Origin of the sequence: Gordonia sp. 852002-50395_SCH5434458 (assembly GCF_001665905.1) — a bacterium.
GTDB lineage: Bacteria > Actinomycetota > Actinomycetes > Mycobacteriales > Mycobacteriaceae > Gordonia > Gordonia jacobaea.
Window position 1 is genome coordinate 115,344 of record NZ_LZTC01000075.1, and the last position, 56,005, is coordinate 171,348.

A 56,005-nucleotide genomic window follows, 5' to 3' on the forward strand; every position below is an offset into this window, starting at 1 on the left:
AGTCGCCTACGACAAGGCTTCTCAGTCCTTCGAGGTGCCCACCGGCGTCGACGCTGCCGCCTACTCGGACGTAGTTGTGCACTGCGACAAGGCAAAAGCCGTATTCGGTGCCGCAGAGCTGATGAAGTGACGACAACGGATTCACGCGTCGCGCGCAGTGCGAGGGTGGCAACAGTTGTCGCCGCCACCCTCGCACGCGTGGCACTCGGCGCGCTCTGGCTGCACGAAGGGATCGTCAAGTATCACGCCGGTTTCGGGCGGGCCGACATTCTTCTCGTCGTGCAGAGTGCAGCAAGCAACGAGCGAGTACCCGGCTTCTACCGCGCGTTCACCCGCGACGTCGTCGGACATGTCCCGACCGCCTTCGGCGTTGGCGTCCCGCTGCTCGAAGTGTCACTGGGGATTGCGCTGATCCTCGGAATCGCCACATTGCCTGTGGCGCTGCTGTCAGCATTTCAGCTCTGCAACTACTGGTCGGCGGATCAGCTCATCACCCAATACCCGATCATGCTCGCGCTCTCGGTGGCCGTCGCGGCGTTCGCGTCGACGGCGTCACGAGTAAACCTGCGCACCTCGCTCGCGGCCGTCCACCAGTTGAAAAAGTCGCCGCTAGCGATAGGTCACCACGAGCGGCGCGTGGTCTGACAATCGCTGCGCCGGCGATGGTTCTTTGTCCACTGTCACCGACACCGCGCGGCGAGCCAGACCTGGCGTGGCGAGCTGATGGTCGACGCGCCAGCCGACGTCCTTGGCGAACGACTCCCCCGCCCAGCTCCACCAGGTCAGCGGTCCGGGTCGATCACCATGGACACGCCGGACCACGTCGACGAGTCGACGCGAACCCAAAACCGAATCGAACCAGGCGCGGTCCTCGGGCAGGAAGCCGTCCATCGACCGGGCAGCGCGCCAGTTGGTCACGTCGTGTTCGGTATGGGCGATGTTGAGATCCCCGACGAGCAGAAACTCCCGACCGTCACGTTGGGCCGACAGGCGATTTCGGTTCAGCTCACGAGCGAATGCACTCAGGAATCGTTGCTTTCGGTCGTACTTCGCCCCACCGTCGGGGGCGTCGCGCATGGCTCCTGTTCGTTGACGATGCGCGGGCAGGCCGCCTTTCGGTAGGTAGAGGCATCCGACGGTGACCGGTCGGTCGGCGAGGTCGACTTCGATGTACCTTCCGTGCGTGGCGAATTCGTTGAGGCCGCGTGCTTTCGGCGGATCGGTCAGCCAGGTCCGCACTGCGGTCGGTGGTGTCTTGGTCAGAATTGCCACACCGTTGCGTCCGGCGATCGATCCGACGTCGAGCGCGACCGAGTAGCCGGGAAAAATGCCGACTTCCGTTGCCGGGGAGCGCAGTTCCTGAAGCGCCACGACGTCGGGGTTTCGTTCTGCCAACCACGCGTCGAATCCTCGACGTCGCGCTGCTCGAATCCCGTTGACGTTGAACGACACAACCGTGAATGGGTCGGGCCGGTCGTCGGACGTGCGCCCAGCGTCGTTCATCGCGTGTGGGTGCCGACGTTGATCACGCGACCGTCGGATGCCCGGTAGAAGAATCGTGTGACGCCCCACGGTTCGTCGGTCAGCGGGTGCACGATCTCCACTCCCGCGGCATGCGCCTCGGCGAGCGCTTCTCGGACGTCGTCGACGAAGATCGAGACGTCGGGGTTGACCGGCGCGGACGCGTCGGAGGTCATGACGCTGAGCTGATGCCCGTCGTCATCTCCCAGAGTGACGATCCACCCGTGATCCATGAGGACGTGCAAGCCGAGGATCGCAGAATGCTCAGCAACGGCCTGGTGGAGATCCGAGACGGTGAGGTTGGGAACCACTCGATCAACATGCATACTCCCACTCTCTCACCGACCGCCCGGCCCGACGGGCAGGGCTGCCGTCAGCGGCGGTCGTAGGTGAGCACCCGTACGCCGCCGGGCAGATGCGTCTCGTTGGCCGGGGTGAACAGGGTCGGCGCGAATGGCCCGTTGAACAGGGGCACGCCACTGCCGATGATCGACGGATTCACTTTGAGCACCAGCCTGTCGATCTCGGGAAGTAGGGCATGTGCCAGCGTTCCGCCGCCGACCAGCCAAATGTCGAGTCCCTCTTCGCGTTTGAGTTCGCGCACTGTCTCGGCGGGTTCGTCGCGCACGATCTCCACGGCACCAGAGTTGTTCTCGGGAAGCGTCGTGGAGAACACAAGGTGGCGAAGATGCGGATACGCGTCGTCGATACCCGCGGCAAGGCCGAGTTCGTACGATCCACGACCCTCGACGACCGTGTCGAAAACTGTTCCCGCACCGTCGATTCCGAGTGCCTTGCGCGCTGGTGCCGGTAGCGTCTCGGGATAGTTCTCGACGATGAACTGCACAACGTCGTCGGTGATCGGGAAGAAGTCGGCCCCGGATGGGTCACCACCGTCTGGTCCTGCGATGAATCCGTCGAGCGTCGTTGCCACGTAGTAGACGAGTCTGCGCATCGGTCGATTCTCCCATAACGGACATGAGTCGACGGGGCCCGCGCACGCGCGCGCGTCGCGGCGAGCGTGCGGTTCGCTCACACGTTGACGTCGAAACCCAAGTCCACATCGCAGGCGGCCTGCCCGCCTCGAATACCCCAGTTTGCGGTCTCGATATCGCGAACGATGACCGTGATGTGGTCGGCCGGGATGCCGAGCACGCCCAGTCGTCGTGAAACCTCTCGGTAGAGAGCACGTTTGGCGTCGACGCTCCGGCCGGCAAAGCAGTCGACGACGACGAGCGTGTACGCCTCCGGAGACGACAGGGTCGGCGGTACCGCGAAGCGATGAGGCTCGTGCACAACAAGTCTCACGTGTTTGTCTTCGACGGGGATCGCGAACGCTGCGACCAAGGAGTCGTGGACCGCGTCCAGAATCGCCGCCTCGGTCTCGGGGGCGTACGTCCGACGAACTTCGACCTGGGTGCTCGGCATCAAGAAACAATACCGTCTGCACACCACGGCCGGACTCGGCGAGCATGTCGCAACGATGTGAGTGCGACGATATAGCAATGACCGCATCACTCGTCGCCAAAGACATCGCCGGCGGCTACGCCCATCGTGTGCTGTTCGATCACCTCGATCTGACAGTCGCGCCGGGCGACGTTGTCGGAGTCGTTGGCGCCAACGGAGCGGGCAAGTCGACGTTGCTGGCGGTCCTGGCCGGCAGCCTCGCCCCACTCGAGGGCACGGTCACGCGCGCGCCGGCCGACGCCTTCGTCGGTTGGCTGCCGCAGGAGCACGAGCGCGTGCCGGGTGAGACTGTCGCCCAGTACGTCGCTCGACGAACAGGATGCGCCGCGGCGAGCGAGGCCATGGAACTAGCAGCGGCAGCATTGGCTGACGATGCGCCGGCGTCTGGCGCAGAGGATCCGGCCGATGTGTATTCGGCGGCACTCGACCACTGGCTGGCGACCGGCGCCGCCGATCTCGACGAGCGACTGCCTGCCGTACTCGCCGACGTCGGCCTACGAACCGGCAACACTCCTCCCGAAGACGCGCTCATGACCGGACTGTCGGGAGGCCAGGCCGCTCGCGTGGGGTTGGCCGCGCTGCTGTGTTCACGTTTCGACGTCGTGCTCCTCGACGAACCCACGAACGACCTCGATCTCGATGGCCTCGCACGACTCGAAGAAGTCGTCAGCGGCATGCGCGGTGGCGTAGTGCTGGTGAGTCACGACCGAGAGTTCATGGCGCGCTGCGTGACTCGCGTGATCGAACTCGACCTCGCCCAGCACACCAACACGGTCTACAACGGCGGCTACGAGAGCTTCCTGGAGGAGCGCGAGGTCGCGCGGCGCCACCGCCGCGAGGAGTACGAGGAGTTCGCCGAGAAGAAGGCCGACCTCGTGGCGCGGGCGCGCACTCAACGTGAATGGTCGAGTCAGGGTGTGCGCAACGCCATGCGTAAGGCTCCCGACAACGACAAGATTCGACGCCGCGCAGCCAGCGAGTCCAGCGAGAAGCAGGCGCAGAAGGTACGGCAGATGGAGAGTCGCATCGCTCGACTCGACGAGGTCGCCGAGCCCCGCAAAGAGTGGGTGCTGGAATTCACCATCGGGTCAGCGCCGCGATCGAGCTCGGTCGTCGCCACCGCTGCCAACGCCGTTGTGCGACAGGGAGACTTCACCCTCGGGCCGGTGTCGCTCCAGGTCAACGCCGGCGAGCGGATCGGCATCACCGGACCCAACGGAGCCGGAAAGTCGACACTCCTGCGTCTCCTCACCGGGTCCGTGGCGCCCGACGAGGGCACGGCAAGTCTCGGCGCAAGTGTGGCGATCGGCCAAATCGACCAGGCGCGTGGACAATTCACCGGTCCACAACCGCTGGCCGATCGGTTCGAGCAACTCGTCCCCGACTACTCGACCGAACAAGTGCGAACACTACTGGCCAAGTTCGGCCTCCGCGCCGACCATGTCGACCGCGCCGTCGGCGACCTGTCACCAGGCGAGCGCACCCGCGCGGCATTGGCACTGCTTCAGGCGCGCGGAGTCAACGTACTCGTGCTCGACGAGCCGACCAACCATCTCGACCTGCCCGCAATCGAACAACTCGAAGCGGCACTCGAGTCGTTCGACGGCGCGCTGCTCCTGGTCACCCACGACCGTCGGATGCTCGAGAAGGTGCGCATCGACACCCGATGGCACGTGGACGGCGGGCACGTGACTGTCGATTGACCCGGGCGCCGCTTGCGGTTGCCCAGAGGCGCGGTATCCGCACTCTTGAGCAACCGCAACTCAGTTGGCCACGGGTCGGGATTTCCGTGCGCTGGCGTCATCCGGCCGGATGAGGACCAGAGGGATGCTTCGGAGTTCGTGGTTCGCGCCATGACATGATCGGCGTCGCGCACGGTCGACGTGCGCATCGATCGCGCGATTGCGCCCGTCCACCAGGAGGCACGAATGACGGCGACATTCACCGAAGAGCAGGCATCCGAGTTGGTCCAGCGTTGTGAACACGCACTCGCTGACGGCGCTGCCGACCTCTACCAGCGCGGTTGGTACAAAGCCATTGAGGCGGCCCGGGTCGGTGACGGCGAGTCGGCAGCATACGCGCTCGCCGAGTTGCCCGAGCACCCCCGATTCGCCGCGACAATCGTCCTGGGCCTGGTCTTCCCCGCCGTCTTGGTTGCAACCGCGGAAGCACTCGACGAATCCCTGCCGGCAAACCTCGACTGGTCCGACTGCTGCGAGACCATCACGATGATGCGCTGGGCCGAATCTGCCGGCGATTTGGAACCGCTGGTACTCGCCGATGTGTGCAACCGCGCTTTCGGCCGCTCGGCCGGCCTGGCGTTGCTGGCCGGCGTACGCGACCGTCTGAAACGCGACGATGTCGATGCCGCCGCGCTGCTATACGCCGCCATCCCCGAGTACGCCAAGCAAGAAAAGGCCACGGCCGCAGCGCTACTCGTCGTCCGTGGACGCCTGGTCGCCGAGGACGCGATTCGGAGCGCGTACGGTGATGTGATCATCCAGGACGGTGCTGAAGAGGCAGAAGCACTCTCACTTGCTTTGACCGAATACGCCCGCGCCGAAATGCATCCCGACGACGACGCCGTACTCACGACGATCGCCGCCATGACACAGTACGGAAGCAACCGCGCCACCAAGGATGTGCGGTCCTACGAGCTGGCCATCGGTGCCCAGGCATGCGTACGAGCAGGGTGGCTGGATCATGCACGGTCACTCGCGGAGATCCTGTGGGATGCCGGCAACAAAGATCCGGTACTGGCGGCCATCGACTCCGGTGTGGGCGAACCCGAAGCAGTCCGGCAGCTCGACCGCGAACCCACCGTCGACGATATCGCCCATGGGTACACCGATAATCGACGACTCGAGCGCGCGACCGCGCGGGCGCTCGCACGCCATGACGCCAACGACGACGACGGGGCGCTGCAATCAGTGACCATCGCGCTCGAGTCCAGCGCCGCGACAGCCGAAGTCATCACCTCGGTCGATCAAAGCAATTGGGCGCGCGGCCTCGCGGTCGGCGGTGATCAGGACACCGCTGAGCGCATTCTGGTCTCCCTCATGACTATCGGTGAGCTCAGTCCCGGAGGGTACAACGTCGCGCGTGAGAATCTGGACGTCGAACACCAACGGTCATTTGTATCCGCCGCGCTGGCGCAAGGGCTCGCAATCAAGTGGGTTGGACGGGGCAAGTCCATGGCGTTGGCCGCGCCCATCCTCGCGGGCATCGTGACGCAGATCGGTGATCCCGATCTGGAACTACAACTCCTGCGGGCAACGATTGCGTTGGGACCCATGGAAACGACCACGTTGCAGAGCACGAGCAAATACGCCGGCTACCCGGAGGTTCGCCCGCGCCGGATCATCGAAACGCTTCGCATCCTGGATGAACATCACCGAGACGAGAACGACGAAACCGCCGCTCGTCGATACGCCGAATGGGGTTCACTCCTCGACGAAGCTGAACGCCCATTGATCGCTGCGGCCGCGACCGCATACGTTGCTGCCCTAGGAGATTCCGTGCAGCCACACCAGACGGTGCGACCCGAATGTCTGCAGCTCGTCGCAAACGAATTCGCTCGACGCGGCCGACTCGACGAAGCGCTGGCGCTGATCACGAATTTTGGCCGGGACGATTTCGATGGGGAATCCCCCGAACGCTTTCACTTGAAGGCACTCCGTGCCGTGGCCAAGACATCAGACTCCGCCGATGTCGCAACCATGCTCCGTGCGCTGGACACATGCCGAAACGCCTGGAACAACGAAAGACACCTGCTCGAGAGGGACGACTACGGTCGACGGGACTTCGCTGTCGGCCAAATCGCACTCGCCTGCGGGGATATCGACCAAGCGCTCGCCGTCGCCGCCGCCCTACCCGACATCCGATATGCCGGGTACCACCCCACCGATCTGGCAACCGATATTGCGGCGCGCCTGGAGGAAGACCCGACACTATGGACTGAGTCTCGCGCCATGACACTGATCACGGTGCTCCGCGGTGGTGGCGTCCAGGTGTATAACCTCGTCAGCCCTCTGATCAATTTCGGGTCGACAATTGTGGCTCGATATCCCGATCTGGAAGTTGAGCTCACGAGGCTTCGCCCGAAGATGGCGACTTACGAGAGCAGCGATGGATCGTTCGTCGACGCGGTTGCAGGTGTGGGACTCGTTCGGGCAGGCCACACCGCGCAGGGGCTTCAGCGCCTCGATGACGCTCTGACGAATGCAGACCATCTGTACTCGGCGACGCCATTCGACTTCGCACTGGTTGTCACCCAACTACCTTCCGACCTACCGGAGCGAGCCGATCTGCTGCGTCGCGCATGCCTCCTGGTGGGCGATTCCTACGACGCCGAAGAGGGCGTCAACGTGGCGAGGCGGATCATCGGTGTCGTCGGCTCCGACGACCTTCCGGTAGTGGCGGACGCGTTGACCGGACTTGAGTTGTCACAGGAGTACACCGATGGCGTCGAAGACCAGATCGGCTTGAGAGCGATCCGACATGGAGCAGATGCTTCGCTCATACGACTGTCGGCGAGCAGTCCCGCGACACTCCGCCGACGAGTCCGTTGGGCTGCCCGCTTCCTGGCCCGACGCGGATTCGTGGACGAGGCGAAGACTGTTGGCGGTCTCGTCGGGTTTGAGGCGTGACCGCGACGCCTAAAGGTGTCTAGTGTGCGTGCCCTGGCGTGCGTCAGTACCCTTGTCGTGCAGTCGATTTCGTCGAGGTCTTCTAGTGTGGGCCGCCGGTGTTCGTGCGCGAGATCGCGGATCGGAGCCCGACGGGGCGCGATCGACTGTGGTAACTCCTCCGGGGCATCGTTACGCCTGCGGTTCCAGAACGGTCGCACCGACGATCTGAGCGCCGTCGAAACGAAAGACCATCGGTGTGATGGGCGCGTTGCCGAAGCTGTCGTCGAGCCATGTCCGCCACACCACGGTGGAGAACTCGTCGTGAGCTGGCGTGCCCGGGACGGCAGCCGTCGCGTAGATGATGGTGCGGCGTGGGATCGCGATCTCGATCGTGGTGCTGCCCAGGAGGCGCTGCGCCTCGGCGATGAATCCGGGATCGAGGATCTTCTCGGCAGAGAAGTCGTATCCCGATCCGGTGAGGATCGAGCCGCTGCCTTCCCATTGTGCCGGTGCCGCGGCGAGGTTCGCCAGCGCCTGCGCATGGATCTGCTCGATGGTCTGATCTGTCGCGCCAGTCGTCAGGAACTGATATTGGTCGGCCTGGTTGTAACCGTAGGCGATTAGTGGCATCGGTTCGCGATCAATGTCCAGCAGGTTCTGAAACAGCGCGAAATGCTTACCCACCCAGTGGTATTCCTTGAGGATCGGAAAAATCTGCATGCACGCACTGTAGCCGTTGCACATCCCGTGCGAGCCCTGCGTCATTCGGCCACGCGACCGCCCTCGCCATCCGCGAACCGCGCTCAGATGACGCGTTCTGTTCGTCCAAGGAGTTCCGGCCCGAGAGCCTCAGGATGCGGTTCGTAGCGCTGTCCTGATCCTGGTGGTGTCGCTTCTTCGAGGAGGCCGAACAGTTCGTTGATCCGTTCTCCGACGACGGAGTGCAGGTGTGCGGCGAGGCGCTCCCAGCCTTGCTGGATCTCGGTCGACCTGGCCGACCCGGCCACGCTCGAAGCGGCCCGGGGAAGCATGGATGCGGTCTATCTGATGTGGCCGTTCTTCGACAACGCGGAGGACGCTCGCCGGAAGATTGCGCCAATCGCAGAGCAGTTCGGCGCGAGTGTGCGACGTGTGGTCTACCTGTCCTCGCAGACGGTCGAGAACGACCCACACAGCTTCTGGGGCGTCATCGAGGACGCACTGACAGAGCACGCACCGGCAACGACGGCGCGCATCGCGCCTTCACCATCTCGATCGGCACGCTTCGAGCGACCGGGGGACTAGAGGGTGGACCACGATCGGACATGACGAAGCCCTGGCGAGACTTGCTGTCTCACCAGGGCTTTTCCGTCGGGCTGACAGGATTTGAACCTGCGACCACTTGACCCCCAGTCAATGATGTGTGCTGCGATTGAGTGTCGAACAGTGTCGGACGTTGCCGAATTGCTGCGGAAAGACCACAGGTAGGACCGGTTCAGCCCACTTCACTGTCGGACGAGGGCTGGTCGTTGTCGAACATGTTGGGGGTACTGGTGGGGGTAGCGGCAGGCCGGTTTACCCCCGACAGACTCGTACTGACGTGCGACACAGCGGAGGCCACATCGAGGCCACTGACGTGGCTGTAGATGCCGAGGGTGACGTCCACGCTGCTGTGGCCGAGCAGCTGGCCGACGACGTCGGGCGCGACGCCTGCGGAGTGCAACAGGTGCGTGGCGACGCTATGCCGGAGTGTGTGGGCCACGACGCCGTCAGGCAGCCCCAGGTCGCGGGCAGCGGCTTTGACGGCGGTCAGCAGTCGCCGGCCATCGACAGGTCGGCCGGTGCGGGTGGTGAAGACCAAGCCCTCGCGGTCGGCCCAGTCAGGTCCTGCGGCCAGACGATCGCGGTTCTGGGCCGCGCGGTGCAGGCGCAGGCGCTCAAGCAGATCTGCGGGAAGGGCGAGGCGGCGGGGTTTCTTGCCCTTCGGGTACGGCTGACGTGTGAGCTGGCTGCCGTTGCCGACGATCGTGCCGCAGATGACCACCTCACCGGTGGTGAGGTCGAGGTCGCGCCAGCGCAGCGCAAGGGCCTCGCCTCGGCGCATTCCTGTGGTGGCCAGCAGCCGCACCGCCAGGCCATAGCGGGTCCGTTTCTCTGCGGCGGCAAGCAGCGCGGTGACCTGCTGCATGGACAGGTGCGCAGCCTCGCCCCGCGGCGCCTTCGGGAGCTTCACATCGGCAGCGGGACTATCTCGGATAAGCTTGTCGCGCTTGGCCATTGAGAGGATGTGCCTCATGATGATGAGGTCCTGACGCAGGCTACTGGCAGCGCCACTCTTGGTGGCGATCCAGCGCTGGATGTGACCCGGGGTGAGATCGCACAGGCGCACTGCTCCGATGGGCGCTCGCTCGATGTGGACCTCACAGCGGGAGCGGTAGAGGTCTTGTGTGGAGCGAGCCGGGTAGTCGACCGGCAAGACGTGCTTGCGCCACTGGGCGGCCACCTCGGCCAGCGTGGCTCGAGAGCTGCGTACAGGAGCTCCTGCAGCCAGTGCGGCGGCCTTCTTAGTACGGGCCTCGATCGCAGCCTTGGCGGTGTCCCCGTAGCCGCTGACTCTCTTGCGCTCACCGTCTGCGGTGGTGACCCAGATGCGAGCCTCGTACCGACCGTCGGGCCTCTGGCGGACACTCCCCTCGCCGCGACTGCGCTTGCTCATCGCCGTACCTCCCAGGCCGGTCGGGCGGTACGTCGGAAGGCGTCGGTCTCAGTTGCCGCAGCTTCGAACTCAGTGGTGTCACCAGTCGGATGGTCCAATGGAGCGTCCGCCACGATCCACCGCCACACGTCCTCGGCGGGCAGGCGCCCGCCGCAGGTCACGGCGACGACGTCGTCGTGGTAGTCGGCCCGCGGCATGAGCAAGGTCGACGGGCTCACACCGAGGGCCACGGCCAGCACCACGAGGTCGTCGACATCGACACGGCGTCGGCCGGCCTCGATCTCGCTGACCGCTTGCCTGGTCAGAGGCCTGCCCAGCGCCGAAACGCGCTCTGCCAGCTCGGCGACGGTCATACCGCGTGTGGCTCGGTGAATGGTGACGTTGAGCGACACCGTTCGCCCGGTGTCGTCTATTTCAATCTTCTTTGCAGCCATGCGCGGCACTGTACTACGTATCATCCGACAGTGTGCGTCCGCATCCGACATTAATCGACATTGCCGTGCTACCGTCTTCCTCATACCAAGTCTGTCCGGTTATCGGACAGCTATCGAAGGAGGACGACATGGGACTGATTCCCGAGGATGCGGTGCGTGGCGAGGATGTGCGCGCGGAGCTGGGTATCGGCCGCCAGACATGGCGAGCGCTGCTGCGTGACGGCGTGATCCCGAGCGCGAAACTCGGCAAGACCATCTACGTCAAGCGGACCGACGTGCAGCGCTACGTCGAATCGCAGTTTGCAGCGAGCGCGTGATCGGCTGGCCTCGGCCGCAGAGCGCAGAAACAACACCTAAAAATGAGGAAAGCCCCAGTCTGCCAACCGAGGCTTTCTGTAACGACTTTGAGAGGAGTCGTGAACTGATGTCTACCGGCAACAGTAACACTGATGGCGTGTCTGGCGCACATTGCGCGAATGGCGCAGATGGCGCAATCGAGGAAATTGGTGCATCCACCGTGGGTGTGCCCGATTCCGAGGCGTTCGTGGCCCAGGCCGAAGCCGAGATGGAACAGCGGATCACCGCGGCGATCGCGGGTTTGCGAGCGGTTGTGACTCGGCCAGGTGGCGCCAGTGCGGTCACGTTCGATGAGCAGTTCGAGGCGCAATTGCGTGGCCTCGGTGCCGACGTGATCGAACAGACCACAGAGATGGTCGCCGCGGGCTATCTGACCTCGGACAAAGTGCGGCAGCTGATCGACGCGGAATACACGCGGCGCTTTCAGGATCTGATCCGCGCCGGTGAGCGTGATGTGCTCCCGCGTCTGGTGGATGTCGCCGCGCTGGGTCCGGTTGATCTCTCCGGGGCGCAGGACGGCGAGGAGCCGCCGGCGAAGTTCCCGTACGTGCAGGGATTGATCCTCGCGCTGGGGACGACGCTGATCGCCGCCGAGGGCGGTGTCGGTAAGACCTGGATCGGGTTGCAGGCCTGCGTGGAAGCCGCTCGGGCGAACGGGTGGGAGTCGGGGTCGGCGATCTACGTCGACGCCGATGTGAATCCGGCCGACAGCATGACCACTCGTCTGCGGTTGCTCGGTGTGCCGGATGAGGCCATTCGCAATCGTGCGGTGAGCGTTGTCCGACTTCCCGCGCTGGCGGAGATGTGGGGGCACACCAGTGATCACCCCGAGTGGCAGGCTCTTCGCTCGGTGGTCGAGGGCGCCCGCCGCCGCCCGCCGAAGGTGCTGGTGATCGACTCGCTCGCCGCTGTGCTAGCCACGTTCGGTGGTGACGAGAACTCCACACCGGACGTTGGCCGGGTGCTCCAGGGGCTGATCGGCCGTGTGCGTGATCTGTGCTCGGTGATCGTGCTCGATCATGTGGGGCATGAGGCCCTTGCTCGGCCGCGCGGATCGTCGTCGAAGGCCCCGGCCGTTGACGAGGTGCTGCAGCTGACGGCCCTGCCTCACCGCAAGGACGCCGCCGAGCTGACGCTGGAGGTAAAAGCCGGCAAGGACCGGTTCAAGTCCTTGCACTATCACTTCGCTCCTGCAGGCTCCTCGGGGCAGCGCTTCGACGTCGGCGTCATCGAGGTGGTCAAGGACGCACACGGCCAGTTCGTCTTCGAGGTCGAGCCCGCCAGCGAGGCCGGGGCCAGGGAGGCCAAGAACAGGGAGGCCAAGGAGGCCGCTCTGTTCCTGAAGCGGCGGGCTGCGGTGCAGGAGTTGATCGAGGCGGCCACTCCGGACGGCGGCTTGACCAAGCAGAACATCATCAACGCCATGACCGATGAGAAGGGGCCGTTTCCCCAGGAGCTGGTGCCGCCGAGAGATCAGCTGCGTGAGGTGGTCACCGCACTACTCGACAAGCTGCATGGCTCGGGAGCTATCGAGAAGGGCAAGAAGGTCGGCAGCGGTTTCTACTGGGTGCGCACACCGGCGCCGCAGGCTCTGGCGGCGTCAGTCTCCGAACCGCAGGTGGGCGATGACCCGTTCGTTGGGCAGCCGCTTCCTGACCTCGATGGGCTTCTCGCGATGCGCGTGATCGAGTCGGCTGAGGGGGCTGCGTGATGGGTTGGTTCGCTCGGCGAGACACCACACACAGGACTGAGACGAGCCCGGAGGAGGGTCAGTGATGAAGAAGATGAGGCGCCCACTCTCGCGGGCTGAGTTCGAGCGTGAGCTCGCAGCGGCTGTCGAGGACCGACCGTGTGATCCCGGGGTCAAGGCCTTTTGGGACCAGTTCTGCAGGGCCAGTGGTGCGGGCGCTGCGGTGGTGGCGCCGCGAGGCATCAAGCTGCGCCGCAAGAGCGGCGGTGCGGCATGACGCGGACGAGGAAGATCTGGGCCTGGCTCACCGGGTGGTACGCCCGGTACGCGTACTACTGGGCAATCATCCTGGTCGCCGGTGCGGCCTCGATCCTGGGCAACCGAGCAGCCCGTCGCGGCGAGGAGCTGCCCTCGTGGGCCGTCGATGTCATCGACGGTTCGCCGATCGTGGTCCTCATCCTGATGTTGCACCTGATCATCGTGCTCGGCCGGCACCACGGCGGAGGCCTGTGGCGCAGCCCCGCGGAGGTGCGGGCACTGCTGGACGCGCCGGAGCCGGAGTGGAAGGCACTGCGGTGGTGGAACCCGCGCCGGTGGTGGCTGGCGCTGCACCTGGACCGGCTGGTGGTCATGGGCGTCGCTCAGATCGGCGGCGTGGTCATCGCGACGGTGGCGCTGTGGGTCAGCTACGGCCAGCTCCGCGAGCTCGCCCTGCTGGCCGACTGGTCGGGGCTGGAGGCGTCTATCTTCCCGCTCGTCGTCGACGCCCCGGCGATCCTGGCGACTGTGGGTATCGCGCTCGGTCACCGCGACCATGAGGTCGAGGAGCAGGCGGCGGTCGAGCCGGACGACACCGAACAGCAGCGTCCGACGGAGGTGGCAACCGAGGCCGTTGCCGAACGCGTCGACGAACGTCTCCAGGCCGCTGTCTCGCAGCCGGTGATCGCCGAACAGCGGGTGTCGAGCGAGCTGTCCGTCGGACACGCACAGGCCGCACAGCCGTCCGTCGAGGCGTCTGTCGGGCCGTTCGCCGAGGGTTCTCCCTCGGGCGAGCTGAACGTCGTTGCCGAACACGTCCCGGAGGCAGCGGACACCGACGAACAGCCTGTGACCTGCGATGTTGAGTTCGCCGAACAGGTCCGCGCGGAGTCGCGAACCAAGGCGGACACCGAGACGGTGGCCCGTGTGGTGGGCCTGTGGCAGCAGGGCGCGGGTGTGCGTGCGATCGGACGGGAGGTGTCCATGTCGCCCTCGACGGTGTCGAGCGTGACCAAGACCGCCGAACGCCTGCTGGCTGCGTCGGACGACGAGGGCGAGACCGCTCGACAGCTGTCCGTGGTCGGCGGCTGAAAACGAACAGAAGGAAAGATGGAGATGACGATCATCGAACAGGAGCTGGCGGCCCTGGCCGCCGAGGAGCGAGAGATTCGACGGGTGCTGCTGGCGCTGGCCGGCCGGCGCCCGGGGCTGGCCCTGACGGAGCTGTGCGACGGCACTGTGGACGGCCTCGTGGCCGCACTGCAGGGTCGTACACAAGCGCCCCGCGGTGAGGTGAGCGAAGAGATTGTCGAGGCGCAGCGGTTGATCGAGAGCGGGGTGAGTCTGCGATCGGTGTCCCAGCAACTGGGCATTCCGTACTCGACGCTGCGCCGTCGCCTTGCCTCGGCTGACTCAAGCGAGGGGCCCGGGCTGCACGACGTCGCGGTGCTGGTCTGCCAGGAGCTCGGTTCCGACGTCTCCCCCGACGTCATTGCTCAGGCGCTGCAACTGGCTGGACAAGGGGTCAGCTGGCGTCGGATCGCGGACCAGCTGGGCATCGGCTCGCACAACACCGTGGGTCGCTGGGTGCGCGCGGCCGAAGATCTGCGCGCCGAGTCGGTGGCTGAACCGGCCGGGGCTGCGTGAAAGGAGGGATCGCGATGGTGGACATCGAGCGGGAGCTGGCGGCTGCGAAGTGTGAGCTCGGAGGGGCGTGCTGGCGCTGGCCGGGCTGCATCCGGAGCTGGCCCTGACGGAGCTGTGCGACGGCACTGTGGGCGGCCTCGTGGCCGCACTGCAGGGCCGTTAGGCAGCGTCTCGCCGGGGGGTCGAGACGCTGTCTCCGGGTTGGCTGGAGGTCGCGGAAGGTGGGCTGTCCAGCACCAGCGTGGTTGCTGATCCGGACGAGCTCGCCCGGGTTCTGGAGATGGACTCGACCGGAGCCAGCCGCGCCAAGATCGCGGAGGCGGTCGGGCGGTCGAAAAGCACGGTCTCCGGTTGGATCAACCGGGCGGCTGAGGTTGTGGGATCACCGCGGGAGATGGCGAAGAGCTGACCCAGAGCCCTCGAAAAAGCCCCCTGGAGCATGTCTCCAGGGGGCTTTTTCATGCTCTGCGGCGGCTCGTGCGGCAGCAGAGTGACACGAAAGTGGCAGTTGCGCAGCACTTAATGAGCACTTGTGTGACAGCAAAGTGACAGTAGTGCTGTCACAGCGCATCTCTACTGTCACTCAACTGCCGGTCAACTGTCGCGCGGGCGACAGTTATTGCGCAGCAAAGTGGCAGCACAACTGCGAGCGGCAGCAGAGTGACAGCACAAGTGCTGTTTTAGTGCCTCTACCAGGGCACGAAAGCGGCACCAAAGTGACAGCTGAGTGACAGCACAACTGTCACAACGGCTCTCAGAGTTACTCCGAGAGAAACTCTGAGCCCCGTTGAGTGTTTATTCGCCGAGTTATTCGACGAATGTCTCTGGCCCGCCCGCGATCTCGCGGCGTAGCACTACTCACCGGAGGCCCGCCGCGGGTCCACGGTGACGTCACCTGCCTTGGGGCGCTGGCCGACGGCGGGCGTAGAGCCGTTGCTGACGATGTCTCCGGCAGCTCGCGACGTGCCGGTGCTCAGCCGCCGCGTCGACTGGTGCGGTGCGTGCTGTGATTGCGGGGCAGAGCCGATGATCTGCGGTCGGCAGCAGCTCACCTCGCCCCGGCATGCCCCGCTTCCCCATGTCGTCAGACCACAGTCGCCGGCCACGGTCGACTCCACGGAGTCGGTGCCGCCGACGGCCGCCTCGCCGCCCGGGCAGGCAGCGGTCCCCCGCAATGCGGCCACGGGGTCCAGGTCGCGATCTGGCACCTGTGGTCCGTCCCGCCGGTGAAACCGCCGGACTCGCCCGCAGCCGCCTCGGACGGGGGCATGAATGGCCGTGATGCAGCCTCAGCCGCCGTGGGTGGCCCGAGGGCAGGAGGAGGGTCAGCAGGCCCTCCGACGGCCGCTGAGGGCCTCTCGGAGGCTATTCGGCGATCTATGTTCCCGTTGCGTCACGCCCTGGAACCTATGTTCCCATACCTGAACGCTCTGACCAGGGGCTGCAGCTGGGTTTGGGAACATAGATTTCCCCGCTGACGAGGGGGTTTGGGAATGTTCCCAAACCCCCGGTTTTCGCACTGTTTCCGCAGGTCGCTATGTTCCCAAACCCCGGTGCGGGAACGGCGATCTCAGCACAGTGCCAAAAATAGCTAAACGGCATAAGGGGAAGTGACGTCACCCCCTCTTCCCGGGCGGAGCCGGGTGCGCCGAATAGGCGCACTCGGCGACAACCGGGATGGAAGAGGCCCCGCAGGGCCTCTGACCTGCGGTGTAACCCCGAGCGCCGTAGGCGCGAGCGACCGGCCAAACCCCAGGAGCGTAGCGACGCCGTGGTTTGGCTTTAGGGAGCTAAAAGCAAACTTCTGCTACCGTGGGGGGCAGGGGTGATGTGGCGGGCAGCGAAGCAGGGCCCCGCCGCAGCAGCCCCTGCAGGGCCCCGCGGTGGCAGGAGTTTGCCCGTCACGGACGGCGGTGCGTGGGGCGGAGCGATAGCGGAGCAGGGACCCGCGGCGACGGCCGGGACGAGGACGCGAAAGGGAGCGACGACGATGACGGGGAGCACCGCGACGAGGCGTGGCGGGGCGAGTGCAGCGGCCTCTCCGGCCTCCCGGGCCGGCTACAACGTGAGGCATCTGCGGCACGGGGAGCCGGGGCCGGGCCAGCCGCCCTCGGCGGCGACGCGCAGCGAGCGGGGACGGCTACTGCTGGAGGCGATGCGCGCGCTGGATGAGGTCGCGATGCAGCGGCAGGCGCAGCGCAATCCGAGCATCGTGCTTGAGGACACTCACCTGAACACGGCCTACGTCAACGACGGTCGCGGCGGCCTGCGCGAGCTGACGTCAGACGAGGGCGTGGAGCCCGTGCTGGCCTACGGCGACGCGCGAATCGACGCGGTGAAACGGAAGTGGAATCCGCAAAGTTTTGAAACTACGACAATTGTCGCGTGGGTTCCCAAGGACCTTTTGAAGGAAGTCCCGGATTATTACCCGGTCTACCGGACCGACAAGAAGTCCGGCGAGCAGGTCAAGGTGGGCTCACGCTCGCGCTGGGTCATGCCCGACAATGAGGCGGGCCGGGCCAAGGTCGAAGCCTGGTTTCGCGAGACGCACGCGCACCTGACCCAGGACGTGCTCACCGGCGGTCACAACTCGGTGCACGGGGTGGTCTGGAATCACGACGAGTCGGCGGTGCATGTGCACTGGATGGTCGACACCCTGGCGCCGGTGTCGAAGGACCTGTCAGTCGGCCCCGACCGGGTGATGCTCGACGCCGACGGCCGGCCGGTCGTGAAGTACAAGAAGTCGGTCACGCTGGACAAGGTCGTCGCGATCGATAAGCGCAGCGACACGCTGCGCGATGCGCCGGAGATCTCTGCCGCCGACATCGCCGGTATCGACCGCTACGGCTACCTCCTCGGCGAGGACGGGCAGCGGCTGCAGCGCACCACCGGCGAGCCGGTGCGGGCCTCGGAGGACCTGCGCGTGGAGGCCCAGCAGATGTGGGGCCAAAGCGCCGAGGTGACCAAGGAGGTCGACGGCAAGCTGATCAAGCCGACAGGCGCGACCAAGATGCGCGACTACCAGGAGGCCTACCGGCGCCGCATTCACGCGCTCGGCCAGGAACTCGGTTTCGAAGTCAAGCTGGAGGTGAACCCCGAGGGCGCGAGCTTGGACAAGTCGGCGTTCGTGCATCTGGAGACCGAGCGGATCGCGGCCGAGACCGAGGCCGAGGCTCAGCGAGCCGCTCTGGAGCAGGAGCGGCTGGAGCTCGTCGCGGCGAAAGTCGCTGGTGAAGCCGAGCTGGCGACAGCCCGCGTGGAACTCGAGCAGACCGTGGCCGAGATCGAGGCGGCGAAGGCCAACCTCACTGCCGACTGGGAGAAGACCGAGAAGCCGAAGCTAATCGCTGCGGCGACGAAAGAGGCGAAGAAGGAGGCCTCGAAGATTGAGGATGAGGCCCGTTCCCGCGGCTACAGCGACGGCTACGCCACCGGCGAGGCCGCGGTGGCACAGCAGCGGCAACAGCTGACCGCCAGCCTGGCCGCCCAGCAAAAGGCCCTGGCCGAGGCCAAGGCCGCCCGCGAGAAGGCCGCCGAGGAGCGTAGCTACGCCGCAGCCGAGGGCTTCGGGGCGGGTAAGGCACAGGCCCTGGAGCAGAACAAGGTGATTCTCGACCGGGAACTGGCGAGGCTGGCCGAGGCCCGCGAGCAGTACAAGTTGGCTGCCGAGCTCGGCACGCGGGCGCTGCGGCTGGCTCGTGCGCTCCCACAGGACCAGCGGACGGTGCATGTGAACCGGGCGATGGTCGACTATTTGAAGTTCATCGGCGAGAACCAGCGCCCAGGCTCCGGGGCGGACGGTGGCCCGGGACCGTCTGGCGCGGGCAGCGGTGTCCAGGCATCTGCGGAGACCGACGGCCCGAACTTCGACTGACCCTCCGGCTGGCGCGCCGTCGTGCGTGGATCAGTAGCAAGCGAACACCAGCTGAGGCGTGGCGATGTTGTTGACGGGGGTTAGTAGTTCTCTTTCACGTAGTTGTACGCCTTGGTGAACAGGTCGCCGGACACTGGCAAAGCGTACTTCTTGAGTGTTAGGCGCAGCTGTTTGCGGACCTCGCGGTCGCCGCCTTGGTCCTCTGCCCAGCCGGAGTAGGCGGATTCACGGACGATGCGGTCGATGTCGGTGACGACGTCTTCGATGACGACGCTCGCGCCTTCGGGTTTGCATTCTTCGACGATCTGGGTGAGGGCGCCGATGTTCGGGTCTAGGAGTCGTTCGGCCTCAGCGATCTTGCCCTCGTCGACGAGGCGGTCGATCCTGGTGGCCCGCTGCGCCAACTCGAGTGCTTGCTTGAGGAACTTAAGACTGTCTTCGGCCGATTCGAGAGACATCTTGTGGAGGCGTTCGAGCTGTTCAGACAAGTCCTTGTACAGCTTTGCCCCCGTGGCTTCGAGACGCCGCCGGATTCGGCGGTCGATGGTGTCGAAGACCTCTTCGACGGTGACAGGGTCGTCTTCCATGTCCCGGTCCGGATCGATCTGGTCCTCGGTGCCGTCGAGTAGGGTTCGGAGCGTATCGATTGACTCGGCGTCGATGACGACCTGTTCCGGCTGGCCGACGACTGTTACGTCCTTCATGTTGCGGTGGACGATGGCCTGGGTCTTGGTTCCGAGCCTGGCCCACAGAAGCGCGTCAGACGTTCGGCTCGGCCTGGTCGATTCGTAGATGCCAGCTAGCCACCGGTAGTCATGTTCGAACGGCTCGAGGTCCTCGTGCGGTGCCACGAGCTCCCAGATTGCCTGCACGCCGATGAACTGGCGCGCGAAGTCGTCCAGTGCACCGTCTTCACCGGTGAGGATCTGGCGGGCCTCGAACAGGGACTCGTAACTTCCGTCGCGGTCGATACCGTCGAACCGCGCCAGCGCCGCGACCATCCGCTCGGAGAACTCGGCGATGAGCCCGTCGATGTCGATCGGGCGGGTGCCCGGCCCCTCCGGGTCCGCTTTGCGCAGCGCGACCGCGATCGCCGCGCCGAGGCCGATGTAGTCCACGATCAGGCCGTAGCGCTTGTCGTGGCCCGAGATCGGTGACTTGTAGCGGCGGTTCGTGCGGGTGATCGCCTGGAACAGGGTGTGCCTGCTCAACGGCTTGTCCAGATACATGACGCCTTCGATGGGGGCGTCGAATCCGGTCAGCAGCTTCGCCGTCACGATGAGGATGTGCGGGCCGGTCCCGGCGGTCTTGAATTCCTTGACGACCTGGTCCAGCTCGGCGCGTGACAGACCGTACCGGGTCTTCCACTCGGCCGGCTCATCCTTGGAGCCGGTGGTGATCACGACCTTGGTGGTGAAGTCGTAGTCCAGGTTCTCGGCGATGAGCCTGTTGAGCTCCGCTTCGTAGGCGACCACCAGCTCACGGTCGAACGCCACGACCTGTGCTTTGAGACCCAGCGGGGCGACCTTGGTGGCGAAGTGCTCGAGGATGTCGGCACACACTGCCTTGATGCGGTCGGGATTGCGGACGATGGTCCGTGCTTGGCCAGCGCGGCGGATGAGCAGGTCGCGCTCTTCTTCGGTCAACCCCTCCTCCTCGGCCATGGCCTCGAACTCGGCGTCCATGGTCTCGGCGTCGAGATGCCAGCTGACCAGCCGTGGCTCGACGTGGACCGGGACGGACGCCCCGTCGTGAATGGACCGTTCCATCGAGTATTCGCTCAGGGCGCCGTTTGGGTCCTGGGGGTCCCCGAACAGCTTGAAGGTGTTGCGGTCCTTGTCGGAGATGGGGGTGCCGGTCAGGCCGAAGAACCGGGCGTGCGGGAGCGCGGTGCGCATCTGGTTCCCGAGGTCGCCTTCCTGGGTTCGGTGGGCCTCGTCGACCAGGACGATCACGTTCTCCCGCTCGGTGAGAACCCCACCGGCTTCGGCGAAGCGGAAGATGGTGGTGACGATGACGCCGGAGCGTCCTGTGCGCAGCACGTCGTGCAGTTCTGCGCGGGTGCCGGCTTCCATGAGGTTCGCCGCGCCGAGCGCCCGGAACTGGCGCATGGTTTGTCCCACGAGGTCGATGCGGTCCAGCACGATGAGGATGGTCGGGTCGCCGATCTCGGGGTCCTCGAGGATGAGGTTCGCGGCGAACGCCATGAGCAGGGTCTTTCCGGTGCCCTGGAAGTGCCAGATCAGGCCCCTGGTCCCGCCCGCTTTGACCTTGTGGTAGATCGCCCGTGCCGCTTCGACCTGCGGGTACCTCGGCAGGATCTTGAACCGGGCCGACTCGTCGGAGTGGAAGTAGGTAAAGCTGCCCAGCAGTTCAGTGATCATCTCGGGTGTCATTAGCAGCTCGACCGTGCGCACCACCCTCGCCATGCCGTCGAGGTCGTAAGGGTCCTCGGTACTGCCCCACATCTGCCAGGCCGACGGCTCCGACAGGATCGTTCCGTAGTGGAATTCCTTGCCGTCGGTGGCAGCGAGCATCAGGTTGGGGGTGAAGAACTCCGGAACGCGCGCCACATAGGTTTCGGCGATGTCCAGCGCGCCGTTGAGCCACGAGACCGACGACTTCACCGGGGTCTTGGTCTCGATCACCACCAGCGGGAAACCGTTGACCCACAGCACGATGTCGTAGCGGTGCTTGTTGCCGACCGGGCCGTAGGTGACCTCTTTGGTCACCCAGTAGCGGTTGTTGCCGAGGTTGCGGAAATCGATCAGGTCGATGGGCGAGTATGTGGCCTTGCCCGAGAACCGGATGGTTTCACCGCCTTTGAGCCACTTCGTCATCCTCTCGTTCGCGGAGAGCAGGTCACCGCCCATCGCGGCCATCCGAAGCTGAGGGATCACCTCATCGACCAGAAGCTCGTCATCAGCGATCTCCGGGTTGAGCCGGATCAACGCGGCAACGACTTCTGACTCGACGAAGACATCCGTGACGTCTCTGTCGAGCGATTCCGCGTCAACCTTCAGCCAACCCTGACCAGCCAGCTTAGTGACCAGCCAGTCCTGGACCGTCTTCGCTTCACTGAACACACTCACCGCGCAGACACCCTTTCCGAATCTGTCAGGAACTGATTGTAGGAGTCGGGGATCTCGTGCTCACCGGAAAGCAGGACAGAGAGCATTGAGGAACGCAGCTCACGGAGCCTGTTAACTGCAGCCGCCAAGGTCGCCACGAGAATGTTGGCGGAATTACAGTTTTCTACGTATTCAGTTCGAGTGCGCTCATTCAGATGCGGGATCCCGAGTTTCTTGAGCCATCCGATTGCGATATTGCCCAGACCAGTAGATCCACTAGCACCTTCGGTAATGGAATCTTGCACTGGGTCGGATCCGAGTATCCAGTAGAGAAACTCGCTATCGCGCTTGTCGATAGGCTCGATTGCTATCTGGAATGCGGAAACGGCAAATCCTTCCACTTCTGGTGTGCTGCGGTACACGTTACCGATCCGGGCGCGGTTGCCATTTGTCCGGATCATCACGAGGGAGTTTTCGGTCAGTCGCTGTGTAGTAGCGGCAAGCCCACGTACGTACTTCCGCGTTGACAGATCGATCTGGCCGGAAGCCGGCGTGTTCGTGATCCCGAGCACAGGCTCAAGTCCAGGGCCAGGGACTGCGGCCTCGTCGGCGGCCTTCCACGATGGGCCAGACCGCATCTTCGCCAGGTCACCTAGTGGTTCCGAACTGGTGGCGGTTGGGATCGCGGATCTGATCCTACGCAGCAGTCCCTCCGCTGCGTCCACCTCGGCCTGGGCGGCGTTGATCGCAGTGTCGACTGCGTCCATGAGGTCGGCGATGCGCTGCTGCTCGGCGAGGGGCGGGATGAGCACTGTCAGCGATGCGAATTTTTTCCACGGGAGGCTTCGCCGTCGATTGATGCTTCCTTGCTGATTCTGATAATAGGTGCTGAGCATCTCCGGGGACTGAAGGATGTTTTCCAGTATTTCAGGAAGTACACTTCGGTCCTTCATTCGCATGGTTGTGTACATGGGGCTTACCGCACCGTGAACCCCTGTGTTATTTCGCGCAATTGCCCCTTCATCGATATGGATTGTTGAATATACCCAATCACCAACATTGAGTCGTTTGTATTTTTCGAGCGATTTTGAGGCGACTCTTTTATCGAAATACTGTGAAGCGAGAACCACACCATCGTATTTGGTCACAGATAGGACATCCGTGTGGTCCTGTGCTGACCCAATACGTTCGTTAGAGGGCTCAAAGATCTCGCCAAGGGATTTCCTGACCCAGCCCTCACGCATCGTTGTCACCTCCGAATCCGGCTGCGGCCAGGCGCTCCAGGAGCTCGATCTCGGCCTGCTCTCGCGCGGCACGTGCCGCGTTCCATACGGCAAGTGCGTCCTCGACTGTGGTCTCGTCCTGGACGGTGGATGCGCTGATGTATCGACCGATGTTGAGGTCGTAGTCGTTGGCCTTGATCTCGTCGAGGTCGACCATTCGTTGATGCAGACCGCCCTCGCCGTCGATCTCTTTGCCTTCGTGGTAGGCGGTGTGAATCGCCTTGACGTCGTCCTCGCTGAGAGTGTTGCGGTTCTTGCCTGGCTGGAACCGCTTCGAGGCGTCGATGAACACGACGTTGCGCTTGCGCTCGTCCGGTTTCGACTTGCGCAGTACCAGGATGCACACCGGGATCGACGTGGCGTAGAACAGGTTCGGAGCCAGCCCGATGACCGCTTCGACCTGGTCCTTTTCGAGGATGCACTTGCGGATCGCAGCCTCCTTGCCGCCGCGGAACAGCACACCGTGGGGGAGGACGATCGCGGCCCGCCCCTTGGGCTTGAGGCTGGTGATCATGTGCTGCACCCAGGCGTAGTCGCCGTTCTTCGCCGGAGGGACACCGCAGAAGGCGCGGCCGAACTTGTCGCCCTCCCAGGTGTCTGCGCCCCAGTCCTGGAGCGAGAACGGCGGGTTGGCGATCACTTTGTCGAAGGTCCGCAGCTTTCCTGCCGCTGTGCGGTGTGCGGGGCTGCGCAGCGTGTCGCCGCGGACGATGTCATGATCCTCGATTCCGTGAAGGAAGAGATTCATCCGGGCGATGGCGCTGGTGGTCAGGTTGATCTCCTGGCCGTGTAGATGGACCGCACGGGGATCTCCGCCCTTCGCTGCGATCGCATGTACGGTCTCGACAAGCATGCCGCCCGAGCCGCATGCCGGGTCGTAGACCGATTCGCCCGGCTGCGGATCGAGGATGTCAACGAGCATGTGAACCACCGAACGTGGGGTGAAGAACTCGCCGGCCTTCTGGCCCGAGGAGTCGGCGAACTTCTCCAGCAGGTACTCGTATGCCGCCCCGAGCATGTCCCCGGTGACTTCTTTCGGGTTCAGCGTCAGCTTGTCGAAGGCGTTGAGCAACGCATCTAGCGCGGGTCGGGGAACACGTTCCTCGTTGCCGAATGCGGCGTCGCCGAACACGCCCCGCAGCTTCTCGGGGTTCGCCTGGGCGATCGTGTCCATCGCGGTGCGCACGCGCAGGCCTTTGCGAGCTTGGGTGCTGCGGGCGACGACGTTCCATTGGCAGTCGGGCGGTATGACAAAAGGCTGGAAGTCTTCGAGCTCAATGTCATCCGTAAGGTCATCACCCCACGCTTCGATCGCGAGTTCGTGGTTGTAGTCCCAGGTATCCGACAACCACTTCCAGAACAGCACCGGGAAGACATAGTTCTTGAAATCGGCAGGGTCGACGGGGCCTCGGAGCGCGTTTGCGGCGTTCCAGAGGCTGGTTTCGAGCTGTTGCTGAGTCAGTGGCAAAGTGCGAGTCCTTACTCGGAGTCGAGTGGGTTGATCTGTGCAATTCCACCAGGCATGGTCGCGGAAACGAACATCCCACAGGTGTGTCCGCGTCACGACGTTGGGTTGTCACGTGAACCATCCAAAGTCGCCCATGGTGGGCGCAGATATTGCGGACGATCGTCAGGTGCTCGAGCCAGTTGACGAGTGGAGGGCGGCGGGCCCATGCCTGGCGCGCGGACTTCGAGGCGCCGGGGGCGACCGTCACCTTGAACCACTGAGCGAGTTCCTTCTGGTCATTGGCAGTCATCCCGGCGTACAGCATGACGCCCGCTCAAGTCATGGCTGTCGATCGAGGACCAGATCCAGCAGTCTCGGACCGGGGCATGCAGATTCCCTACCGACGCCTTTGATCGATCCACGAAACTCGCCGAAACCGGGTTCCTATCGACCCGGACGAGTAAAGCCGATGCCGTGCCGGACCTTGCGCGCAGCTTCGCGGTGGTTCCACCGGTAGGCGTCGATCACGTCCTGCAGCTGGTGCTCTTGCCGATTCGGGTCGCGCGGGCGCGTGTCGTTCACTAGTGCGCGGTATCGCTCGGCGTCGCGTCGTGTCTGGGCCCGCCCAGCTTCGGATCGGGAGATGTCCTCGCTCAGGTCACGCGGGACACCCTCGGCGACTTCAGTCAGTTTCTCGCCCTCGTAGACGAGATCGTCCCAATACTGCTTGTTCACGACTCGGGACTCTACCGTGATCGAAACTCTGGTGTGACGAACGCCATAGCCTTGCTGGCTGTCTTAACCACGGGGGGATTCCAGGTCCGCGTCGAGAAACAACTAGCGTGCCGCGCATGTCGAATCACTTGCGCACGCCCGCTTTACACATCAAGGGGCGCACCTCGCTAAAGGACTGGCCCAGATGTGCCCGGGCATCCCGGGAATCGACATCAGGCCACGGGGTGCCACGAACGAAAACTTGGTGGCAATGATTCGTGCGATGACCGAGCCCGCGGACCTGATCGTGCTCGACGGGCAAAGCGGGACTCAGACCGCGGTCTACTTGCCGATGAGTCGCTTGACAGAGTCCCGGAATGACGGTGGCTCCGCGCTATATACATGAGGTGATAGTTCGTCCGCGAGAAAGTTCGACATTTCCTCAAGCAGGCGCTCCTCCAAGCTGTGGCCCGGTTCGCTTCCGGGCATGCTCCTCGTCATTTCAACGTTCGCGAGTGCGAACCGTAATGGGACCCAGCGATCTTCCAGATCATCCACGGCGCGGACGAGCAACAGCTCGTTGAAACACTCTTCCTGCACTTCGTTAATCCCCATGTTGATGGAAGCCTGGTAGCCCTCCAGCACGACGGCTTGCGACTCAAAGCTGTGTTTGGCCGCCACCCCCCTAGCGGTATCGAGTTCTTCGACAAATCTGATCGAGGAGAGGCGACAGTCCGATTTGGCTTTACTGAAGTCGTCTGTATGAGCTCTATGTTCGCCCCACGCAAGGGAGTACAGGGTAGCTGCGAGCGCCAGCACCGCGACGAGAGTGGCGAGTCCTTTTCGCCGCGAGCGTCGGGGCAACGGCATGACCTCGTCTTCCTGCGCGGTTCGCCGGCCGGGAGATTCAAGATTGCTCACGAGATACCGGCCGATCGATCATCAGCGCGGTAGTCAGTAGCGCGACTGACGCCGAAGTCCTCGGCGCGTTCACCGACGGTGTGCTCGCCGGACTGAAAGAACTGGACGAGACGACATTCCTGGTTGGTCGGCAACTTCTTCTTGCCCCGGAGTCGCCCCTTGGCGTTGGCGACGGCCACGCCCTCGCGGGTGCAGGCACGAACGAGGTCCACCTCGAACTCGGCAACCATGGCACGAGCATTGAGCAGCAGACGTCCGGTTGAGTCGTCGGGATCGTGCAGGCTCCCGCCGATACGCAGTTTCACGCCCTTGTCGGTGAGACCTTCAACGATGTCGCGGGCGTCGGAGACGCTGCGCGCCAGCCGGTCGAGCTTGGTGACGACCAGTTCGTCGCTGGGGCAGCCGAGATCGGTGTGAATCTGGTTTTCCTCGACCACGCGTACGGTGAGCGCGTCGATCTGGGCGGTGAGGTCCTGGCCGTAGGTAGAGCAGCGGGCGTAGCCGATCTTCATGCGCTAACCGTACGCAAGCTGTACCTCTAGTGGGACTAGCGCAGGGCGGGGCTTGAAAGACAGATCGGCCTCGGCGAACGGCGCCGGGGGCGCGGGGTGGGAGTTGTTCTTTCCGCCTACGTCAGAATCCACGACCCTGCTAGAGGTCCTGCCGAGGGAGGGGCCGTCACGTCCGCGACCCTGCAGGGCAGTTTGGGTAGAGCGACAGCTCGGGGCAGTCCCGCGGTGGATTGCGATTATTGCGCCTGTGGATGAGTTCCTCGCGTCCGCAGGGTTCTCGCGCAGGATCACAGACTAGTGGCGGCACTGGGTCGCCGCACAGTCAGATCGGGGGGATCGTGATTCGAATACGGAGCTTCTTGCTCGCCCTGTTCCTCGGCGCATTTCTGGTGGCAGGAATGCAGACGGCGCCGGTGTTCTCGGCCAAAGCCGACGCGGCGACCAACTGTTCGACCCTGCCGTCGCGCATTGCGAGCTTCAACTCCGAGGCGCGCACCTACAACGCGCAGGTCGCTGCGCGCAACGCCCGCGGCGGTGGAACCCCGGCCGAGGTCGCTTACTACAACTCGTGGCGAAGCCGCCTAGTCTCTCGTGGACAGACGCTCAACGCCGAGCTGTCGCGCTGCAAGCAGATGGGTCAGGCGCCCAACGTCGCGCCACCGGTCGGCCCAGGCGCGAAGAAGCCGCAGCAGCCCGCACCGGGCCCGCGGCCGCCGCGACAGCAGAACCCGACGCCGGGATTCCCGATGCCCGAGAAGTATCGACCGGGACAGGGCGTCGTGAAGGACGAGACAACACTCGCCAACGGACGACGCGTCGTCTTCAAAGACGGTGGCACAGCAGAGTTCGGCGGCCTGAACGCCCGTCGAGCTTCGCAGGTGCAGGCGAAGGTCTCGCGGGGCATGCTGAACCAGGGCAGCCGGTCTCGCTCGAAGAAGCCCAATGACGTCACGCCGCGCGGGTTCGGCGGCAACCGCACAGTGCGCGGACACCTGCTGGCCCAGATCCTCGGCGGCAAGGGAGGCGACGCTCGTAACATCGTTCCGCTGACCGTGTCCGCCAATGGCAAGATGAGGACGGTTGAACGGCAGGTATACGAGGCTGTGAAGCGCTGCGGCGCTGGCAAAGTCGACTACTACGTGATCCCAAACTACGGCCCGGGTCCGGTTTCGACGTTCGGCTCGCTGCCCTACCCGGACACCATCACCATGGTCGCACGTGGGTGCGGCCTCAACCTGAACCGCACGATCAGCAACCGATGAGAGGACTCTGATGGCACCGATCGACGACCTGGAGCGACTCGTCGCGCCCCCGCCCGACGGCGGGCCTGCGGTCGACTGGGATCAGACCGAACGCGCACTCGGGTTTCGGCTTCCCGATGACTACAAGCGCATCGTGCAGACCTACGGCCCAGGCGCGTTCGTCTCGGAGGTCTCTGTTTGGGTCCCCAGCGATGCCGGCGGGGACGTCTTCGAGCACGGACGCCTGGCCTCCGAGGAGCTGGCCGGATCGGTTGAGTGGATCGAGGACAACGACTGGGAGTGGATCAAACCCGGTGGCGAGACGGAGCCGGTGAACCTGGGACCGCAACCGCTGCAGTTCAGTCCGTGGGGTGGCGGCGCCAGCGGGTCGTTCGGCTACTGGCACCAGACCGGCGACGATCCGAACTCCTGGCCCGTGCTGTACACCGATCTCAGCTCGGAGTGGCTCTACCACGACGGAGGTCTCGCGGCGTTCATCGTCGACTTTCTGAACGGCGCATTCGGCGGAGACCTGATGGATACCCCCGGCGAGAACCTCTACTTCGAAAGGCCCATCCCCTAGCGCTGTCGCCCTTCGAACACTTCGCTACCTCCCTGGTGAGGCTGCAACTTTTGGTGGCAGTAGCGAAAGATGAAGGCCCCGTACTGGAACTCCGGTGCGGGGCCTTCCCTTGCGTCATCCCCAGGGTCGAGGCGTGGGCCGGATGGACATACTGTCGCTGGGATCGGCAGCGACCTCGTGGGTGCCCGGGCGCTGGCCGCCCTGGCGCAGCACGACGCGGATTCCGACCACCCTCCCTGGCAGTGCACCGACAAGCCACCGCGCAACACGGCCGGCGGCGGGATGGCTACACTGCTCCCATGACCAGCGAGGACGTGTCGCCCTTTGGGTACTTGCGCCTTGCCGGCGGGCGATTCGACGCGGCGGAGGGGCTGCCGGTGACCTCCGCCGCCGAGCTGGAACGGTATGCCCTGCTCGTCAGCACAGTAGCTCGCGAGCTTTACCTCCGCGCGCACCCCAAGCGGCAACGGGTTCCGCGCGGCTTCGATCAGGCATTCGATCTACGACTGACCCGAGTCGGTCGAGGCAGTCAGATACCTGTTCTCGTGCGGCCGACGGTCAACGACGGCGGACTCTTCCAGAACACGGACTGGCACGACGATGCGCGACGCCTGATCAACAGCGCGCTGGGTGACATCGGAACGGCTGACCGCCTTCCTGCGTCTTTTCCGCAGGCAGCTATCAAACCTCTAGCCCAGTTCGGCCGCAGCTTGCGTGCGGACGAGCAGATTGAACTGGCCGACAGCGCTGACGACCCAAGGCGTGCCGTCCTCACGGTCGACACTCGCAGGCGTATTCAGCGAATCGCCAAGCTGGATGAACTGGAGATCGAGACGGTGGTCGTCGGACAGGTGACCGGCCTGTCCTCCACTCCGCCACACGTCGATGTGGCTGTCACCGAAGACCTCTTGCAGAGGAAGATCACAGGGACGTTCTCCGATCCCTCGGTGTTCGATTCACTGCACAGCTACCTCGGCTACGTCGAGGCCGCGCCACCGGTCGCCTTGAGCGTGATCGCAGTGCAGAACCGCGAGGGCATCATCGTGAAGATCACGGACGTACTGCACGTCGAACCTGCACTGCCATCCTCATGGTCAGAGCGTTTGCGTGAGCTTGCTGGTCTCGGGCAGAACTGGTTGCACCCGGGATCTGAACCGCCGTCGAACGAGACGGTCGAAAGGGTCGAACGAATTCTGCTCGCGACGCTCGATGCCGAGGTGCCGGCGCCGGCGATCTACCCGTCGGGTGATGGCGGTATTCAGCTCGAATGGCGCACATCTTCGCGTGCAGTGGAGGTGGAGATACTCAACTCCGGCCCGATCGAGGCCTCGTGGTACGGGCGCTCGAGCGATGAAGACGGCGAGGACCGCAGCTTCCACGACGACGATCCCGACGGCGTAGCCGACTTCGTGAAGGATGCGATCAGTGAGTGACGACAGTCAGCTTGCCAACAGCGAGGAGCTTCTCGGCGACCAGACAGAGCTACTGTGGCGCAACACTCATCCGACATGGATCGTGAACGGCGAGCTGACCTCACAGGCTTTCCGGCCTACGCCAAAGGATCAGCAGAAGCTATCGGCAGCACGCGAGTCGAAGGTGTCGGCGGAGGAGAACTTCAAGGAGTTCACCGAGGAGTTCGAGTTAGATTCGGTTGGTGTGTGGGCGGTATCGGTCGGAGAGGTGAAGGAGCAGGGACTGCGTTCCATCTACGACGAGAACGCTCCGTCGACCCCGAAGCCGTGTCTAAAGGGGCACACGTCGATCGACTTCACTGGCATCTCACAGAAGCAGGCGAAGCGGATTGGCGGGCGACTGCGTGATCACGCGGAGGCACGTGGAAGGCAGCATCCGTCATCGGGAGAGGAGTAACGCCGAGGCATGGCAATAGACGACCCCACACCTGAGGCCGATCACTATGTCCTGACCTCGCATGCTCCGAAGTGGCGAAGGCAGACCGGGCGGAACGGCCAGATCACGATCGCGTTCTACTCGATCCCCGGTGGCCGAGTTCGGGAAGTCATCCTCGTGACTGGGTACAGCATCTTTTCGGACGACGACCATATGATTGAGCTCGCTACAGAGTTCCCGACGGTGCCGATCATCTTCAACTCGCAGATCGGAGTACGCCCGCCAGGCAGTGAAGACCGAAATGGACCTGGCTGGCGCATTCTCGTCGCGGACGATGAGTCCACGTCCCCATTCGATGTGCCGTTCAATGCGCTTGCAGATAGCGGCATCTCGCTGTACTGACGCCCATCTTGCCGCAATCTTGATTACTCGATCTGCGACGACAAGGGAAAGCCGCGACGAATGACGTGCCTCGGCGGGCGACTCGAGATGATCGTCCAAGTAGGTGCAGCCCACTGAGCGTCGCTGGTCTCGTCGCCCTGCCGGATCATCCCAGGGGATCGAACCCGGCACCTAGCTGTAAGACCCGGGCAGGTTGTGAACGTGTAGGCGTTCGATCGGGGTGAGTCCGCCGATGCCGGTGTGGGCTCGGTGGTGATTGTAGTGGTGTAGCCAGTCGTCGTAGGTGGCTGCGCGGGCGGTTTCTGAGCTGTAGAACTCGGCGTAGGCCCATTCCGAGGCCAGGGTGCGGTTGAATCGTTCGACCTTGCCGTTGGTTTGCGGGCGGTAGGGACGGGTCTTCTTGTGCTTGATCTCGGCGCCGAGGGATTCTGCGAAAACCTTTGAGCGGTAACAGGCGCCGTTGTCGGTCATCACTCGTCTCACAGTGATCCCATGTTGGCTGAAGAAGGCGTTGGCGCGGTCCCAGAACTGCGCGGCGGTCTCTTTGCGTTCGTCGGTGAGGATCTCGGAGTATGCCAGCCGGGAATGGTCATCGACGGCGTGGTGCAGATATGCGTACCCCGGGCGGTGTTTCTTGTTGTGCCGGTTGCCGACCGTGCGCCCGAGTTTGCGGTGGCCGCCGCCTTCGGGGATGCGGCCGAGTTTCTTGATGTCGATGTGGATCAGGTCGCCGGGAGCGTCGTGTTCGTAGCGTCGTGGCGGTGTCCGGCGTACCGGAAGACCGGTGGCCTGATCGAGGTGACGCAACAGCGGCATCCGATACCGGCGCAACACCGCCTCGACGGTCGATTTTGCTAGCCGCAGGTGCGCAGCGATTCGTGCAGCGCCCCAGCGACGCAGGAACCGCAACTTGATGATTCGACGTTCCCGGCGCACAGGGAGCTGATGGGGTGACCGGTAGGGGCGGCTGGACCGATCTGCCATGCCGGCCTCACCGGTCTGCCGGTAGCGGTCGGCCCACTTCTTGGCCGTGGCCGGTGAGCAGTTGAACCGTTCGGCGGCCCGTCGTAGAGGCCAGTTCTTATCGACGACGCACTGAGCCAGGGCCAGACGGCCACGTTCGGTGAGGAAGGCATTACGGTGGGTCATGAGGGCCTCTTGGTGATCGGCGTGTGTGTGGTAACCACATCGATACCGGAGGCCCTCACCTGTTGACCGGCACCACGCCGTTCACAACCTCCCCAAGAGTTACACCTAGCGCTGTGGCTGCTCTCAGCAGAATGGAGTGAAAAGCAAACCCCTGCACCAAATCTCGGTGCAGGGGTTTGCATCTTTCATCCCCATGGCCTCGGGCTGGGGCGAACGACGGCCTCGTAGGTACCCAGGCGCTCGCGACCACGCCGCAGCACGATGCCGACGAGGAGCGATCCGTCGTCGCCGTCGCGGATCTCAATGACCCTGCCGAGGATGCCGGATGATCCGACAAGGACTGCCCCGCAGAACTATTCGTGGGCGCTCACGGCGGCGACGGGGCCGTCGGGCGTCAGTCGTGCCACGGCAAGGCCTCGACGAGCGCAGCGGCGTTGACGGTCTCGCCGGTCACCAGCCAGTGCTGCTCGCATCCGGCCTCGACCTGCGACGGCGAGACGCGGTACGTCGCGATGCGGGGCCCGGTGCGGACGTCGGTGAGTACGACGTCGAGATGGTCGGGGATGTCGATGCCGATGGTGGCCAGGACCTCGCGGACTGTGGTCTGCGGGTCGGTGATGGTGGACATGGGACCTCCTCGGTCAGAAGCTGTGGAAGATGAAGACCTGGTGATTGGGCGCGGACTCGACGGTGTAGTCGGCCTCGATCTCGGCCGCCCAGGCAGCCATGTCGATGAATCGGCGCAGGTCCTCGGGGACCGAGCAGAAAGCGCCGGTCTCCTCGGCCAGGTCGATCGCGTAGGCGAGGAAGCTGTCCCACGTGCCCGCGTAGCGCTCGGTGAAATCCGAGAGCGAGGGCAGGCCGTCGCCGTCCTCGACGTGATCGTCGCTGCGCACCCAGGCGCAGACAGCGGGCCACTGCGAGGGGTCGTCCAGCTCGTCGTAGAGCTGACCCCAGCGGGCTGCCGTCATGGGATCGAGCTCGCCGTCGGTGGGTAGATGCTCGTGGTCGAAGCACCAGAGCTCTTCGTGCGTCTCGGGGCGGATCGGGCGAGCGTGCAGCTGCGACGGGGTGACGTCGCCGGCCTCGGAGGCGGGGTACCAGGCCCCGACTAGGCGACCGTCGTTGTAGCAGGCCAGGCAGCCTAACCAGACCCGGGGCGCGACGGTAATGGGAGTGGACATGTGACCTCCTCGTGGGTTCGAGGAGTCACCCGCGGGCGGCGGTGCCGCCCGGCCTCCGGACCAGGGACGAATCAGCGAGTCGCTCGTTCGGCGCGGGGTAGCAATACTCCGACTGACTGCTGGTATCGATCGCCAGTCAAGGCAGCTGGCTCGGCGCTCGCCCAACCACAACATGGCAACTGCGCCGGAGGACCGCCACTATCGAACAACTCGGCCACGGTGGAACCGGAACCGCATCGCGTGCGTCTAAACCCTAGGATCGGATCAGATCGGGAGGGGGCCCACATATGGATGGCAGCGAGGTTGGGCGCGAACTGAGCGCTATCGACGAGATCGGCAGACGGGTGATGCCGCAGATCCAGGCAGTGCGCGGTACCAGTAGTGGCGACCGTGTAGCGGTTGCTGTCGACGTCAACGGCAAGCTGCTCGACATCGCGTTCGACCAATCGGTGTCCAGGCTGAACCCACGTGAGCTGTCCAGGCAGGTGCTCACCGCTTACGCCGAGGCGTGTGAGCACGCCGCAGCAGCCGCGGCGCCTCTGCTCGCCGAACTACAGGCCGAGTTGAGTCGTATCGGACAGCCACAACACGACCAAGAGCCACCCAGCGCGCCTTGGCAGACCGAATCCGACAGGTGGGAAGAAGAACCGCACCGATTCGACCCGCTTCGGAACACGTGGCGATAACGGGGAGTGACGGGGGGACCGAGTGAACGAGGGTAGAACGATCCGGGCCGACTTCGCCGAGCTCGACTACGCGCAGAAATTCATTGGCGGCGTAGCCGATTCGCTCGAAGGCGAGGTCAAGGCCCTGGCGAAGCGAATGACGACCTTACTCGACAACTGGGATGGGCTGACTTCCAAGGCTTATCGCACCGAGTGGGACGACTGGCACGAGGGTGCGACCGAGGTGATCGCAGCGCTGCGCCAGTCGATCGAGGCACTCGGCATGGCCAGAGCAGCCTTGTCCGAAGCGGACGCCGCAGGCGCATCGCTGCTGGGCGACACCTACGTCCCACTCAACCTCGGGAATCGCTCGTGACCCGGCTGCGCGTGGACCGCGCCGAGCTCGCCGACGTCATGAAGCAGATGGCCGCGCTGACCACGAAGACCGAGGAGTCGCTGGCCGACATCGACAAGATCATCCAGCAGCTTCACGTCACCTGGAGCGGCGAGGCCGCTGCAGCGCAGGCAGAAGCACACGCCGAGTGGGCTGCCGGCGCGGAGGACATGCGGGACGCTCTCAGCGACCTGGAGAAACTGGGCAGCACGGCGAAGTCGAACTATGACTCAGCGGTCGACGCCAATGTGCGGATGTGGCGCCGATGAGCCCGCCACCCTCGCGCACGAGCCCGGGTCTGGCGGGGCCGTTGCTTGGGCCTCTGGATGGGTCCGCACCCACAGGCGAGATCGACAACGAACCGGGCAGCTACACCTGGACGGCGACGAAGACCGTCGGCACCATGCAGATGCGCCTCCAGGAGGACATAACCGAGCTAACCGGCGTGCTGAGCGGCCTGGGAGGTATGGCTGGGACCGACCACGCCGGTCAGACCTGGGCCTCCGCGTATGACGACGCCGTCGCTGGCGGCGGAATGGAAGCGGCCGGAGGCATCGTCAACGTCGCAGCCGTATTCCACAACATGATGCTCACCTCGGGGCTGAATTACTCGGCCGCCGACTCCGCAGGAACCGCCATACCCGTCGCACCTAGGTCCTCGAGCCCGGGAATGAAACCCGTTGGCTACCAACCACCGTCACCGCCGAGCGCCTTTGGCGGTGGATCGGGCCCGCCCAGCTGGTGGGGACTGATCGCCGGATATGTCCAAGGGGTTGTGTGGCCCAACGGTGATCCCGGCCGGCTACGCGCCGCCGGTGCCGCCTGGCGCACCGCCGGCCAGAACGTGATCGCCTCGATCCAGTACCTCAACGCCGCCGACAGCAAGCTCACCGCGCAGAAGGCGCCGGAGCTGCCGCACATGCTCGCCGCGATCGCTGATCTGAGCCAGCAGACGAAAACGGTCGGCGATGTCTTCATCGAGCTCGGCGCCGAATGCGACCGGTATGCCCAGCAGATCGAGGATACGCACAGCAAGGTCTACGCCGAGGTTGTGAAGCTCCTGGCCGAGACGGTCGCGATCGAAGCCGCCGCTGTGATCTCCGGCGTTGGCGCTGTCGCGGTGCAGGCAGCGGTCGTGGCGCGGACGACCCTTACTGGTGCACGAGTGGCCGCCATCATTCGTGACTTCCTGCGCCTCGTTGAAGGCTTGTCGATGTTCGGCCCACGCTACGCGGGGGCGTTCGCCGGCACCAACGCTGCCCTCGACACATGGAAGGGCGCCGGACCAATCATCGCGTCCATCTCGGTCGGTCGCGGAGACTCACGCATGTGGCAAGTGTTCGGCAAGCTACGCCGGCCGAAGTTGGACCCGGCCGTCGAGGCCGCGGTCATAGCCGCTGCAAAGACAAAGACCATCAACGGCCAGGAGTTCTACGTCAACGGGGCCGACAAGTCGATTCTGATTCCGGTATCGGGCAAGTACAACGACCCGGCGATCACATCCGGACCGCTCGTACCCGCCTGGCCAGGGGGCAAGCCCAACTACTACTTTCACGACGGCCACTACTATCCGAAGGACACCACGATCCACATCGGACACAGGTACGGCGAGGAGAACTGGCGGCAACTCGCCGACAAGACGGGGAAGATGAACCAGTGGGAGTTCAACGAACTGATGAATAATCCCAACCTTTACCGGCTCGAGGATGCCTACGGCAACTCATCCCATTACTACGAGAAACCCCGTTAGGTTGACACATGTCTGAGATAGATACGAGGGACCGCCTCGACCGCACCCCGCTGCACTACGCGGCGGTCGACGGCGACCTGAAAGAGCTCAAGAAACTCATCGCGGCCGGCGCGGACGTGAATGCCCGTGAAGCCCGTGACTGGACGCCCTTACACTTCGCAGCGGAGAGCCTGCACCCAGAAGTGGTAGAAGCACTCATCGCAGCCGGTGCCGAGGTGGACGCGCAGAACGATCGCGGCGAGACACCACTCCACCTCACGATCGGCAGAGGAGGCTATGACCGTTCCGCCGCGACGGCTACCGTCTTGCGCCGCGCCGGTGCCGACGTACATAAGCCAGACGCCCGAGGTGGGTCACCCATCGACGACTTGCGCGAGACCTCTAACGAGGTCTTCCCGGTCCGCGACGCATTCACCGACCTGCTCTGATAGATGGGCAATCGCCTGAGGCTCGATTGAGCGCCGCGGGCTCACCTAGTGAGCCGCAATAGCGACACCTGGTTTACGCCCATAGTGTCCGTTGTCCCGCATGCCGACAGCGCCGCCGACTTCTCGCGCGGAAAACTCGGCATAGACAGCGCCCCGAGCCTCCTATCCGAGGTCCGGGGCGCTGTGTGTTTGTCGTCTGGCTCATGGGCTCGCCGTCCATCGCGCGATGCGTTCCGAGCTGTGGAACCGGAGGGGACGCGGCTGCGTCCAAGTCCCATGACCACCAAACGCGTCCGGATCTACATCCCGCCTTACGACCCCGACTGTCCAATCTGCCGGCGAATCATCGAGACTGGCGGCCCACTGGATGGGCCCAATACGCCCGACCCCGATGCCGCGATGACTCATCGCCAGCCGATTAGATAAGCCGAACCCGGTTGAACACGTAAACGCCGCCGTTGGGTGCAGGTACGACCACGTAGTTGCGCTCCAGATCGCCCGTGACGCGGTCGATGTCGACGTACGGGCGGAGCCCCTTGGGGACGGGGTCGAGCAGCCCAATCACTTCGAACAGGGCGTCTGCGTAGTTGCGAAAGCGAGGCCACGTACCGTGGTAGCTCATATGGAATTCGCTAGCGGACGGCATTCCGTCGCTATCTTCGACGCACGCGCCGGAGCGGACCCAGGCACAGAAGACCGGCCAGTGCTCGGCACCGACCTGCTCGTACAGATCCCTCCATCTGGCCACGGCTTGCGGATCGAGTTCGACGTCGCCCGGGATCTCATCGATGCCAACGCATTCTGCTCGGAGTTGGTCGGTGCTGCGGTGGTGCTCCTCTGCCTGCCCATCGGCCGACGGGACGAGATAGCCAGGATCGGTGGGAACGAGCACATTCGCTGCGTTGTACTGGTCAGCTGCGGCCTGCGGCGTCATACCCCGGGCGCCGGGGCTCAGAACCCCTTCCGCGATCTGTTGGTCAATCCAGGAATCGGTGGACATTGGAAACCTCCTCGGTTCGAGTTGCGTGCCGAGGAGCCTCCCGCCAGCGGCTACGCCGGTGGATTTACAGGGGTGAAGTTGCTCGAGGTACGTGTGGATACGGCCATCGGTGTCCCTGAGTCTGGGGTGGATCAGTCGGTTGATCGGTGGCGGTCACCGGTACAGGAAATCCGGACCTACGTCTTCGATTTCTGTTGTGGCAGTGCAGGACCACCAGACTGTTCATCCTCCACGAAGGTGTTAACCAGTACAGCGGAGTAGGCGGGGGCCCAACTGACACGCCGACCGGCCCTGTTGTGACGCGATCAGCAATTGGCCCCGCCAATCACACCAGGGAGCACCAGGATGGCTGGCACCGGCACTCGAGCTGATCACACCCGCGACGATCCCTTGGGCGAGAACGGCAAGAGCCACCGACGCGACGGGTTGATCACCTGTCTATCGCGCTGTCGAACGGGAAGTGCCACAGTGCGTATCGGGGGCCTTTCGTCCGCGTCGTTATCGGCGTTGGGCACGGCGTTTGCCTCTACGGTGATGCCGATGTCGGTCAGGGAGCCGTCGGGGCGCTTCTTGGCCAGTTCCATGACCGTTGTCCGCATGATGCTGCCTGAGGCACGTACGGGCCCGGAGATGCACTGCCGCACATCATCTCGGGTGAAGAGCATGACTTTTCCTGACTGGCAGGTGTAGCGGCGACGCGCTACTTGCCACAGGTCAGAGATCGCGTGGTAGATCACTGTCGCGGTAGCCAGATCCTGGTCCGGCAACGAGGCCATCATGCTGATGTGATGCTTCGGGCCGTCCTTTGGTGCCCGCGGGCCAGCCGGCCCGTGTAGGTAGACGAGTAGTCCGCCATTATGAAGAGGGACCTCATCGTCGTCGGTCTTGATCGACATCTTGCTGGTATCGACACGCACTGTCGTCAGACCGTGCTTGGCCGCGTTGTAGAGGAACGATTCGTCCAGGAGTCGTGCGGCGCTGTAGCCCAGAAGAAGTTTGATGGCGTCGACGGTCGCGGCGAACTCCTCGTCGGAGGCCGCGATTGCGGCATCACGAGGGTCTGTACCGCCGAGGAACACCATGGCAATGTCGGACTCGCTGAATCCGCTCTCCCGGCTCTTGGCGACCTTTTCCTTGAACGCGACGAAGTTGGTCGAGGCTGACATACCGAGCCAGGGGCAATCTGGCTTCTCGACGTGTGCGTAGAAGAGGCGCAGGATCATCTCGGCGGCGTGGTGGAAGAGCATCACCGACTCAGTGACGATGTAGCGCTCGCGCACTTCGTCGGACGGCGGGCCGGTGGGGGTCATCTCCAGCGAGCCAACCCTGCGGGGCGTGGCCAGCAGCGGCGCGATCTGCTCAGTAGGCAGGCTCATCAGCGAGAGGGCCTCGATTCGCAGCCTCAAGAACTCGGCGGGATCGCCGGTGTAGAAGGTCCCATTCAGTTCCGGGAACAGTTCTGTAGCCAGGGGTAAAGGCTTGTCCGCCTCGGCGGCGGGCTTCGTTATACCCTTGCGGGATTTCGAGTTTCGCGGCATGCACCAATCATGCCGGTGAGCACTGACACAACAACCAGCAAGTCGCGTCTATATATAAGCCGCACTTTGTTTTGCGTTGCTAACAACTGGCTCCGTGCCTTGATACAGAGACGAAACCCCCGGAGCGGGGTGCCGCTCCGGGGGTTTCACGTGGGTCAGCGCTTGGTCAGCGAGATCTTGCCTCCAGGAATGCCGTAGTAGCAGAGGTCGCCGCCGTACCGGCCGGGAGCGCGCTTGACCAGCGCCATGCGGAAACCGACGCCGTTGTCGTGGTAGGCACCCCGGGCCGTAGGAATCAACCGGTAGTGGTTGACGATGGGCCCGTAGCGGACGCTGAGGACACCGCCGCGGACGGTCGCCGGATCACGGTTGACCGCACCGAAGTAGCCGGGGCTGTGGAACCAGTAGGTGCCGGGCGCGATGCCGCCGGGGGCTGCCTGAGCAGCCGGGGCGGCGGTGCCGTGACCGAGGGCTGCCATCAGCGTGATGACCAGGGCCGCGAGAGTGGTGCGAGCGTTCATAGTCACTCCCCCAGCTTCTTGATCTCGGCGCGGTAGACCGACGAGCTGCCACGGACCATCGCCCAGACGACGGTGTCGTCAAATGCATCTCGCAGGACCGAGGAGACGTACGCCTTCTCCGGCTTGTCACCTGCGGCCTCGGCCGGGATGACGATGCCAGAGCCGGACGCCGCGGCGACGCGGGCGTAGCCGGCCGTCGGCTCATTCGCCAGGTCGAACGACTCGGGACGATTGGCGGCCGGGTACGGGTACCGGGTGGCCGAGGTCACGGTGCCGCCCTGGTCGATCACGGCGATGAGCAGGTCGGTGCCGGAGTAGGAGGAGGACTCGCCGAACTCGGGCACCGTGACCGTGACCGACCGATCCTGGAGCTGCGACAGACCGCGGTGGACACCGCTGTAGCCGGTGATAGTGCCGTCGAGCAGCTCGGGCTGGCTCTTCACGATGTCAAAATCGGTCGGGAGCCGAATTTCGCTGGTCAAGACGATGGCGTAGCTGGGCTTGTCCCGGTTCTTCTTCCACGCCGTGTAGCTGATCTTGGCCGAGTCGTGGGCCTCGGAGTCGACGGTGGTCGCCGAGTCCTTCTCGGTCCAGGCGCCCTCGGTGCCGGGACCGGTCGGTACCCCGGTGCCCTTGTCATCACTGCAGGCGGTGAGCGTGGCGACCAGGGCCAGGAGCAGGAAGATGGCGACGGCTGCGGGCCGTCGGCGGTGGTGTGTCATGTGCATCCCTTCGAGGATGCGGGGGAAGAAGATGCAGGTGGTGACGGTCAGTCGTCGCTGAGCGTCTGGGCTGCAGCGTCGTCGGCCTCGGCGGCTGCCAGCAGCTCGCTCGGAGCCAGGTGGAGTGCCCGGCAGACATCCCAGAGGAGATCGACGCTGAGCGACGTTCTGCCCGTCTCGACGCGATAGAGCATCGTCCGGTCGATGCGGGCCCGTTCCGCCAGTTCCGCCCGGGTGAGGCCCGCTCGCTCACGAGCAGCGATGAGCGCCCCCGCGAGCGCCTGCCGACGCACGTCACGCTCCCAGAGCTGATGAGGCGTCAGAGAATCGGGCTTGGGTTTCGGCACCCAGCGATTTTGTCACGTAGACCTGCATGAATATCCCCCCGCACTATTCATTTCTCATTCTTGTTGCACTAGTGCAACCGCCATCAGATTACGGATCATCCGACAAAGCGCAAGACCTGGGGTGTCGGAAGTCGTCCGTTCGGTGGACCAGCACTGCCCCCGCCACCGCGCCGCGGCGGCTGCGGTGGCTACGAAGGTGACCACGAGATCTCCAACCACGGCGGGGCCTGCCGAGGGACGAGGCCGGCGCCCGTCGTGGCCGCCCTCGGCAGAGCAGGATGAAAAGCACAGCCCCGCACCATCTCTGGTGCGGGGCTGGCGCAGGTCACCCCCACGGCCTCGGGCTGGGGCGGATGAACAGGATCTCGTCAGGGTGGGCGTGCACCTCGTAGGTGCCCAGGCGTTCGCGACCGCGCCGCAGCACGACGCCGACGAGCAAGCTGCCGTTCGGGCCGTCGCGGATCTCGATCACACGACCGAGCAGGCCGTCTCGTCCGACGATGGTTGCGCCGCAGTACAGCTCGTGGGCCTGGATCGCGGCCACAGGGCCGTCGGGCGTCAGTCGTGCCACGGCAGGGCGCTTTCGAGGTCGAGCAGCTCTCCGGTCACCAGTTGGTGCTGGTCGACCGCTGCTGCGAGCTGCGACGGCGAGACGAGGTAGCGATGGCCGACGAGGCCGGCCGCCCCGGTGTCGGTGAGCGCGATCTCGGCGCCGCAGGGTACGGCGAGCCCCAGGGACAGCAGGGCCTCGCGGACGCGCGTCTGCGTTTCAGGGTCAGCAGTGATGGACATGTGCCTCCTCGGTGGGTGTTCCGTGGGGACGTCCGCTGTCGGCCGCGCCGACGGGGCTGCGGTGGCATGGCGGGCGTGCCTCCGGGGCTCCGGGCCTGGCGGCCCGCCGCCCTCCGGCACTACCGCCGTGCTGTGAGGTGCGTAGTGGCCTGTCACTGTAGGTATGGCCACTTCCCAGACGTCGTGACCTACAGACTGTGGCCACGGACAGTGACCCCTGCTGTGGCGCAGCGCGGTGGGTTACGACGTGAAGATGGTGGGCATGCCTTGTGGGGGTGCCGCCGCAGTGACCGGGCTTCTGAGCACCCTGCTGAGCACCCCCACTCCCAACACGTCGTGACCAACACGACTGTGCGACGGATAGTTGCCACGGCCCTGTTGCGGTTCGAGCCACGCCCCCCTCGGTATGGGTAGCTCCGGTAAGGGGGCGTACTTCGTACTAGCCCCCCGCGTTACCTGCGCTACCCCCTCGGGGGCGTCGTTTGGCCAGGTCAGACACCCTTCGTTGTAGATTCGTTATGTGGTTTCAAAGAAGGTGTGGCACAACCCATATAGAACAACCTTTCGAAGCAGCCCGAAACATTCAGGTCACAGCATGTTTTTGGGGCGCTATGCAGCTGTTTGCTGCCAATAGGGCCTTTGCAGTGACGCGGGTCACGATTCCCTGTCAATTTCTATGCCCCGACACTGCGGGTAACTGCAGTATCGGAGGCCCGCAGGGGCCGTCAGGCCCCGGAGCGGCCGGAGGTACTGCTTGTGGTTCGCCGCAGTAGAGGATTCAGTGAGGCACCGCTGACGATCGCTTCGGCGGGTCATTCCCCCGAAGGTTGTCGGCAGCGCTCCCCCGGTCGCGGTTTGGGGGTAGATTCGGGGGTAGAGACACGAAAGAGGCCCTCCCCGGTATCCCGGAAAGGGCCTCTGACCTGCGGTCGGGCTGACAGGATTTGAACCTGCGACCACTTGACCCCCAGTCAAGTGCGCTACCAAACTGCGCCACAGCCCGTTGCCCTCTCGCGAGGGCCTCGACAACATTAGCCGACGGCGGCCGTTCGAGGCTAATCGCCTGGTCACGGCCGCGCCGACGGTTCTGCTAGGAGACCGTGGAGCGCTTCCGGTACCAGATCCAGCCGCCGGTCACGATGAGCGCGCCGACCAACGATCCGATGATCCCGCTCGGACGCAACGACAGTCCGTCACCCGAGAGCAGACTGATCAACAGTCCGCCGACGAACGAGCCGACGAGGCCCGCGACGATGGCCAAGGTCCAGTCGATGTTCCACATGTTCTTGCCACCGATGATCAGCTGCGCGAGGGCGCCGATAACCATTCCGAATACGATGATCGCCAAGATAAGCACGCATGGGAGTATGTCACGACTTCGGGCGAGACTCGCTGTCTGGGGCGGTCAACGCTTCCGGCGGTCTCGCTTGTCGCGCACGCGCACGTTGATCCGGACCGGCGAGCCGTCGAAGTTGAATTCCTCGCGGAGTCGGCGCTCCAGGAACCGGCGGTAGCCCGCCTCCAGGAACCCGGTCGTGAACAGCACGAACGTCGGTGGCCGCACCGATGCCTGGGTCGCGAACATCACGCGCGGCTGCCGCCCTCCGCGCAGAGGAGGCGGATTCGACGCGATGACGTCTTTGAGCCAGTTGTTGAGCTGGCCGGTGGAGATGCGCTTGTCCCACGACTCCAGCGCACCTTCGAGGGCAGGCACCAGCTTTTGGACCGCGCGTCCGGTCATCGCCGAGATGTTCACACGCCGTGCCCACGGCACGCGAGCGAGCTCGCGGTCGATCTCCTTGTCGAGCTGGTAGCGACGATCCTCGTCGACCAGATCCCACTTGTTGAACGCGATCACCAAGGCACGTCCGGTCTCGATGATCAGCGACAGCACGCGTAGGTCCTGCTCGGTGATCGGCTCCGACGCGTCGATCAGCAGGATCGCGACCTCGGCGGCCTCGAGCGCCGACCTCGTGCGCAGCGACGCGTAATACTCATGCCCGCTGGCGGTGTGCACCTTGCGGCGCAAGCCCGCGGTGTCGACGAACAGCCACGGCCGTCCGTCGAGTTCGACGAGCTCGTCGACGGGGTCGACGGTGGTGCCAGCCACATTGTCGACGACCGAGCGATCGGAACCCGCGAGCTTGTTGAGCAGCGAGCTCTTCCCGACGTTGGGCTTACCGACGAGCGCCACGCGACGGGGACCGCCGTATGCAGGCGCCGCATCCCGCGGGGTCTCGGGCATCTTCTCCAGGATCACGTCGAGAAGGTCACCCGCTCCCCTGCCGTGCGCAGCGGAAACCGTATGCGGTTCACCGAGTCCCAGCGACCAGAGCGACGCAGCCTCGGCCTCGAGCTTCTCGCTGTCGACCTTGTTGGCGACGAGAATGACCGGCGTCTTGGACCGTCGAAGCACGCGCGCAACGGCCTCGTCTGTCGCGGTGGCGCCGACCGTGGCGTCGACGACGACCACGATGACGTCTGCGGTTTCCATCGCCGATTCGGCCTGTTTCGCGACGGCCTGTTGCAGGCCCTTGGCGTCGGGTTCCCATCCGCCGGTATCGACGACGGTGAATCGGTGTCCCGACCACGACGCCGAATACGACACACGGTCGCGGGTCACGCCGGGAATGTCTTCGACGACGGCCTCACGGCGGCCGAGGATGCGGTTGACCAACGTCGACTTGCCCACGTTGGGACGGCCGACGATCGCCACGACGGGGAGGCGCTCGGGTTCGCCACCTTCCTCCCCGAGGTCGAATTCGCTGAGTTCCCAATCGGTTTCGTCCGACCAGATACCGTCGCCTGGTTGGGCGGTTACGTCGGTAGTGATGAAGTCATCGTGCTCGGTCACACGGCACCTCCGGTTCGTGTCTGGACCAGTCCGGCGAGTTCGTCGAGAACCTGCTCGAGCGACAGGTCGCTGGTGTCGACGATGACCGCGTCGTCTGCGGGTCGCAGTGGCGATACGGTGCGCGTCGAGTCGAGATGATCACGGCGGTTCACACTCTCGAGAACCTGCTCGAAATCGCTGTCACGACCGGCGGAAAGGTTCTGCCGATGTCGTCGTAGTGCTCGCGCTTCGGGCGTCGCGGTGAGATAGATCTTGACCTGCGCGTCGGGAAAGACGACGGTCCCGATGTCTCGGCCCTCGACGACGACGAAATCGTCGACGGCGTGAATCCGTTGCAGCGCAACCATCTTCGACCGAACGGCTGGCACGGCAGAAACCGCGGAGACCGCGTTGGTCACCTCGTCGGTGCGAATCGGCGCCGACACATCGTCACCGTCGAGGAACACCCGGGATCCACCCGATCCGTCTGCACGCAGTTCGATCCGCGCGTCGTCGACGACCGCGGCGATCGAGTCGGGAGCATCAGGCGAGACGCCTGCCCGCTGCACAGCGAGCGTCGCGGCACGGTACATGGCCCCGGTGTCGAGGTAGTGCGCACCGACCCGCTGCGCGAGAAGCTTTGAGACAGTGGACTTTCCGGTCCCCGCGGGTCCGTCGATCGCGATCACACGCGAGGACGTGACGGACTCGCTCACATCCCCACCGCCTTGTACAGCGCACCGACCTCGTCGCGACCGAGTACTCGCAGGGTTCCGGGACGCTGCTCGCCGAGTGCCACGTTGCCGATGTGGGTGCGCACCAACGAGGTCACCGGGAACCCGACGGATTCCATGAGTCGACGCACGATCCGATTTCGGCCCTCGTGCAGAGTGATTCGCACCAGCGACTGTCCTTCGTTGACGTCCATCACGGTGAATCCGTCGACGGACACCGGGCCGTCGTCGAGTTCGACGCCGTCGCGCAGCGCGCGGGAGAGTCCACGAGGAACCTCGCCCTTGACCGTCGCGAGGTAGGTCTTGGGGACCTCGTAGGACGGGTGCATCAGCCGATGGGCGAGCTCGCCGTCGTTGGTCAGCAGCAACAAACCCTCGGTGTCGGCGTCGAGTCGGCCGACGTGGAAGAGGCGCTGACCCGCCATGACGCGTTCGGCCACGATGTCGCCGACGCACGGGCGTCCCTGGTCGTCGGCCATCGTCGACTGCCAGCCCTTGGGCTTGTTCAGCGCGAGGTACTGCTTGGTCTCGTCGATGATGACGCGGGCACCGTCGACGCGAATGACCGCGGTGTCGGGGTCGATGCGCAGCCCCTGTTCGGTCACGACCTCGCCGTCGACTTCGACGCGGCCGGCGGCGATCATCTCCTCAGCGCCACGACGCGACGCGACGCCTGCCTGTGCAAGGACCTTCTGGAGTCGTACGCCGTCGTCGACATAGGTTGCGTGGCCACTCTCGTCGGAGCCGCCCTGGTGACGGGCTGGTCGCGCGTTGTTCAGCCTGATACGCCCCGCCTCGACGTCGGGCGTCGAACGGCCTTTGCGATGCCTCTTCTTTGTGCTGGGCTGCTGGCCCTTATACCCATGCCCCTTACCGCCCGCGGGGATGCTGCGACCGCTCGCGGACTTGCCCGACGCGCCGCGCCCGGCTGCCCCACCTGCGGAGCGCTGCCCGCGGGGGTTGTCATTGGAGCTGTTCTTTCGGTTGGTGCGACCCGCATTGTTCTTCCTGCGGTCGCCCGGTGTGCCGTCACGGCTAGCGGATGCCATATGTCATTCCTGGTCGTCGATTGTGGTTCCCGACGAGGTGTCGGGTGTGTCGTCTCCCTTTGAGTCTGAACGCCCACCACTCAGTTTGGCGAATCGCGGGTCGGACAGGAGCTCTTCGTCGAGGTCGTCGATGAGGTCGACGTCGGGCAGCAGCGGCGCCAGATCGGGTAGTTCACTCAGCGACGCGAGCCCGAGACGCTCGAGGAACAACTCGGTTGTCCCGTAGGTCGTAGCGCCCGACGCGGTGTCGGACCCGACCTCGTTGATGAGTCCGCGGGCGACGAGTGTGCGGACGACGCCGTCGACGTTCACGCCTCGGATCGCGCTGACTCGCGCCCTGCTCACGGGCTGTCGATACGCGATGACGGCGAGCGTCTCCAAGGCGGCTCGGGTCAGTTTCGAGCGCGCCCCGTCGAGGAGGAGACGCTCGACGTACGGCGCGTACTCCGCTCGCGTGTAGAACCGCCAACCATCACCGGCGAACCGGAGGTCGATGCCACTGCGCGCTTCGGTCAGGTAAGCCGCCATCTGGGTGAGTGTCGTGTGCACGCGTGCGCGGTTGTCGCCGACCGCCGAGGCGAGTTCGTCGGCGGTCACCGGGGTGTCGACGACGAGCAGCACAGCTTCGAGCGCCGCACGCAGACGCGCGTCGTCGAGAACTGGTTCGGAGTCTGCCTCGTCGACGACCACGTCGCCGACGTCGAGCGTCGTCTGCTCGGGCGCAACGCTCTCGGACGAGTCGGCGTCGGGGCCGCCTGAATTCTCGTCGATGTGGGTCATTCGTAGTCCTCTGCTTTCTCCATGCGTAGTTCGTCGCGGTCGCGCTCGCCTGTCCACGACACCTGGAGTTCTTCGAGTGCCTCCGGCTGCTCGAAGGTGACCGCACGCTCACGGAAGAGTTCGAGCAGTCCGAGGAAGCTGCCGACAACCTCGAGTCCGTTCTCACAGTCGGCAACGAGCGCGCGGAAGGTCAGCCACTCGCCGGGCTTGGCAGCCAGCAGCGCGGCCATGCGTCGAGCCTGCCCGGGCACCGACACCTTGTGCATGTCATGAAGGTGATCGAGACCGACCGTCGGGATAGGTCGCGGGGTCAACGCTGCGACGGCGACCTCGGCGAACCCGTTCGCGTCGACGCCGAGTGTCACCTCGGGCAGCAGGTCGGTGAACTGCTGCTCCAACGACACCGCGCGCGGATACCGCTGCAGCGCCGCGGCTTCGAGTTCGCCGAAGAGTGCGGCCACCTGCTTGTACGCGCGGTATTGCAGGAGTCGCGCGAAGAGCAGGTCACGCGCTTCGAGCAGCGCGAGATCCTCCGGGTCGTCGACCTCTCCGGTCGGCAACAACCTTGCCGCCTTGAGATCGAGCAGGGTTGCCGCGATGACCAGGAATTCGGTGGTCTGCTCGAGCCCGAGCTCGGAACCCATCTCTCGCGTGTACGCGATGAACTCGTCGGTCACCGCATGCAGCGCGACCTCTGTGACGTCGAGACGGTGCTGGCTGATCAGGTTCAGCAGCAGATCGAACGGACCCTCGAAGTTGGCGAGCTTGACCCGAAAGCCCTGCTCCTCTGCCTCCGTCGCCCCCGCCTCCGTGGTGCCCGCCTCCGGGGTTCCTACCTCTGGAGCCTCGACGTCGGCCTCAGCGGTGCCGGTCTCGGTCATGCCTGCTTGACGTTGCGCGCGATGACCTCGCGAGCCAACGCGCGATACGCCTTGGCGCCCGCGGACTTCGGCGCCCACGACGTGATCGGTTCACCTGCGACGCTGGTTTCCGGGAAGCGCACGGTACGCGCAATGACGGTGTCGTACACGGCGTCGCCGAAGACCTCGACGACGCGCGCCATCACCTCACGGGAGTGCAGGGTTCTGGCGTCGAACATCGTGACGAGGATGCCACCGAGGGTGAGACGGAAGTTGAGTCGGTCGCGCACCTTCTCGATCGTGTCGGTGAGCAGCGCCAGACCGCGCAGACTGAAGTATTCGCACTCCATCGGGATGATCACGGTGTCGGCGCAGGCAAGGGCGTTGACGGTGAGCAACCCGAGCGACGGCTGGCAGTCGATCAGCACGACATCGTAGCGGTCGAGGACAGGGTGCAACGCCCTACCGAGTGCCTGTTCGCGTCCGACCTCGCTGACGAGTTGAATCTCGGCGGCAGACAGATCAATGTTCGACGGCAAGAGGTCGAGGTTCTCGACGCGCGTACGCATCAGCACATCCTCGATGGAGGCGTGCGGTGGGACCAGCAGGTTGTAGACGGTCTCGTCGAGTTTGTGATGCGGCACGCCGAGGCCCGCAGACAACGCACCCTGCGGATCGAGGTCGACCAGCAGTACGCGTCGCCCGTACTCGGCGAGTGCGGCACCCAGGTTGATCGTCGACGTCGTCTTACCCACGCCGCCCTTCTGATTGCAGACGGCAATGACGGTCGCGGGTCCGTGTCGGTCGAGCGGCGCAGGCGTCGGAACGTCGCGGTAGGGACGCCCGGTCGGGCCGATCTCGTCGTCGGGATGATCGCCCTCGTCGATGTCGATGCCGGACATCACATGAAGTCGGTACTGATCGTCGGCATGACCTCCCGACCGCGGTGTACTCGGTGTGCTCACGTACCCGCCTTTCTCACTGATCACGTATCGACGCCGCTTGTCAGCCTAATGGTTCACTGCACCGAAGCCGTGGAGCATCGCCGCACGGGCCTTCCACGACGCTCAGCGCGCTCTCGGATGGGCCGTGGCATACACCTCACGCATCGTGTTGACCGTGACGAGGGTGTAGACCTGCGTCGTCGTCACAGAGGCGTGCCCGAGTAACTCCTGGACCACTCGCACGTCGGCGCCGCCGTCGAGCAGATGCGTCGCGAATGAGTGCCGCAGGGTGTGCGGTGAGACGGCAGTACCGATTCCTGCCCGCTCCGCGGTGTCGGCGAGCACCTGCCACGCGCCCTGTCGGGTGAGCCTGCCGCCGCGCGCGTTCAGAAACAGCGCGGGCGTCGAGCGTGTCACCAGGGCCGGCCGCCCACGCACCAGATACGCCTCGATCGCGCCGACGGCGGGTCCGCCGACCGGCACGAGTCGCTCCTTTCCGCCCTTGCCGCGCAGTAGGGCGGTGCGCGCATCGGTGTCGAGGTCGTCGACGTCGAGCGACGTCGCCTCGGTGATGCGTGCTCCACAGCTGTAGAGCAGTTCGAGGAGCGCGCGGTCACGCAGCGCACGCGGATGGTCGCCCGCCCCCGCAGCTTCCAGGATCGCGACGACGTCGTCGACGGGTAACGCCTTGGGGAGGCGTCGCGCCGGACGCGGTGGCCGCACCCCGTGCGCCACGTCGGCGGGTACGACACCTTCAGCGGCGGCGAACTTGTGAAAACCCCTGGTGGCCACCAGGGTTCGCGCTACCGAGCTGTCGGCGAGGGGTGTTGTCCCGGCCTGCTCGTCGCCGCGTCGCAGGTCGACGAGGAACTCGCGCACGTCGTTCTCGGTGACCTCCGCGAGATCGACGATCCCCCGCCCGCAGAGATAGCGCCGGTAGCGGTCGAGGTCGCGGCCGTAGGACGCAAGCGTGTTGGGCGCCATGCCGCGTTCGACGGTGAGGTGGTCGAGATACCTCGACACCACGTCGTCGACACGCGTCCCGGCGGTCACGTCGATGCCCGACCCGCCTTGCGATCGGCGAAGGCGTGGGGCTTATCGCGCCATGGCGAATCCGGCGTTCGCAGCTGCGTGTCGGTGCGATCCGCGGCAGAGAGCGCGAGAATCCCCGACACCGCGGTCGCGTTCACGATGTCACCGGACAGCACCATCGACACAGCGTCGTCGAGCGCGACCCACTCCAACGACATATCGGCCTCTTCGTCCTCGCGTTCGGCCACATGGTGCTCCGACAGTTCTTCGGCCAGGTAGACACGCAACGCTTCGTCGGTGAACCCGGGCGATAGGTCGAGGTCGATCAACACCTGCCACCGCTGCGCACGCAGGTCGGTTTCCTCCGCGAGCTCGCGCTGCGCGGCGGCGAGCGGCGGCTCTACCCCGCCCTTGTCGAGCAGCCCCGCGGGAATCTCCAACAACCTGCGGCCGACAGGATGCCGATACTGACGCACCATCGCAATCCTGCCGTCCTCATCACGCGCGACGACGGCCACGGCACCGAAATGCTCGACGACTTCGCGTTCGGCGACCCGACCGCCCGGCATCTCCACCTGGTCGAGGCGAAGCGCGAGTATCGCTCCGTCGTAGACCACTCGGCTCGACTTCACGTCGAAGTGGTGGGCGCCGGGGCCGGTGCACTCGCTCAAGCGTCCTGTTCCTCGACCTCGACGGCGACGTCGTCTTCGACCGCCGCCGCGGGCGGAGGATCGTAGTCGCCCAGGTCCACCGGAAGCCGTTCTGCCGCTTTGTATTTCAGCGAAGCATCGATGAACGACCGGAACAGCGGATGCGGGCGCGTCGGCCGGCTCTTGAGTTCGGGGTGAGCCTGGGTGCCCACCAGGAACGGATGAATCGACTTCGGGTACTCGACGAACTCGACGAGGTGACCGTCCGGCGACGTCCCCGAGAACACGAGACCCGACGCGGCGATCTTGTCGCGGTAGGAGTTGTTGACCTCGAAGCGGTGCCGGTGTCGCTCGGACACCTCTGTCGATCCGTACGACTCCGCCACGATGCTGTCTGGCTTGAGGGTTGCCGGGTAGGCACCGAGCCGCATCGTGCCGCCGAGATCGGCTTCTCCGGCGACGATCTCGGTTTGATCGGCCATGGTCGAGATGACGGGGAACGGGGTGTCCGGATCGAACTCCGTCGAGCTCGCGTCCTCGAGGCCCACCGAGCGTGCGGCCTCGATCACGATGCACTGCAGGCCGAGGCACAGTCCGAGCAAGGGAATGCCTCGACGCCGCGCGTACCGGATCGCTCCGAGCTTGCCCTCGATCCCGCGGATGCCGAAGCCACCGGGAACCAACACGCCGTCGACGTCTCCGAGCGCTGCCTGCGCACCCGCCTCGGTGGCGCATTCGTCGGACGGAACCCACTTGATCTCGGTCTTGGCGCGCCACGCGAAGCCACCGGCGCGGATCGCCTCGGTCACCGACAGATAGGCGTCGGGCAGGTCGACGTACTTGCCCACCAACGCGATTCGGACCGTCTCACGCGGCTCGTGCACACGGTTGAGCAGTTCGCCCCACACGGTCCAGTCGACATCGCGGAACGGCAGCCCGAGCTTGCGCACGACGTAGGCGTCGAGTTGCTCGGAGTGCAGCACCTTGGGGATGTCGTAGATCGACGGGGCGTCGGGCGTGGAGATGACGCCGTCGATGTCGACGTCGCACATCAGCGCGATCTTCTTCTTGAGCCCCTCGGGCACGTCGCGATCGCACCGCAGGATCAGCGCGTCGGGCTGGATTCCGACGTTGCGCAGAGCAGCGACCGAGTGCTGGGTCGGCTTGGTCTTCAGCTCACCCGACGGCGCGAGATAGGGCACCAGCGAGACGTGGATGAAGAAGACGTTGTCGCGGCCGACGTCGTGACGGATCTGGCGGGCGGCTTCGATGAACGGGAGCGACTCGATGTCGCCGACGGTTCCACCGATCTCGGTGATGACGACGTCTGGCGGCTCACCGTCGTCGCCGGGCGCACGCATCGCGAGCACCCGCGATTTCAGCTCGTCGGTGATGTGCGGGATGACCTGGACGGTCTCGCCGAGGTACTCGCCGCGTCGCTCCTTGGCGATGACTGTCGAATACACCTGTCCGGTGGTGACATTCGCCGACTGCGAGAGATTGCGGTCGAGGAAGCGCTCGTAATGCCCGACGTCGAGATCGGTTTCGGCGCCATCCTCGGTGACGAAGACCTCACCGTGCTGGAAGGGATTCATCGTGCCTGGATCGACGTTCAGATACGGATCCAGTTTCTGCATGGTTACGCGCAGACCGCGCGCTGTGAGTAATTGGCCGAGGCTCGACGCCGTCAGACCTTTTCCGAGCGACGATGCGACGCCGCCCGTAACGAATATGTGCTTCGTGCCTTCATGCACGTGGCGAAGTGGTCGCAAAACCCGTCTCTCCCGTCGGCTGGATCAGGCCGGAAAACCTGTTGACCTACGGGACTCCAGGGTAACACCCATCGGCGGTTCTCCGCTCCGCCACACCGGAAGCGTGCTCGCCGAAGGTGTGATCCGCGTCGTGATCCCGCCGACGGCCAGGGCGAGCGGCGTCCCTCTCGGAACGCCCCGCCCCCGGACGGCGTCAGGTCGACGGTCGGTCGGTGGCCCCGACGGTGATCGCCTTGGCGCCCGCTCCGGTGCCGTAGGCGCCGGTCCGCCCGCCCTTCTCCTCCTGTAGGACCAGGATCGACGTGATGCGCCCGGTTTGCTGATCGACGTTGTCGACGGTCGAGACGGCGTTGCCCAGACCGGGGTCCGAGCGAACGACGGCGATCGGCGAACCACCAGCGGTCGAACCCGTCCGACCGAGTAACGCTCCCCCGTCGCCACGTCCCGAGAGTGCCGCGGCGAAGCGGGCGACGAGTTGTCCCTGAGCACCGGAATCCTCGGGATAGCCGCCGCCGGTCACCACGACGGCGAGGTCGGCAGGTGTCGAGCCCGCCCCGGCATAGTCGATGAACCCGCCGTCGCGTAACGCTTCGAGTCCGGTCCGCCGGTCGTCGGCCGACGCTGCGCCCTTTCCGCCGCGGTCGAGCGTCAGAGCACCGAGTAGATCACCCGCGCGGCCACCGGAGTCGACCAGTTCGGCGCGCAGCGTCGAACCCGGAGGAATCGTCTGGTCGATGATCGTCGAGAGTTGCTCGGATTTCTGATCGGAGACGAATTGTGGCGTCAACGCGATCTGACCCGACACCTTGGCGCCCGCGCCTGCGACCGCGTCCTTGATGGCAGCGACGTCGGCGTCTGCTGCGCCGGGAGCGGTCACCACCAGGACCGACTGGCCACGAAGCGTTCCGTCGATCACCCGTCCGGTGATCGCGGTGTCAAAACTATTGGCGCTGTTGAGCTGATCGTTGAGTTGATCGCGCTCGTCCTGCAACGCCCCGATGCGATCACGACTGGTGCCGGTCAACGAATTCATTCTGTCGCCGACAAAACCGGAGCCGATGAATAAACCCACCGTGAGTGCCAAAAACACCGCGGCGAGCGAGATCGCATGCTGCCGAACCGAAATCATTGTCTACCTGTTCCAGACCCCACGGGCCCACTCGACGAGCTGATGCCACTGTGCGACAACCCAATCGGTCACTTCGCCACCCGCGCTCGACAACATCACCGCAGCGATCACCGCGATCAGCGCCGCGAGTACAACGAAGGCGACGGCCGCCCCCGACACGCGGCTCCTATACAGCGTCGCAACAGCTTTCGCGTCGACCAGCTTGGGTCCGACCTTCATTCGGGTGAGGAAGGTCGACGGATTGCTCTCACGCCGCGAGCGGTCGAAGAAGTCATCGAGGGTGCCGCCATAGCCGACGGTGACGATGAGGTCGGCGCCGTGGTAGTCGGCGAGCAGCAAAGCGAGATCCGACGCCGCGCCGGCAGCGGGGAATGTGGTCGCCCCGATTCCGAGGTCCTGGATTCGCTCGAGACCCGAGGCATGGCCGTCGGTGTCTGCCGGAAGCACCAGTTGCGCACCGCATTTCAGTGTCGCGACCTTCATCTCTTCCGGGTCGCCGACGATCAGCGAGGGCTTGTACCCGGCCTTCGTCAGCGTGTCTGCGCCGGCACCGACACCGATGATCACCGGTGAGTACTCCTTGATGAACGGCTTGAGTGCACGCAGATCGGCGGCGCGGTCGGGTCCGTCCCCCACGATCACGACGTGCTTGCCGACCAACGAGGCGTCGATGTCGGGCACGCCGACACCGTCGATCAGCAGTGGGGACTCGCTCCGGATGAACTCAATCGTGTTGCCGGAGAAGGCTTCGAGGTGATCGACGAGTCCGGTCTTTGCCTCGATCATCATGTCGGCGATCTCGTGCTCGTCGAGCGTGGTGCCACGCGCGAGGCGTCGTTCACCGACGAACACCTTGCCGTCGTCGACCCGGAGTTTCGCGCCGTCCTTGACGCGCTTGAACACTTCGGGTCCGACCTCGTCGACGAGGACGATCCCGGAGCCGACGAGCACCTCGGGTCCGAGGTTGGGGTAGCGCCCGCTGATGGAGCGGGACGCGTTGACTACGGCGACGACATTGGCCTCGACCAAAGCGTCGGCGGTGACGCGGTCGAGGTCGACCTCGTCGAGGATGGCTATGTCACCCGGTCCGACTCGGTCGATGAGGCGGCGGGTGTTCTTGTCGATCCTGGCGATACCGGACACGCCAGGCAGTTCTTCGGAGTTACGTGCGAGCAGTGCGGGCATCTTCATGCACCACATGATTGACCGTGCGCCGCGCAGCCTTGGGGAGGCGCGCCGCAACATGGGCAACTTTTGTCACACGAGTACCAACTGTCTCAGCGCTTCTTGCGGGTGCCCTTCGCTTTTGTCGCTGCGGCCGTCGACTCACCTGCCGACGATCCGACGGCGTGAGCCTTCTCGCCATCAGCGGTGGCCAGTAGTTCCTCCGCATGCGCCCGGCCCGTGTCTGATTCGCCGAGTCCCGCGAGCATGCGCGCCAATTCGGCGACGCGCGCGTCACGGTCGAGCGGCCGAAGTGTGCTGGTCTGCGCACGATCGCCTGATTTCGACGTCTTCCCGATCACCAGGTGGTTGTCGGCGAAGGCCGCGACCTGCGGAAGGTGCGTCACGACGATGACCTGGTGGGCCCGTGCGAGTCCCGCGAGCCTCCGGCCGATCTCCACCGCGGCCCGGCCGCCGACACCGGCGTCGACCTCGTCGAAGACCATGACCGATCCCGACGTCGGCTCTGCGAGAACCACTTCGAGCGCCAGCATCAGTCGCGAGAGCTCGCCGCCGGACGCCGATTTGGCGATCGGCAGGGGGTCGGCGCCGGCATGTGCAACGAGGGCGAACTCGACGCGATCGGCGCCGTCGGCACCTGCGTGCGCGGCGGCTCCGTCAACCGTGATCGTCAGCCGATCGTCGGGAGCCGCGACGTCGGGGATGACGTTCACCGAGAGTGCGGCGTCGCCCATCGCAAGGCCTGCCAATTCGGCCGACACCTTGCTCGACATGGAGGTCGCCGCCTTACGACGCATGGTTCGCAGCGTCGACGCCACCGATTCGACGTCGGCACGCGCCGACGCGGCCGCCGCCTCGAGTTCGTCGATCGAGCCCTGCGGGTCGTCGATTTCGGAAAGTCGACGTTCCGCAGTCTCACGCCACGCGATGACGCCGTCGATATCAGGTGCGTATTTGCGGACCAGAGCCTTCAGCTCACCCTGGCGAGCGAGCAGCTTCTCGAGTTCGTCTGCGTCGCTGGGCAGCCCGGATAGAAACGACGACAACTCGTCGCCGATATCGGTGACGACGGTCAGCGTCTCCGACACGCGAGCAGCGAGCGTTCGCAGTTGCGCATCGGCAGCGGACTCCAGGAGCGAACGAACCTGCCCGAGACCGTCGACGAGCGAACCGTTATCGCCCGCGACGACGTCGTGCGATCCCGCAGCCGCCGAACGAATCGACTCGAGATCGGAGAGTCGTCGGATGGTGTCGGCGAGCGCGTCGTCTTCTCCCGGCTGCGGGTCGACCGCGGCGATCTCGTCGATGCCGAAGCGCAGTCGATCGGCTTCCTGCGCAAGTTCACGATGGTTGGCGCGGCGTGCGTCGAGTTCGTCGAGTACCGCGACCCAGCTCTCGCGCGTCGAGCGATACCGCTTCAGCGCCGCGGCAGCCTTGTCGCCGGCGAAACTGTCGAGGGCGTCGCGCTGATGGTCGGGACGAAGCAGACGAAGTTGATCGTTCTGGCCGTGAATCGTCAACAGCGCGCCCGTGAATCTGCCCATCACGCCGACCGGCACCGACCGCCCGCCGAGGTGTGCACGCGAACGACCATCCGAGCCGACGGTGCGCACCACGATGACCGAGCCGTCGTCGTCGAGTTCTGCACCAGAAGATTCGACGATGTCGGCGACAGCGGCACGCGTGGCATCGTCGGCGGACTCAGCGAGTCGGAACCGCCCCTCGACGGTCGCTTTCTGGCTCCCCGATCGCACTCTTCCGGCGTCGGCGCGCGCACCCGACAGCAGTCGCAGGCTGGTGACGATCATCGTCTTGCCCGCGCCGGTCTCGCCCGTCAATACGGTGAACCCGGGGCTGAATTGTGCGGAGGCCTGATCGATGACGCCGAGGCCGGAGATCGACAGCTCTTCGAGCACTACTTCCCCTCACCCTGCCGCCCGCGCCATCCGGT

At 65.0% G+C, this 56,005-nt stretch carries 61 protein-coding genes, 1 tRNA gene and 1 pseudogene (2 of these 63 only partly in view); 22 read left to right on the forward strand and 41 right to left on the reverse strand.

Features of this window, described 5'->3' with window-relative positions; translation table 11 throughout:
• Both A5785_RS16820 and A5785_RS16825 read left to right on the forward strand, forming a co-directional pair.
• Positions 1–130, forward strand: the 3' end of a protein-coding gene (locus tag A5785_RS16820) for a DM13 domain-containing protein (protein ID WP_064867725.1). 335 nt of this gene lie to the left of the window's left edge; 130 of the gene's 465 nt are visible here — the last part of the coding sequence; the start codon falls outside the window, past its left edge; it ends in the stop codon at positions 128–130.
• Positions 131–165: 35 nt separating this feature from the next.
• Positions 166–645 carry a DoxX family membrane protein gene (locus tag A5785_RS16825; RefSeq protein ID WP_082937995.1) on the forward strand — a complete coding sequence of 160 codons (480 nt, stop codon included), beginning with the start codon at positions 166–168 and terminating at the stop codon, positions 643–645.
• On the opposite strand, the gene A5785_RS16830 is transcribed toward A5785_RS16825, so the two are convergent.
• From A5785_RS16830 to A5785_RS16845, 4 genes are all read right to left on the reverse strand, one after another.
• Positions 610–1,503, reverse strand: a complete 894-nt coding sequence (locus A5785_RS16830) for an exodeoxyribonuclease III (RefSeq protein ID WP_064867729.1) — start codon at positions 1,501–1,503, stop codon at positions 610–612. The genes A5785_RS16825 and A5785_RS16830 overlap by 36 nt on opposite strands.
• A complete protein-coding gene (locus A5785_RS16835) occupies positions 1,500–1,847 on the reverse strand; it encodes a VOC family protein (RefSeq protein WP_064867731.1) in 348 nt (115 codons plus the stop codon). Before A5785_RS16835 ends, A5785_RS16830 begins: the two co-directional genes overlap by 4 nt.
• A 47-nt stretch (positions 1,848–1,894) precedes the next feature.
• Entirely contained in the window at positions 1,895–2,476 is a 582-nt protein-coding gene (locus A5785_RS16840; RefSeq protein WP_064867733.1) for a dihydrofolate reductase family protein, read from the reverse strand.
• Between the two features lie 77 nt (positions 2,477–2,553).
• Positions 2,554–2,949 (reverse strand): tautomerase family protein, encoded by a 396-nt coding sequence (locus tag A5785_RS16845; RefSeq protein ID WP_064867735.1) that lies wholly within the window; start codon positions 2,947–2,949, stop codon positions 2,554–2,556.
• Between the two features lie 77 nt (positions 2,950–3,026).
• Between A5785_RS16845 and A5785_RS16850 the strand changes: the two genes are divergently transcribed.
• Positions 3,027–4,691, forward strand: a complete 1,665-nt coding sequence (locus A5785_RS16850; protein ID WP_064867737.1) for an ABC-F family ATP-binding cassette domain-containing protein — start codon at positions 3,027–3,029, stop codon at positions 4,689–4,691.
• A 225-nt stretch (positions 4,692–4,916) separates the two neighbouring features.
• Positions 4,917–7,637, forward strand: coding sequence for a hypothetical protein (locus A5785_RS16855; protein ID WP_064867882.1), 2,721 nt, complete (start codon positions 4,917–4,919; stop codon positions 7,635–7,637).
• Between the two features lie 171 nt (positions 7,638–7,808).
• Here the strand turns inward: A5785_RS16855 and A5785_RS16860 are convergent, their stop codons facing one another.
• Positions 7,809–8,339, reverse strand: a complete 531-nt coding sequence (locus A5785_RS16860; protein WP_156525508.1) for a hypothetical protein — start codon at positions 8,337–8,339, stop codon at positions 7,809–7,811.
• Positions 8,340–8,422: 83 nt separating this feature from the next.
• Positions 8,423–8,650: a hypothetical protein gene (locus A5785_RS16865; RefSeq protein ID WP_064867741.1), complete on the reverse strand. Its 228-nt coding sequence runs from the start codon at positions 8,648–8,650 to the stop codon at positions 8,423–8,425.
• Between A5785_RS16865 and A5785_RS16870 the strand changes: the two genes are divergently transcribed.
• Positions 8,649–8,903 carry a hypothetical protein gene (locus A5785_RS16870; protein ID WP_064867743.1) on the forward strand — a complete coding sequence of 85 codons (255 nt, stop codon included), beginning with the start codon at positions 8,649–8,651 and terminating at the stop codon, positions 8,901–8,903. The genes A5785_RS16865 and A5785_RS16870 overlap by 2 nt on opposite strands.
• A gap of 190 nt (positions 8,904–9,093) precedes the next feature.
• On the opposite strand, the gene A5785_RS16875 is transcribed toward A5785_RS16870, so the two are convergent.
• Positions 9,094–10,314, reverse strand: coding sequence for a tyrosine-type recombinase/integrase (locus A5785_RS16875; protein ID WP_064867745.1), 1,221 nt, complete (start codon positions 10,312–10,314; stop codon positions 9,094–9,096).
• Complete coding sequence (locus tag A5785_RS23540; RefSeq protein ID WP_064867747.1) at positions 10,311–10,748, reverse strand: helix-turn-helix domain-containing protein; 438 nt, start codon at positions 10,746–10,748, stop codon at positions 10,311–10,313. The genes A5785_RS16875 and A5785_RS23540 overlap by 4 nt, the downstream gene beginning before the upstream one ends.
• A gap of 128 nt (positions 10,749–10,876) precedes the next feature.
• On the opposite strand from A5785_RS23540, the gene A5785_RS16885 reads away from it, so the two are divergent.
• The 6 genes from A5785_RS16885 to A5785_RS24060 all read left to right on the forward strand — a co-directional run bounded on the left by A5785_RS16885 (position 10,877) and on the right by A5785_RS24060 (position 15,109).
• Positions 10,877–11,065, forward strand: a complete 189-nt coding sequence (locus A5785_RS16885) for a helix-turn-helix domain-containing protein (RefSeq protein ID WP_064867749.1) — start codon at positions 10,877–10,879, stop codon at positions 11,063–11,065.
• Positions 11,062–12,816: an AAA family ATPase gene (locus tag A5785_RS16890; RefSeq protein WP_156528085.1), complete on the forward strand. Its 1,755-nt coding sequence runs from the start codon at positions 11,062–11,064 to the stop codon at positions 12,814–12,816. The genes A5785_RS16885 and A5785_RS16890 overlap by 4 nt, the downstream gene beginning before the upstream one ends.
• A 64-nt stretch (positions 12,817–12,880) precedes the next feature.
• On the forward strand, positions 12,881–13,072 hold the full coding sequence (locus tag A5785_RS16895; RefSeq protein WP_064867753.1) for a hypothetical protein: 192 nt from the start codon (positions 12,881–12,883) through the stop codon (positions 13,070–13,072).
• A complete protein-coding gene (locus A5785_RS16900) occupies positions 13,069–14,145 on the forward strand; it encodes a DUF2637 domain-containing protein (RefSeq protein ID WP_064867755.1) in 1,077 nt (358 codons plus the stop codon). Before A5785_RS16895 ends, A5785_RS16900 begins: the two co-directional genes overlap by 4 nt.
• Before the next feature lie 24 nt (positions 14,146–14,169).
• Positions 14,170–14,700 carry a helix-turn-helix domain-containing protein gene (locus tag A5785_RS16905; RefSeq protein WP_156528088.1) on the forward strand — a complete coding sequence of 177 codons (531 nt, stop codon included), beginning with the start codon at positions 14,170–14,172 and terminating at the stop codon, positions 14,698–14,700.
• Between the two features lie 280 nt (positions 14,701–14,980).
• A complete protein-coding gene (locus A5785_RS24060) occupies positions 14,981–15,109 on the forward strand; it encodes a helix-turn-helix domain-containing protein (RefSeq protein ID WP_442902861.1) in 129 nt (42 codons plus the stop codon).
• Between the two features lie 445 nt (positions 15,110–15,554).
• Here the strand turns inward: A5785_RS24060 and A5785_RS16910 are convergent, their stop codons facing one another.
• The gene (locus tag A5785_RS16910) at positions 15,555–15,908 is read right to left on the reverse strand and encodes a hypothetical protein (RefSeq protein WP_064867759.1); all 354 of its coding nucleotides are present in this window, start codon (positions 15,906–15,908) and stop codon (positions 15,555–15,557) included.
• Between the two features lie 782 nt (positions 15,909–16,690).
• Between A5785_RS16910 and A5785_RS16915 the strand changes: the two genes are divergently transcribed.
• Positions 16,691–18,574: a hypothetical protein gene (locus tag A5785_RS16915; protein ID WP_156528093.1), complete on the forward strand. Its 1,884-nt coding sequence runs from the start codon at positions 16,691–16,693 to the stop codon at positions 18,572–18,574.
• Positions 18,575–18,654: 80 nt separating this feature from the next.
• On the opposite strand, the gene A5785_RS16920 is transcribed toward A5785_RS16915, so the two are convergent.
• From A5785_RS16920 to A5785_RS16945, 7 genes and pseudogenes are all read right to left on the reverse strand, one after another.
• Entirely contained in the window at positions 18,655–21,666 is a 3,012-nt protein-coding gene (locus A5785_RS16920; RefSeq protein WP_082946592.1) for a type I restriction endonuclease subunit R, read from the reverse strand.
• Complete coding sequence (locus A5785_RS16925) at positions 21,663–22,889, reverse strand: restriction endonuclease subunit S (protein ID WP_156528096.1); 1,227 nt, start codon at positions 22,887–22,889, stop codon at positions 21,663–21,665. Before A5785_RS16925 ends, A5785_RS16920 begins: the two co-directional genes overlap by 4 nt.
• The gene (locus A5785_RS16930; RefSeq protein ID WP_064867767.1) at positions 22,882–24,396 is read right to left on the reverse strand and encodes a class I SAM-dependent DNA methyltransferase; all 1,515 of its coding nucleotides are present in this window, start codon (positions 24,394–24,396) and stop codon (positions 22,882–22,884) included. Before A5785_RS16930 ends, A5785_RS16925 begins: the two co-directional genes overlap by 8 nt.
• Before the next feature lie 133 nt (positions 24,397–24,529).
• Positions 24,530–24,700: pseudogene (locus A5785_RS24065) on the reverse strand (Abi family protein); the annotation flags it as partial.
• 119 nt (positions 24,701–24,819) lie between these two features.
• Positions 24,820–25,110 carry a hypothetical protein gene (locus tag A5785_RS16935; protein WP_064867769.1) on the reverse strand — a complete coding sequence of 97 codons (291 nt, stop codon included), beginning with the start codon at positions 25,108–25,110 and terminating at the stop codon, positions 24,820–24,822.
• A 321-nt stretch (positions 25,111–25,431) separates the two neighbouring features.
• A complete protein-coding gene (locus A5785_RS16940; protein ID WP_064867771.1) occupies positions 25,432–26,010 on the reverse strand; it encodes a hypothetical protein in 579 nt (192 codons plus the stop codon).
• Positions 26,007–26,522 carry a recombinase family protein gene (locus A5785_RS16945; protein WP_064867773.1) on the reverse strand — a complete coding sequence of 172 codons (516 nt, stop codon included), beginning with the start codon at positions 26,520–26,522 and terminating at the stop codon, positions 26,007–26,009. Before A5785_RS16945 ends, A5785_RS16940 begins: the two co-directional genes overlap by 4 nt.
• A 359-nt stretch (positions 26,523–26,881) precedes the next feature.
• Between A5785_RS16945 and A5785_RS16950 the strand changes: the two genes are divergently transcribed.
• The 5 genes from A5785_RS16950 (at position 26,882) to A5785_RS16970 (ending at position 30,596) form a co-directional block, all read left to right on the forward strand.
• A complete protein-coding gene (locus A5785_RS16950; protein ID WP_064867775.1) occupies positions 26,882–27,784 on the forward strand; it encodes a DNA/RNA non-specific endonuclease in 903 nt (300 codons plus the stop codon).
• Between the two features lie 10 nt (positions 27,785–27,794).
• Positions 27,795–28,346: a hypothetical protein gene (locus A5785_RS16955; protein ID WP_064867777.1), complete on the forward strand. Its 552-nt coding sequence runs from the start codon at positions 27,795–27,797 to the stop codon at positions 28,344–28,346.
• Positions 28,347–28,645: 299 nt separating this feature from the next.
• Entirely contained in the window at positions 28,646–29,779 is a 1,134-nt protein-coding gene (locus tag A5785_RS16960) for a hypothetical protein (RefSeq protein ID WP_064867779.1), read from the forward strand.
• A complete protein-coding gene (locus A5785_RS16965; protein WP_064867781.1) occupies positions 29,772–30,215 on the forward strand; it encodes a hypothetical protein in 444 nt (147 codons plus the stop codon). The genes A5785_RS16960 and A5785_RS16965 overlap by 8 nt, the downstream gene beginning before the upstream one ends.
• Before the next feature lie 9 nt (positions 30,216–30,224).
• Complete coding sequence (locus A5785_RS16970) at positions 30,225–30,596, forward strand: hypothetical protein (protein ID WP_064867783.1); 372 nt, start codon at positions 30,225–30,227, stop codon at positions 30,594–30,596.
• Positions 30,597–30,767: 171 nt separating this feature from the next.
• Here the strand turns inward: A5785_RS16970 and A5785_RS16975 are convergent, their stop codons facing one another.
• The 3 genes from A5785_RS16975 to A5785_RS16985 all read right to left on the reverse strand — a co-directional run bounded on the left by A5785_RS16975 (position 30,768) and on the right by A5785_RS16985 (position 32,929).
• On the reverse strand, positions 30,768–31,745 hold the full coding sequence (locus tag A5785_RS16975) for an IS481 family transposase (protein WP_064867785.1): 978 nt from the start codon (positions 31,743–31,745) through the stop codon (positions 30,768–30,770).
• Between the two features lie 394 nt (positions 31,746–32,139).
• Positions 32,140–32,373, reverse strand: a complete 234-nt coding sequence (locus tag A5785_RS16980; protein WP_064867787.1) for a hypothetical protein — start codon at positions 32,371–32,373, stop codon at positions 32,140–32,142.
• A gap of 13 nt (positions 32,374–32,386) precedes the next feature.
• On the reverse strand, positions 32,387–32,929 hold the full coding sequence (locus A5785_RS16985) for an antirestriction protein ArdA (protein WP_064867789.1): 543 nt from the start codon (positions 32,927–32,929) through the stop codon (positions 32,387–32,389).
• Positions 32,930–33,216: 287 nt separating this feature from the next.
• Here A5785_RS16985 and A5785_RS16990 point away from each other — a divergent pair, with 287 nt between their 5' ends.
• The 5 genes from A5785_RS16990 to A5785_RS17010 are packed head-to-tail and all read left to right on the forward strand — an operon-like array spanning position 33,217 to position 36,166.
• The gene (locus A5785_RS16990; RefSeq protein WP_064867791.1) at positions 33,217–33,615 is read left to right on the forward strand and encodes a YbaB/EbfC family nucleoid-associated protein; all 399 of its coding nucleotides are present in this window, start codon (positions 33,217–33,219) and stop codon (positions 33,613–33,615) included.
• A 22-nt stretch (positions 33,616–33,637) separates the two neighbouring features.
• Positions 33,638–33,970: a WXG100 family type VII secretion target gene (locus tag A5785_RS16995; RefSeq protein ID WP_064867793.1), complete on the forward strand. Its 333-nt coding sequence runs from the start codon at positions 33,638–33,640 to the stop codon at positions 33,968–33,970.
• Positions 33,967–34,257 carry a WXG100 family type VII secretion target gene (locus tag A5785_RS17000; protein WP_082946595.1) on the forward strand — a complete coding sequence of 97 codons (291 nt, stop codon included), beginning with the start codon at positions 33,967–33,969 and terminating at the stop codon, positions 34,255–34,257. The genes A5785_RS16995 and A5785_RS17000 overlap by 4 nt, the downstream gene beginning before the upstream one ends.
• Positions 34,254–35,738 (forward strand): WXG100-like domain-containing protein, encoded by a 1,485-nt coding sequence (locus A5785_RS17005; RefSeq protein WP_156528099.1) that lies wholly within the window; start codon positions 34,254–34,256, stop codon positions 35,736–35,738. The genes A5785_RS17000 and A5785_RS17005 overlap by 4 nt, the downstream gene beginning before the upstream one ends.
• 8 nt (positions 35,739–35,746) lie before the next feature.
• Positions 35,747–36,166, forward strand: coding sequence for an ankyrin repeat domain-containing protein (locus A5785_RS17010; protein WP_064867797.1), 420 nt, complete (start codon positions 35,747–35,749; stop codon positions 36,164–36,166).
• Between the two features lie 418 nt (positions 36,167–36,584).
• On the opposite strand, the gene A5785_RS17015 is transcribed toward A5785_RS17010, so the two are convergent.
• The 22 genes from A5785_RS17015 to A5785_RS17120 form a co-directional block, all read right to left on the reverse strand.
• Entirely contained in the window at positions 36,585–37,166 is a 582-nt protein-coding gene (locus tag A5785_RS17015; protein WP_064867799.1) for an antirestriction protein ArdA, read from the reverse strand.
• Positions 37,167–37,537: 371 nt separating this feature from the next.
• Complete coding sequence (locus A5785_RS17020; RefSeq protein ID WP_064867801.1) at positions 37,538–38,704, reverse strand: hypothetical protein; 1,167 nt, start codon at positions 38,702–38,704, stop codon at positions 37,538–37,540.
• A 155-nt stretch (positions 38,705–38,859) separates the two neighbouring features.
• Positions 38,860–39,225, reverse strand: coding sequence for a hypothetical protein (locus A5785_RS17025; protein ID WP_064867803.1), 366 nt, complete (start codon positions 39,223–39,225; stop codon positions 38,860–38,862).
• A 2-nt stretch (positions 39,226–39,227) separates the two neighbouring features.
• Positions 39,228–39,947 carry a hypothetical protein gene (locus A5785_RS17030; RefSeq protein ID WP_156528101.1) on the reverse strand — a complete coding sequence of 240 codons (720 nt, stop codon included), beginning with the start codon at positions 39,945–39,947 and terminating at the stop codon, positions 39,228–39,230.
• A gap of 47 nt (positions 39,948–39,994) precedes the next feature.
• A complete protein-coding gene (locus tag A5785_RS17035; protein ID WP_064867807.1) occupies positions 39,995–40,294 on the reverse strand; it encodes a helix-turn-helix domain-containing protein in 300 nt (99 codons plus the stop codon).
• Between the two features lie 325 nt (positions 40,295–40,619).
• Positions 40,620–40,865, reverse strand: a complete 246-nt coding sequence (locus A5785_RS17040; protein WP_064867809.1) for a hypothetical protein — start codon at positions 40,863–40,865, stop codon at positions 40,620–40,622.
• The gene (locus tag A5785_RS17045) at positions 40,853–41,086 is read right to left on the reverse strand and encodes a hypothetical protein (RefSeq protein ID WP_064867811.1); all 234 of its coding nucleotides are present in this window, start codon (positions 41,084–41,086) and stop codon (positions 40,853–40,855) included. Before A5785_RS17045 ends, A5785_RS17040 begins: the two co-directional genes overlap by 13 nt.
• Positions 41,087–42,015: 929 nt before the next feature.
• Positions 42,016–42,089, reverse strand: a tRNA-Pro gene (locus A5785_RS17050).
• An 87-nt stretch (positions 42,090–42,176) separates the two neighbouring features.
• A complete protein-coding gene (locus A5785_RS17055; protein ID WP_049700735.1) occupies positions 42,177–42,443 on the reverse strand; it encodes a GlsB/YeaQ/YmgE family stress response membrane protein in 267 nt (88 codons plus the stop codon).
• 48 nt (positions 42,444–42,491) lie between these two features.
• On the reverse strand, positions 42,492–43,940 hold the full coding sequence (gene der / locus A5785_RS17060) for a ribosome biogenesis GTPase Der (RefSeq protein ID WP_064867813.1): 1,449 nt from the start codon (positions 43,938–43,940) through the stop codon (positions 42,492–42,494).
• On the reverse strand, positions 43,937–44,635 hold the full coding sequence (gene cmk, locus A5785_RS17065; RefSeq protein WP_064867815.1) for a (d)CMP kinase: 699 nt from the start codon (positions 44,633–44,635) through the stop codon (positions 43,937–43,939). The genes der and cmk overlap by 4 nt, the downstream gene beginning before the upstream one ends.
• Complete coding sequence (locus A5785_RS17070) at positions 44,632–45,702, reverse strand: pseudouridine synthase (protein WP_064867817.1); 1,071 nt, start codon at positions 45,700–45,702, stop codon at positions 44,632–44,634. The genes cmk and A5785_RS17070 overlap by 4 nt, the downstream gene beginning before the upstream one ends.
• Before the next feature lie 3 nt (positions 45,703–45,705).
• Positions 45,706–46,482, reverse strand: a complete 777-nt coding sequence (gene scpB, locus A5785_RS17075) for an SMC-Scp complex subunit ScpB (RefSeq protein WP_156525509.1) — start codon at positions 46,480–46,482, stop codon at positions 45,706–45,708.
• Positions 46,479–47,363, reverse strand: coding sequence for a segregation and condensation protein A (locus A5785_RS17080; protein ID WP_064867819.1), 885 nt, complete (start codon positions 47,361–47,363; stop codon positions 46,479–46,481). Before A5785_RS17080 ends, scpB begins: the two co-directional genes overlap by 4 nt.
• Positions 47,360–48,307 (reverse strand): ParA family protein, encoded by a 948-nt coding sequence (locus A5785_RS17085; protein WP_049700768.1) that lies wholly within the window; start codon positions 48,305–48,307, stop codon positions 47,360–47,362. Before A5785_RS17085 ends, A5785_RS17080 begins: the two co-directional genes overlap by 4 nt.
• A gap of 102 nt (positions 48,308–48,409) precedes the next feature.
• Positions 48,410–49,339: a site-specific tyrosine recombinase XerD gene (gene xerD, locus A5785_RS17090; RefSeq protein ID WP_064867821.1), complete on the reverse strand. Its 930-nt coding sequence runs from the start codon at positions 49,337–49,339 to the stop codon at positions 48,410–48,412.
• Entirely contained in the window at positions 49,336–49,989 is a 654-nt protein-coding gene (locus tag A5785_RS17095) for an NUDIX domain-containing protein (RefSeq protein WP_064867823.1), read from the reverse strand. The genes xerD and A5785_RS17095 overlap by 4 nt, the downstream gene beginning before the upstream one ends.
• The gene (locus tag A5785_RS17100) at positions 49,986–51,740 is read right to left on the reverse strand and encodes a CTP synthase (protein WP_049700742.1); all 1,755 of its coding nucleotides are present in this window, start codon (positions 51,738–51,740) and stop codon (positions 49,986–49,988) included. Before A5785_RS17100 ends, A5785_RS17095 begins: the two co-directional genes overlap by 4 nt.
• A 193-nt stretch (positions 51,741–51,933) precedes the next feature.
• A complete protein-coding gene (locus A5785_RS17105; RefSeq protein WP_049700743.1) occupies positions 51,934–52,869 on the reverse strand; it encodes a copper transporter in 936 nt (311 codons plus the stop codon).
• Positions 52,870–52,872: 3 nt separating this feature from the next.
• Entirely contained in the window at positions 52,873–54,054 is a 1,182-nt protein-coding gene (gene steA / locus A5785_RS17110; protein ID WP_197494534.1) for a putative cytokinetic ring protein SteA, read from the reverse strand.
• Positions 54,055–54,146: 92 nt separating this feature from the next.
• Positions 54,147–55,970, reverse strand: a complete 1,824-nt coding sequence (gene recN, locus A5785_RS17115; RefSeq protein ID WP_064867827.1) for a DNA repair protein RecN — start codon at positions 55,968–55,970, stop codon at positions 54,147–54,149.
• A protein-coding gene (locus A5785_RS17120; protein WP_064867829.1) for an NAD kinase crosses the window boundary here: on the reverse strand, positions 55,970–56,005 show its final stretch. Its footprint extends 1,029 nt past the window's final position; 36 of the gene's 1,065 nt are visible here — the last part of the coding sequence; its start codon lies beyond the right edge, outside the window; the stop codon is at positions 55,970–55,972. Before A5785_RS17120 ends, recN begins: the two co-directional genes overlap by 1 nt.

What these genes read in the sequence shown, in the direction of transcription:
- A5785_RS17010 (WP_064867797.1), top strand. Translation starts at nt 35,747, where the DNA reads ATGTCTGAGATAGATACGAGGGACCGCCTCGACCGCACCCCGCTGCAC.
- A5785_RS16915 (WP_156528093.1), top strand. Translation starts at nt 16,691, where the DNA reads ATGACGGGGAGCACCGCGACGAGGCGTGGCGGGGCGAGTGCAGCGGCC.
- A5785_RS16925 (WP_156528096.1), bottom strand. Translation starts at nt 22,889, where the DNA reads ATGCGTGAGGGCTGGGTCAGGAAATCCCTTGGCGAGATCTTTGAGCCC.
- A5785_RS17015 (WP_064867799.1), bottom strand. Translation starts at nt 37,166, where the DNA reads ATGTCCACCGATTCCTGGATTGACCAACAGATCGCGGAAGGGGTTCTG.
- A5785_RS17005 (WP_156528099.1), top strand. Translation starts at nt 34,254, where the DNA reads ATGAGCCCGCCACCCTCGCGCACGAGCCCGGGTCTGGCGGGGCCGTTG.
- A5785_RS16845 (WP_064867735.1), bottom strand. Translation starts at nt 2,949, where the DNA reads ATGCCGAGCACCCAGGTCGAAGTTCGTCGGACGTACGCCCCCGAGACC.
- A5785_RS16945 (WP_064867773.1), bottom strand. Translation starts at nt 26,522, where the DNA reads ATGAAGATCGGCTACGCCCGCTGCTCTACCTACGGCCAGGACCTCACC.
- A5785_RS17080 (WP_064867819.1), bottom strand. Translation starts at nt 47,363, where the DNA reads ATGACCGAGACCGGCACCGCTGAGGCCGACGTCGAGGCTCCAGAGGTA.
- A5785_RS16875 (WP_064867745.1), bottom strand. Translation starts at nt 10,314, where the DNA reads ATGAGCAAGCGCAGTCGCGGCGAGGGGAGTGTCCGCCAGAGGCCCGAC.
- A5785_RS16860 (WP_156525508.1), bottom strand. Translation starts at nt 8,339, where the DNA reads ATGCAGATTTTTCCGATCCTCAAGGAATACCACTGGGTGGGTAAGCAT.
- A5785_RS16870 (WP_064867743.1), top strand. Translation starts at nt 8,649, where the DNA reads ATGGATGCGGTCTATCTGATGTGGCCGTTCTTCGACAACGCGGAGGAC.
- steA (WP_197494534.1), bottom strand. Translation starts at nt 54,054, where the DNA reads ATGCCCGCACTGCTCGCACGTAACTCCGAAGAACTGCCTGGCGTGTCC.
- A5785_RS16955 (WP_064867777.1), top strand. Translation starts at nt 27,795, where the DNA reads ATGGCACCGATCGACGACCTGGAGCGACTCGTCGCGCCCCCGCCCGAC.
- A5785_RS16980 (WP_064867787.1), bottom strand. Translation starts at nt 32,373, where the DNA reads ATGTCCACCATCACCGACCCGCAGACCACAGTCCGCGAGGTCCTGGCC.
- scpB (WP_156525509.1), bottom strand. Translation starts at nt 46,482, where the DNA reads ATGACCCACATCGACGAGAATTCAGGCGGCCCCGACGCCGACTCGTCC.
- A5785_RS16895 (WP_064867753.1), top strand. Translation starts at nt 12,881, where the DNA reads ATGAAGAAGATGAGGCGCCCACTCTCGCGGGCTGAGTTCGAGCGTGAG.
- A5785_RS24060 (WP_442902861.1), top strand. Translation starts at nt 14,981, where the DNA reads ATGGACTCGACCGGAGCCAGCCGCGCCAAGATCGCGGAGGCGGTCGGG.
- A5785_RS16865 (WP_064867741.1), bottom strand. Translation starts at nt 8,650, where the DNA reads ATGCTTCCCCGGGCCGCTTCGAGCGTGGCCGGGTCGGCCAGGTCGACC.
- A5785_RS17045 (WP_064867811.1), bottom strand. Translation starts at nt 41,086, where the DNA reads ATGTCCATCACTGCTGACCCTGAAACGCAGACGCGCGTCCGCGAGGCC.
- A5785_RS16960 (WP_064867779.1), top strand. Translation starts at nt 28,646, where the DNA reads ATGACCAGCGAGGACGTGTCGCCCTTTGGGTACTTGCGCCTTGCCGGC.
- A5785_RS16885 (WP_064867749.1), top strand. Translation starts at nt 10,877, where the DNA reads ATGGGACTGATTCCCGAGGATGCGGTGCGTGGCGAGGATGTGCGCGCG.
- A5785_RS16830 (WP_064867729.1), bottom strand. Translation starts at nt 1,503, where the DNA reads ATGAACGACGCTGGGCGCACGTCCGACGACCGGCCCGACCCATTCACG.
- A5785_RS16850 (WP_064867737.1), top strand. Translation starts at nt 3,027, where the DNA reads ATGACCGCATCACTCGTCGCCAAAGACATCGCCGGCGGCTACGCCCAT.
- A5785_RS16975 (WP_064867785.1), bottom strand. Translation starts at nt 31,745, where the DNA reads ATGACCCACCGTAATGCCTTCCTCACCGAACGTGGCCGTCTGGCCCTG.
- A5785_RS16985 (WP_064867789.1), bottom strand. Translation starts at nt 32,929, where the DNA reads ATGTCCACTCCCATTACCGTCGCGCCCCGGGTCTGGTTAGGCTGCCTG.
- A5785_RS16970 (WP_064867783.1), top strand. Translation starts at nt 30,225, where the DNA reads ATGGCAATAGACGACCCCACACCTGAGGCCGATCACTATGTCCTGACC.
- A5785_RS16840 (WP_064867733.1), bottom strand. Translation starts at nt 2,476, where the DNA reads ATGCGCAGACTCGTCTACTACGTGGCAACGACGCTCGACGGATTCATC.
- A5785_RS23540 (WP_064867747.1), bottom strand. Translation starts at nt 10,748, where the DNA reads ATGGCTGCAAAGAAGATTGAAATAGACGACACCGGGCGAACGGTGTCG.
- A5785_RS17070 (WP_064867817.1), bottom strand. Translation starts at nt 45,702, where the DNA reads ATGGCATCCGCTAGCCGTGACGGCACACCGGGCGACCGCAGGAAGAAC.
- A5785_RS17020 (WP_064867801.1), bottom strand. Translation starts at nt 38,704, where the DNA reads ATGCCGCGAAACTCGAAATCCCGCAAGGGTATAACGAAGCCCGCCGCC.
- A5785_RS16990 (WP_064867791.1), top strand. Translation starts at nt 33,217, where the DNA reads ATGGATGGCAGCGAGGTTGGGCGCGAACTGAGCGCTATCGACGAGATC.
- A5785_RS16855 (WP_064867882.1), top strand. Translation starts at nt 4,917, where the DNA reads ATGACGGCGACATTCACCGAAGAGCAGGCATCCGAGTTGGTCCAGCGT.
- A5785_RS17030 (WP_156528101.1), bottom strand. Translation starts at nt 39,947, where the DNA reads ATGACACACCACCGCCGACGGCCCGCAGCCGTCGCCATCTTCCTGCTC.
- A5785_RS16835 (WP_064867731.1), bottom strand. Translation starts at nt 1,847, where the DNA reads ATGCATGTTGATCGAGTGGTTCCCAACCTCACCGTCTCGGATCTCCAC.
- A5785_RS17025 (WP_064867803.1), bottom strand. Translation starts at nt 39,225, where the DNA reads ATGAACGCTCGCACCACTCTCGCGGCCCTGGTCATCACGCTGATGGCA.
- A5785_RS16905 (WP_156528088.1), top strand. Translation starts at nt 14,170, where the DNA reads ATGACGATCATCGAACAGGAGCTGGCGGCCCTGGCCGCCGAGGAGCGA.
- A5785_RS16900 (WP_064867755.1), top strand. Translation starts at nt 13,069, where the DNA reads ATGACGCGGACGAGGAAGATCTGGGCCTGGCTCACCGGGTGGTACGCC.
- A5785_RS17105 (WP_049700743.1), bottom strand. Translation starts at nt 52,869, where the DNA reads ATGATTTCGGTTCGGCAGCATGCGATCTCGCTCGCCGCGGTGTTTTTG.